The organism is Trichocoleus sp. DQ-A2, assembly GCF_039961915.1.
Classification (GTDB): Bacteria; Cyanobacteriota; Cyanobacteriia; order Cyanobacteriales; family FACHB-T130; genus FACHB-T130.
On sequence record NZ_JAMPKD010000010.1, the window covers coordinates 115,343 to 173,013 of the forward strand.

Annotated in this window: 45 protein-coding genes (2 of these 45 running past the window's edge); 23 read left to right on the plus strand and 22 right to left on the minus strand. The window is 47.1% G+C overall.

Features of this window, described 5'->3' with window-relative positions:
- From NC997_RS12035 to NC997_RS12065, 7 genes are all read left to right on the plus strand, one after another.
- On the plus strand, positions 1 to 1,670 hold the 3' portion of the coding sequence (locus NC997_RS12035) for a phosphodiester glycosidase family protein (protein WP_242031292.1). 505 nt of this gene lie to the left of the window's left edge; only the last 1,670 of its 2,175 coding nucleotides appear in the window; its start codon lies beyond the left edge, outside the window; its stop codon occupies positions 1,668 to 1,670.
- A gap of 232 nt (positions 1,671 to 1,902) precedes the next feature.
- A complete protein-coding gene (locus NC997_RS12040; protein ID WP_190415385.1) occupies positions 1,903 to 2,328 on the plus strand; it encodes a phosphomannose isomerase type II C-terminal cupin domain in 426 nt (141 codons plus the stop codon).
- 381 nt (positions 2,329 to 2,709) lie between these two features.
- Positions 2,710 to 4,779, plus strand: coding sequence for a serine/threonine-protein kinase (locus NC997_RS12045; protein WP_190525660.1), 2,070 nt, complete (start codon positions 2,710 to 2,712; stop codon positions 4,777 to 4,779).
- Positions 4,780 to 4,958: 179 nt separating this feature from the next.
- Entirely contained in the window at positions 4,959 to 7,076 is a 2,118-nt protein-coding gene (locus NC997_RS12050) for a protein kinase (protein WP_190525662.1), read from the plus strand.
- Between the two features lie 211 nt (positions 7,077 to 7,287).
- Positions 7,288 to 8,457, plus strand: a complete 1,170-nt coding sequence (locus NC997_RS12055) for an IscS subfamily cysteine desulfurase (protein ID WP_190525791.1) — start codon at positions 7,288 to 7,290, stop codon at positions 8,455 to 8,457.
- Between the two features lie 636 nt (positions 8,458 to 9,093).
- The gene (locus NC997_RS12060) at positions 9,094 to 11,325 is read left to right on the plus strand and encodes an Rne/Rng family ribonuclease (protein ID WP_190525664.1); all 2,232 of its coding nucleotides are present in this window, start codon (positions 9,094 to 9,096) and stop codon (positions 11,323 to 11,325) included.
- A gap of 185 nt (positions 11,326 to 11,510) precedes the next feature.
- Positions 11,511 to 12,140: a ribonuclease HII gene (locus NC997_RS12065; protein ID WP_347276072.1), complete on the plus strand. Its 630-nt coding sequence runs from the start codon at positions 11,511 to 11,513 to the stop codon at positions 12,138 to 12,140.
- Between the two features lie 105 nt (positions 12,141 to 12,245).
- Here the strand turns inward: NC997_RS12065 and NC997_RS12070 are convergent, their stop codons facing one another.
- Positions 12,246 to 12,827, minus strand: coding sequence for a DUF1997 domain-containing protein (locus tag NC997_RS12070; protein ID WP_190415395.1), 582 nt, complete (start codon positions 12,825 to 12,827; stop codon positions 12,246 to 12,248).
- A 319-nt stretch (positions 12,828 to 13,146) separates the two neighbouring features.
- Between NC997_RS12070 and pheA the strand changes: the two genes are divergently transcribed.
- Together pheA and NC997_RS12080 are read left to right on the plus strand one after the other, a co-directional pair.
- Entirely contained in the window at positions 13,147 to 13,992 is an 846-nt protein-coding gene (pheA, locus tag NC997_RS12075) for a prephenate dehydratase (RefSeq protein WP_190525666.1), read from the plus strand.
- A 71-nt stretch (positions 13,993 to 14,063) separates the two neighbouring features.
- The gene (locus NC997_RS12080; RefSeq protein WP_190427379.1) at positions 14,064 to 15,464 is read left to right on the plus strand and encodes a hypothetical protein; all 1,401 of its coding nucleotides are present in this window, start codon (positions 14,064 to 14,066) and stop codon (positions 15,462 to 15,464) included.
- Between the two features lie 89 nt (positions 15,465 to 15,553).
- On the opposite strand, the gene NC997_RS12085 is transcribed toward NC997_RS12080, so the two are convergent.
- From NC997_RS12085 to NC997_RS12120, 8 genes are all read right to left on the minus strand, one after another.
- Positions 15,554 to 16,195: an LON peptidase substrate-binding domain-containing protein gene (locus tag NC997_RS12085; RefSeq protein ID WP_190415401.1), complete on the minus strand. Its 642-nt coding sequence runs from the start codon at positions 16,193 to 16,195 to the stop codon at positions 15,554 to 15,556.
- A 132-nt stretch (positions 16,196 to 16,327) separates the two neighbouring features.
- Positions 16,328 to 16,645, minus strand: a complete 318-nt coding sequence (gene rpsJ / locus NC997_RS12090; protein ID WP_190415403.1) for a 30S ribosomal protein S10 — start codon at positions 16,643 to 16,645, stop codon at positions 16,328 to 16,330.
- A gap of 173 nt (positions 16,646 to 16,818) precedes the next feature.
- Positions 16,819 to 18,048 (minus strand): elongation factor Tu, encoded by a 1,230-nt coding sequence (tuf, locus tag NC997_RS12095; RefSeq protein ID WP_190415405.1) that lies wholly within the window; start codon positions 18,046 to 18,048, stop codon positions 16,819 to 16,821.
- A gap of 99 nt (positions 18,049 to 18,147) precedes the next feature.
- On the minus strand, positions 18,148 to 20,223 hold the full coding sequence (gene fusA, locus NC997_RS12100) for an elongation factor G (RefSeq protein WP_190525668.1): 2,076 nt from the start codon (positions 20,221 to 20,223) through the stop codon (positions 18,148 to 18,150).
- Between the two features lie 146 nt (positions 20,224 to 20,369).
- Positions 20,370 to 20,840 carry a 30S ribosomal protein S7 gene (gene rpsG, locus NC997_RS12105; protein WP_190415409.1) on the minus strand — a complete coding sequence of 157 codons (471 nt, stop codon included), beginning with the start codon at positions 20,838 to 20,840 and terminating at the stop codon, positions 20,370 to 20,372.
- Between the two features lie 388 nt (positions 20,841 to 21,228).
- Positions 21,229 to 21,357 (minus strand): hypothetical protein, encoded by a 129-nt coding sequence (locus NC997_RS12110; RefSeq protein WP_277878243.1) that lies wholly within the window; start codon positions 21,355 to 21,357, stop codon positions 21,229 to 21,231.
- A 36-nt stretch (positions 21,358 to 21,393) separates the two neighbouring features.
- Entirely contained in the window at positions 21,394 to 21,771 is a 378-nt protein-coding gene (gene rpsL, locus NC997_RS12115; RefSeq protein ID WP_190415413.1) for a 30S ribosomal protein S12, read from the minus strand.
- A gap of 98 nt (positions 21,772 to 21,869) precedes the next feature.
- Positions 21,870 to 22,250: an iron-sulfur cluster assembly accessory protein gene (locus NC997_RS12120; RefSeq protein WP_347275865.1), complete on the minus strand. Its 381-nt coding sequence runs from the start codon at positions 22,248 to 22,250 to the stop codon at positions 21,870 to 21,872.
- 265 nt (positions 22,251 to 22,515) lie between these two features.
- On the opposite strand from NC997_RS12120, the gene NC997_RS12125 reads away from it, so the two are divergent.
- From NC997_RS12125 to nblS, 7 genes are all read left to right on the plus strand, one after another.
- Positions 22,516 to 22,971: a CAAD domain-containing protein gene (locus tag NC997_RS12125; RefSeq protein ID WP_190525670.1), complete on the plus strand. Its 456-nt coding sequence runs from the start codon at positions 22,516 to 22,518 to the stop codon at positions 22,969 to 22,971.
- 93 nt (positions 22,972 to 23,064) lie between these two features.
- On the plus strand, positions 23,065 to 23,586 hold the full coding sequence (gene folK / locus NC997_RS12130) for a 2-amino-4-hydroxy-6-hydroxymethyldihydropteridine diphosphokinase (protein ID WP_190415417.1): 522 nt from the start codon (positions 23,065 to 23,067) through the stop codon (positions 23,584 to 23,586).
- A 6-nt stretch (positions 23,587 to 23,592) separates the two neighbouring features.
- Positions 23,593 to 24,141, plus strand: coding sequence for an NUDIX hydrolase (locus NC997_RS12135; RefSeq protein ID WP_190441028.1), 549 nt, complete (start codon positions 23,593 to 23,595; stop codon positions 24,139 to 24,141).
- A gap of 389 nt (positions 24,142 to 24,530) precedes the next feature.
- On the plus strand, positions 24,531 to 25,982 hold the full coding sequence (locus NC997_RS12140; protein ID WP_190525671.1) for a deoxyribodipyrimidine photo-lyase: 1,452 nt from the start codon (positions 24,531 to 24,533) through the stop codon (positions 25,980 to 25,982).
- A 122-nt stretch (positions 25,983 to 26,104) separates the two neighbouring features.
- Positions 26,105 to 30,058, plus strand: a complete 3,954-nt coding sequence (locus tag NC997_RS12145) for a DUF2157 domain-containing protein (RefSeq protein WP_190525673.1) — start codon at positions 26,105 to 26,107, stop codon at positions 30,056 to 30,058.
- A gap of 276 nt (positions 30,059 to 30,334) precedes the next feature.
- Complete coding sequence (gene purD / locus NC997_RS12150; RefSeq protein ID WP_190525675.1) at positions 30,335 to 31,609, plus strand: phosphoribosylamine--glycine ligase; 1,275 nt, start codon at positions 30,335 to 30,337, stop codon at positions 31,607 to 31,609.
- A 287-nt stretch (positions 31,610 to 31,896) separates the two neighbouring features.
- A complete protein-coding gene (nblS, locus tag NC997_RS12155) occupies positions 31,897 to 33,921 on the plus strand; it encodes a two-component system sensor histidine kinase NblS (RefSeq protein ID WP_190525795.1) in 2,025 nt (674 codons plus the stop codon).
- A gap of 1 nt (position 33,922) precedes the next feature.
- On the opposite strand, the gene NC997_RS12160 is transcribed toward nblS, so the two are convergent.
- A complete protein-coding gene (locus NC997_RS12160; RefSeq protein WP_190525677.1) occupies positions 33,923 to 34,291 on the minus strand; it encodes a zinc ribbon domain-containing protein in 369 nt (122 codons plus the stop codon).
- Between the two features lie 74 nt (positions 34,292 to 34,365).
- Positions 34,366 to 34,674, minus strand: a complete 309-nt coding sequence (locus tag NC997_RS12165) for a TIGR03792 family protein (RefSeq protein WP_190525679.1) — start codon at positions 34,672 to 34,674, stop codon at positions 34,366 to 34,368.
- Between the two features lie 217 nt (positions 34,675 to 34,891).
- Between NC997_RS12165 and NC997_RS12170 the strand changes: the two genes are divergently transcribed.
- The 5 genes from NC997_RS12170 to NC997_RS12190 all read left to right on the plus strand — a co-directional run bounded on the left by NC997_RS12170 (position 34,892) and on the right by NC997_RS12190 (position 40,250).
- Positions 34,892 to 35,215 (plus strand): phasin family protein, encoded by a 324-nt coding sequence (locus tag NC997_RS12170; RefSeq protein ID WP_190415431.1) that lies wholly within the window; start codon positions 34,892 to 34,894, stop codon positions 35,213 to 35,215.
- Between the two features lie 135 nt (positions 35,216 to 35,350).
- Complete coding sequence (locus NC997_RS12175; protein ID WP_190525681.1) at positions 35,351 to 35,914, plus strand: FKBP-type peptidyl-prolyl cis-trans isomerase; 564 nt, start codon at positions 35,351 to 35,353, stop codon at positions 35,912 to 35,914.
- Between the two features lie 227 nt (positions 35,915 to 36,141).
- Positions 36,142 to 37,833, plus strand: coding sequence for an iron uptake porin (locus NC997_RS12180; RefSeq protein ID WP_199306094.1), 1,692 nt, complete (start codon positions 36,142 to 36,144; stop codon positions 37,831 to 37,833).
- Positions 37,834 to 38,065: 232 nt separating this feature from the next.
- Entirely contained in the window at positions 38,066 to 39,535 is a 1,470-nt protein-coding gene (locus NC997_RS12185) for an ABC transporter substrate-binding protein/permease (RefSeq protein WP_190525684.1), read from the plus strand.
- Entirely contained in the window at positions 39,501 to 40,250 is a 750-nt protein-coding gene (locus NC997_RS12190) for an amino acid ABC transporter ATP-binding protein (protein ID WP_190525686.1), read from the plus strand. The genes NC997_RS12185 and NC997_RS12190 overlap by 35 nt, the downstream gene beginning before the upstream one ends.
- A 293-nt stretch (positions 40,251 to 40,543) precedes the next feature.
- Here the strand turns inward: NC997_RS12190 and NC997_RS12195 are convergent, their stop codons facing one another.
- The 10 genes from NC997_RS12195 to NC997_RS12240 all read right to left on the minus strand — a co-directional run bounded on the left by NC997_RS12195 (position 40,544) and on the right by NC997_RS12240 (position 56,918).
- Positions 40,544 to 42,163, minus strand: a complete 1,620-nt coding sequence (locus NC997_RS12195) for an adenylate/guanylate cyclase domain-containing protein (RefSeq protein ID WP_190525689.1) — start codon at positions 42,161 to 42,163, stop codon at positions 40,544 to 40,546.
- Positions 42,164 to 42,239: 76 nt separating this feature from the next.
- Positions 42,240 to 42,584, minus strand: a complete 345-nt coding sequence (locus NC997_RS12200; RefSeq protein ID WP_190440992.1) for a hypothetical protein — start codon at positions 42,582 to 42,584, stop codon at positions 42,240 to 42,242.
- A gap of 40 nt (positions 42,585 to 42,624) precedes the next feature.
- Complete coding sequence (locus NC997_RS12205; RefSeq protein ID WP_190525799.1) at positions 42,625 to 43,209, minus strand: DUF6272 family protein; 585 nt, start codon at positions 43,207 to 43,209, stop codon at positions 42,625 to 42,627.
- A gap of 306 nt (positions 43,210 to 43,515) precedes the next feature.
- Complete coding sequence (locus NC997_RS12210) at positions 43,516 to 45,456, minus strand: PAS domain S-box protein (RefSeq protein ID WP_190525691.1); 1,941 nt, start codon at positions 45,454 to 45,456, stop codon at positions 43,516 to 43,518.
- Positions 45,457 to 45,745: 289 nt separating this feature from the next.
- Positions 45,746 to 48,541, minus strand: a complete 2,796-nt coding sequence (locus tag NC997_RS12215; RefSeq protein ID WP_190525693.1) for a SpoIIE family protein phosphatase — start codon at positions 48,539 to 48,541, stop codon at positions 45,746 to 45,748.
- Positions 48,542 to 49,168: 627 nt separating this feature from the next.
- Complete coding sequence (locus NC997_RS12220) at positions 49,169 to 52,156, minus strand: UPF0182 family protein (RefSeq protein WP_190525695.1); 2,988 nt, start codon at positions 52,154 to 52,156, stop codon at positions 49,169 to 49,171.
- Positions 52,157 to 52,230: 74 nt separating this feature from the next.
- On the minus strand, positions 52,231 to 53,517 hold the full coding sequence (locus NC997_RS12225) for a glutamyl-tRNA reductase (RefSeq protein ID WP_190525697.1): 1,287 nt from the start codon (positions 53,515 to 53,517) through the stop codon (positions 52,231 to 52,233).
- A 155-nt stretch (positions 53,518 to 53,672) separates the two neighbouring features.
- Entirely contained in the window at positions 53,673 to 54,710 is a 1,038-nt protein-coding gene (glpX, locus tag NC997_RS12230; protein ID WP_190415450.1) for a class II fructose-bisphosphatase, read from the minus strand.
- Between the two features lie 193 nt (positions 54,711 to 54,903).
- On the minus strand, positions 54,904 to 55,821 hold the full coding sequence (locus tag NC997_RS12235) for an NAD(+) kinase (RefSeq protein ID WP_190415730.1): 918 nt from the start codon (positions 55,819 to 55,821) through the stop codon (positions 54,904 to 54,906).
- Positions 55,822 to 55,940: 119 nt separating this feature from the next.
- Positions 55,941 to 56,918 (minus strand): SDR family oxidoreductase, encoded by a 978-nt coding sequence (locus tag NC997_RS12240; RefSeq protein ID WP_190415452.1) that lies wholly within the window; start codon positions 56,916 to 56,918, stop codon positions 55,941 to 55,943.
- A gap of 159 nt (positions 56,919 to 57,077) precedes the next feature.
- On the opposite strand from NC997_RS12240, the gene NC997_RS12245 reads away from it, so the two are divergent.
- Complete coding sequence (locus NC997_RS12245) at positions 57,078 to 57,236, plus strand: hypothetical protein (protein ID WP_190525805.1); 159 nt, start codon at positions 57,078 to 57,080, stop codon at positions 57,234 to 57,236.
- Here the strand turns inward: NC997_RS12245 and NC997_RS12250 are convergent.
- A complete protein-coding gene (locus tag NC997_RS12250; protein ID WP_190415454.1) occupies positions 57,198 to 57,311 on the minus strand; it encodes a PetM family cytochrome b6-f complex subunit 7 in 114 nt (37 codons plus the stop codon). The two genes, NC997_RS12245 and NC997_RS12250, sit on opposite strands and share 39 nt — an antisense overlap.
- A gap of 58 nt (positions 57,312 to 57,369) precedes the next feature.
- Here NC997_RS12250 and pdxA point away from each other — a divergent pair, with 58 nt between their 5' ends.
- A protein-coding gene (pdxA, locus tag NC997_RS12255) for a 4-hydroxythreonine-4-phosphate dehydrogenase PdxA (RefSeq protein ID WP_190525699.1) crosses the window boundary here: on the plus strand, positions 57,370 to 57,671 show its 5' portion. The gene runs 886 nt beyond the window's last position; the window shows 302 of its 1,188 coding nt (coding positions 1-302); its start codon is at positions 57,370 to 57,372; its stop codon lies off the right edge, out of view.

Below are 57,671 nucleotides of genomic sequence, written 5' to 3' on the forward strand. Positions count from 1 at the left end.
TGAGTCAAACATTGGGGGTAGAGCTTTTAAATACTGGAGATGTCACCAGACAGCCGGTACAGTGGTTTTCCCGACCGGCAACGGAGCCGCTAATGTTGGCGACGCAGGCAGTGGGGTCGTATCGCTATCTAGATATTACTGATTTCGCCCAGAGAGCCGGTTGGCAGATGGAGGTAAAGGGCACCAAGCTCTTGATTTCCTCTAAGCCAGCGCAAGTGGCAGATATTCAACCAGCACTGCAACCGAGGGGTTCGCGCATGACGATCGAGATCGATCGTCCGACGCCGTGGCAAGTGAGAAAAGAGGGTGAAGAATTAGTCGTTACAATGGATGCAGTGGCTACTCCCGCTCTCCTCCAGCGTTTTTCTTCCGCTCCAGTACCGCTGCTACAGGCTCCGAAGCAAGGGAAGGTCGCAGAGAAGGACAGGGAAACAGAAGGAGAGATTCCCTCGATAGTTCCACTTCCCCATCGCTCGAAATTACCGACTCCAGTGGTGGAATCAATTCAGAACCAAACTCAAATCCGTATCAACATTCCAGCCGGTCTGTCTCCTCGCTTTTCCTCCCTACCCAACCCGAATCGATTGGTTATCGATTTTCTACCAGAGGCGATGGTAGAGCGAGATATTCTTTGGGCGAAAGGAATCCGCTGGAAACAGCAGTATGTGAGTTTGGGTTCTTCCCGATTTCCGGTGGTCGGACTGATATTGAATCCCCGTCTTCAGGGGGATGTCAACTTGCCCTTTTTTAAAATGAAACCGATCTGGAGCCATCCTTCCAAGATGGTGGGAGTCGCTCCCCTGAGCGAGACAGCCCAGATGTGGCACGCCTCGGCGGCAGTCAACGGGGGCTTTTTTAATCGCAAGAACCAGCTACCTTTAGGCGCAATTCGGCGGGATGGGCGCTGGTTATCCGGGCCGATTCTGAATCGAGGCGCGATTGCCTGGAATGATACGGGAGCAGTAAAAATTGGGCGTCTGGCACTCCAAGAAACTTTAATGACCGCAACGGGTGCGCGGTTGCCAATTCTTTTCCTCAACAGTGGCTACGTCAAGGCAGGCATTTCCCGCTATACCCCGGAGTGGGGAGCAACCTACACGCCTCTCATTGATGATGAAATCATTGTCGTTGTTCAGAACAACCAAGTCACGAGCCTTCTACCCGGAGGGATTGCAGGGAAAACTGCATTTCCCATTCCCCGCAATGGTTTCTTACTCACCCTACGCGCCAACCGAGGACCAGCCAGTTCTCTCCCGCTTGGTACGAAAGTATGGGTAGAGGGAGCTACTGTCCCTGCTGACTTTAACCGTTACCCGCACATTGTTGGTGCTGGTCCCCTTTTGTTGCAAAATCGGCAAATTGTGCTGAATGCCAAAGGCGAGCAATTTAGCGACGCTTTCGATAAGCAAGCCGCAATTCGCAGTGCAATTGGAACGACCGCAGACGGCAACCTAATGATTGTTGCCGTTCACAATCGCGTTGGTGGAACTGGGCCTACCTTGAGAGAAATGGCTGCCCTGATGCAAAAAATGGGTATCATTGACGCCCTCAACCTCGACGGTGGCAGCTCTACCAGCCTCTACTTAGGGGGGCAGCTCCTAGATCGCCCTCCCTCCAGTGCCGCCCGCGTTCACAACGGTCTTGGTATCTTCTTCCAGCCCACCCGGTAGTCGCTGATTTAGGATTTTTTTACGATTTAGCCAATTTGTCAACCGTTAAAACTTCTATGAAGACTTGATGTAGATTGCGAGGATTCAGTAGTTTACGGTTACAACAGCCTGGTTTGATTTGCTATGTTTGGCAAAGATTCCCTCAATGTGTCAGCGATCGCTCACTACAATTGTCCATTCTCAAAATGTATTCACCATGCTGACAAAGCAACGGTTTTAAGGAGAAACATCAATGGCTCAGGCGCAAGAAATTTCTCAAACTTCTGCCTTCCCTTTACCCAGTTCGATAGCCACCAACGGAATTGCTGCAACGGAATTGCGCCCTTGGGGTTCTTTCACGATTCTGGAAGAAGGGCGAGGCTACAAAATCAAGCGCATTGAAGTAAAGCCTGGTCACCGGCTCAGCCTGCAAATGCACTACCACCGTAGCGAACACTGGATCGTGGTTTCAGGCACAGCGAAGGTTGTTTGTGGCGAGCAAGAACTGACCCTTAGCAGCAATCAATCGACCTATGTTCCTCAATGCCATACTCATCGCCTAGAGAATCCTGGTGTCATTCCTTTGGTATTAATCGAGGTTCAGAATGGGGAATATTTAGGAGAAGATGACATTGTTCGTTTTCAAGATGACTACTCCCGCAGTCAGCAAAAAAAGTAGGCTAGGGTTCAAAGTTGGGTAGCTCGACGAGCGACTACCCGATTTCAGTATTTTTTTGAAATCAAATTTTCTAGGGCGTTCTTCCATAATCAGGTGGGAGTCGCCCTAAATTGTTTCCAAAGGGTATGCGATCGCGCCGCAGTCCAATTCTATCTTTCATTCATCTATTGCATTCCCACGGCTCTTGTCATTCCCGGACGAGCCAGGAGTCATCTAAAGCGAGACGAGTGTTTCTACTCAGTGAGACCTGTGAAACTGGACAAGTTTTCTGATTTCTCTTGCAGGGGTAGCGGTTGGGCGTTAAAACATCTAAGGCTGGCAAGCAAAACCAGAGCCTTGGGGACTAATCTAGAATAACTGCCAGAACACTGCATCTACCTCATGCTGGGAAAAACGCTCAGTGGTCGCTACCAAATCATCAAACACTTGGGAGGCGGGGGGTTTGGTCAAACTTACCTTGCCGAAGATCAGCAGCTACCGGGCAATCCACAATGTGTCGTTAAGCAACTCAAACCCAAGGCTAACGATTCATTAACGTTGGAGGTAGCTAGACGTTTATTCGATCGGGAAGTTCAAGTCCTCTATCGCTTAGGTAATCACAATCAAATTCCTCAACTTTTAGCTCATTTTGAGGAGGAGCAAGAGTTTTATTTAGTACAAGAATTCATCGAAGGGCACGAACTCAAGCAAGAATTACCTGTTGGGAAGCAACTGAGAGAGGACTTCGTCATTGTTCTTTTACAAGACCTCTTAGAAGTCTTAGCGTTTGTCCATCAGCAAGATGTCATCCACCGGGATATTAAACCGTCAAACTTAATTAGGCGCAAGCAGGATGGCAAATTAGTCTTGATTGATTTTGGAGCCGTTAAAGAAGTTGGCACTGAGACAGTCAGTTCTTCAGGAGAGACAACTTTAACAGTGGTAATTGGTTCCCCCGGTTATATGGCAAACGAACAACTCAGCGGTAAACCCCGATTCAGTAGCGATATTTATGCTGTAGGTATGCTGGGAATTCAAGCCCTTACCGGATTACCGCCATCTCAACTGCCAGAAGACTCCAGAAACAGTGAAATTTTATGGCGCGATCGCCTGCCGGTCGGGACGCGGTATACCGTGCCCCTACTAGACGTTTTAGACAAGATGGTGCGCTATGACTACCGCCAACGCTACCAAACAGCAATAGAAGCTTTGCAGGCGCTCCAGCAGCTCAATACTGACTTAGTAACGCAGCCGATGACACCCCCTCCTTATAACATCAGGTCATCACCTACTGCTTCTTTGCTACCCGTCACGCAGACTCTGTCGATTCAAATCTCATCAGCAAGGCAACCGACAAACCAGAATTCTTCTGTGGCGATATCGGTCATTCAGAAAGCACCACCAAAGTCTGATGAAGAAGGGATTTCTACTATCCAAAACAAGGCTCCTGTACTAATAAGAATTGGCGCGGGTATTGCTACAGCTCTAGTTCTGACAGTCGGAATTTTCTATTTTCAAAGACCTCATACCATTGGAGAAAAACCACAAGAAATTGCTTTAGTCAACACCCTCCCCGGTCATGCAGGCGGCGTTACATCGATTGCAATTAGCCCGGATGGTCAGTTCCTTGTCAGTAGCAGTCTCGACCAGACGATTAAGATTAGAAACGTCCGCAGCAAAGAAATCATTCACACGCTGACCGGGCATTCAGGATATGTTTATTCTGTTGCCATCAGTTCGGATGGTCAGACCCTCGTGAGCGGGAGTGCCGATAAAACAATTAAGGTGTGGAACCTGCAAACAGGGGAACTGCTTCGCACCCTGAGGGGGCATTTAGGGGATGTGTATTCCGTTGCGATTAGCCGAGATGGGCGAACCCTTGTTAGCGGTAGTCAGGACAAAACCATCAAGGTGTGGAACCTGCAAACAGGTGAATTGGTGCGATCTCTGATCGGGGTAAAAGAAGGGCTAGATGAGGGTGTTCGGAATGTTGCCATTAGTCCAGATGGACAAACACTGGTCAGCAGTAACGTTTATGACATCAATGTGTGGAATTTGGAAACAGGCGGACTGCGCCGCACCTTTGGGGGACATATCGAGGCAGTGAGAGCGATCGCGATTAGCTCGAATGGTGAAACCCTAGCCAGTGGCAGTCCAGATGGAACTACAAAATTATGGAATTTACAAACAGGCAAACTGCTGAATACGTTTCCTCATGGATCTCGATTGCCAAATGGCTCTTTTTCTGGAGGAGTGTATGCGGTTGCCCTCAGTCCAGATGGTCAGATGCTCTTTAGTGGCAGTGGTACTAAGGAAAACAGCCTAAAATTGTGGAATCGGCGGACTGGAGAATTGATTCGCACCCTGGCGGGACATTCCAACACGATTTTCGCAATTGCGATTAGTCCGGATGGGCAGACGATTTACAGTAGTAGCCTGGATGGAACCATTAAGGTTTGGAGCGTGCCTTAAAGCTAGAAGCTTGGGAAAATAAGGGTAGAGAATCAAGGCTGAGGAAACAAGAGGGCGAAAAGCGATCGCGCTCATGCGAAGCGAGGGGTTAGCCTAGCGCTGACTTGTCAGTTCGCGTACTCTGTGGATTTCCCGATTCCCAAGGCTAAACTATCAGACAACTACACTGTACAAATGTCATGCTGGGAAAAACGCTCAGTGGTCGCTATTACATCGTCAAACACTTGGGAGGCGGGGGTTTTGGTCAAACTTACCTGGCTGAAGATCGGCAGCTACCCGGAAATCCACTGTGTGTTGTTAAGCAACTTAAACCCCAAGCTACCGACCCCTTAACTTTACAAGTATCACAGCGTTTATTCGATCGAGAAGCCCAAGTCCTCTACAAGCTGGGAAAACACGATCAAATTCCCCAACTTTTGGCTCATTTTGAACAAGAGCAAGAGTTCTATTTAGTACAAGAATTTATCGAAGGGCATGAACTCAAGCAAGATTTACCTGTTGGTAAGCATCTGAGTGAAAATCAGGTAATGACTCTCTGTGGAGACATTTTAAAAATATTAGAATTTGTTCATCAGCAAGAGGTCATTCATCGCGATATCAAACCTTCAAATTTAATTAGGCGCAGACAAGATGGAAAGATCGTTTTAATTGACTTTGGGGCAGTTAAACAAGTTAGCGCTCAAAAAACTAACTTTGAAGGGAACACTACTTTAACGATTGCGATTGGTTCGCCCGGTTACATGGCGAACGAACAACTCGGTGGCAAACCGCGATTTTGCAGCGATATCTATGCAGTGGGAATGATTGGTATTCAAGCAATTACAGGAATACCACCCAGCCAGTTACCAGAAGATCCGACAACCAGCGAGATGATTTGGCGGGATAAGGTACAAGCCAGCCAGCCGTTCGCAGATGTTTTAGACAAAATGGTGCGCTATGACCACCGTCAACGCTACCAAACAGCAACAGAAGCTTTGCAAGCACTTCAATGGGTTAATTCCCAAATGTCAACGGGGGCTTATCATGTGCCACCCACACAAACCCTAACGCCTCCAGCAGCCACGAATCAACCAATTGTCACTTCTACACTATTACCTCAAACCGACCCATCTCAGCCACAAACAATCCAGGATGCTGTTGCTGAGTTATCAACATCCTCGGTCGATACACCCATTAGCAATGCTGGTTTTGCGACTCCTCGAAATAAACCTCATTGGCTGATCGGAATTGGAGTCGGTCTTGCCACTGCTTTCGCTCTAACAGCGGGGATTTACTACTTTCCGAAACAAAATAATTCATCACCCTTATTACAAATTGCAAATAGTCCATCACCGTCGTTGCAAAAACTTAATAATTCTTGGGATCGGGTAGAAAATATTGCTTTAGCCAATACTTTTATTGGAAATTCAAAAAATGTTTATTCGGTTGCGATTAGCCCGGATGGTCAAACCCTCGCAAGCGGTGGTGATGACAATACTATCAAGCTGTGGAATTTAGAGACGAGACAACAACTGCAAACCCTCAAAGGTCATTCAGACTGGGTTTATTCTATCGCCTTCAGCCCTGATGGGCAGAAGATAGCAAGTAGTAGTGGTGACGGAACTATTAAAGTGTGGAATTTGCACTCTGGGCAACTACTGCAAACCCTCAAATCAGGGCCTGAAGACCGGGTTTTTTCGATTGCGATTAGCCCAGATGGACAAACTCTCGCCAGTGGGAGTAAGGACAAGACAATCAAGCTGTGGAATTTGGGCACGGGGCAACTGAAAACTACTCTCAAGGGTCATTCAGGCTTTATTTTATCGGTTGCGATCGCTCAAAATGGACAAACCCTTGTCAGTGGCAGCGATGACAAAACAATCAAAGTGTGGAATCTGTCCACAGGTACCCTGATTAGCACCGTCTCTGAGCCTTCAAACAATGGTGTTCCTGCTGTCGCTATTAGCCCAGATGGTCGGATTCTCGCCACTAGCAACATTTACGACAAAATTTATCTATGGGATCTGCAAGAACTTTTGAAGGGTTGTAAAAGCGCACAGCCATGTAGCCCTACACGGACTATCTTTGCCCATAAAGACTATGTTAATTCGGTTGCTTTCAGTCCCGATGGGCAGACTCTCGCGAGTGGAAGTCGGGACAAGACAATCAAGCTGTGGAATCCACAAACAGGAGAGCTAAAAAGCCCGATTTCTAACCATTCAGGCGCTGTTAATTCTGTTACTTTTAGTCCTGATGGGAAAACCCTGGTCAGCAATGGTGAGGAGGGGAAAATCGAGGTTTGGCAATCGTCGCCCTAAAAGATTGAGGATCTTGAGATAACTTTTCTAGAAAGCCTAGAAAGCGATCGCCCTAAAACATTCACTATTTTTCTTGCAGCTTTTCTAAATCCTGGATAGTCAGACTCATGGGAACCTCCTTCTGCACCGAGCTGAGGCTATAGCTATCGTATCCTCAATTGCTAAACCTACAATTTGCCAAAATGGGATTGTGAACCATTCAACGAAACAATTGACTCAGCGCCCTATTTATCTCGATTGCCATGCAACGACACCTCTTGATGAGCGGGTGTTAGCGGCAATGCTGCCTTACTTTACCGAGCATTTTGGCAACCCTGCCAGTATTACCCATGTCTATGGCTGGGAAGCGGAAGCTGCTGTCAAACAAGCGAGAGCAATTTTGGCAGACGCGATTAACGCCACACCGGAAGAAATTGTCTTTACCAGCGGTGCGACGGAGGCAAATAATTTAGCAATTAAGGGCGTCGCGGAAGCTTATTTTCAAAAAGGACGCCACATTATTACTGTAGAGACGGAACATAATGCGGTTCTCGATCCTTGTGATTATTTGCGATCGCTTGGTTTTGAGGTGACTTTCCTCCCCGTCCAAAGCGATGGACTTATTGATTTAACCCAGTTAGAGAAAGCGATTCGTCCGGACACGATTTTAGTTTCGGTGATGGCGGCGAATAACGAAATTGGAGTTATACAGCCGTTAGCAGAGATTGGGGCAATTTGTCGCCAGCATCAGGTACTTTTCCATACTGATGCAGCCCAAGCAATTGCCAAAATTCCCCTAAATGTAGCGGCGATGAACATCGATCTGATGTCAATGACTGCCCATAAAGTCTATGGTCCTAAAGGAATTGGCGCTCTTTACGTCCGACGCCGCAACCCCAGAGTCCAAATGGCACCCCAAATGCATGGAGGCGGACATGAGCGGGGGATGCGCTCTGGTACTCTTTATACACCACAAATTGTTGGGTTTGCCAAGGCCGTAGAACTCGGACTCACGGAAATGGAATCGCACACGCAACGCCTCGTCCAGCTACGGGAACGCCTATGGCAGCAACTGAGCGGTTTGACAGGGATTCATTTAAATGGACATCCTACCCAGCGACTACCAGGAAACCTTAATATCAGTGTCGAGGGTGTAGATGGAGCGGCGCTAGTGCTGGGATTGCAACCAGTGGTGGCAGTATCTTCTGGATCGGCTTGTACCTCTGTCAAAGTGTCTCCCTCTCACGTTCTGACAGCGCTGGGACGCTCGGAGCTGCTGGCTTATGCGTCGGTGCGGTTTGGGATTGGAAGGCAGAATACAGCGGAGGAGATCGATCGAGTCGCACAGCACGCGATCGCGACGATTTCCAGTCTGCGTAAGCAAGCTTCGATTGTCGGTTAAGCGACCCAATCTGCAAACTTAGGCAGAGAAAGTTCTGGCTAACGCTACTGCCAATCTAAGTTACGTCCGATCGGCGTAACAGCGCGATATAATACATCACAATAGAAGCAATTGCGGATCGAGGCTCCATCGGGTTGCCCCTCGTGTGAACCTGTCATGGTGGCGCTCGCGCAGCTAGCTTTTCTTTGAGACTTTCTGTTCATTCTTGGCAAAGTCCAGCGTTCAGCCTTTTTGAAAAAGGATGGCACTGGCAACTTAAATTCATCGGGGAAGAGTTGACCCAGCTTGTCGGTTACTGATTCCAGTGACTATGGGCGATCGCACCTTTATTCTCTCTAGGTAGGGGCGGGTTTAGAATCTATCCCTGCTGTCATTGAACCAGAAGGTAAAACAAAACCGGCCCGTACAGAGTTGTTTCTGGCTGACACTGTTATTTTTTTTGAGCAAAAGTGAGAGTCACCTCGAAAGGATGAAGGATGTAGGGCGTAGACCGAAGGTCTTCTCGAAGAGCAGCCCTTCGTTGTACCCCGAAGGGTACGGAAGGATAAATGTATACATTCCATTCCGCCTTCTGCCAGTGAGCAACTTCCGCCTGTCTGTTGTGCCTAAGCTTGCTGCAAATTTTGAGGAAATTGAATGCCAAAGCAAATTATCATCGCAGAGCAGCATCGAATTGCTGCCGTATTTTGGGAAGATCAAATTCAAGAACTCGTCGTTGCGACTGGCAACCATCAAGTTGGAGACATTTATCTTGGCGTTGTTGAAAATGTCTTACCTGGGATAGATGCCGCCTTTGTGAACATCGGAGATACAGAGCGCAATGGCTTTATTCATGTTACTGACTTGGGGCCGTTGCGGCTAAAACGCTCTGCCGGTGCGATTACAGAACTGCTGACACCCCAGCAGAAAGTCTTGGTACAAGTGATGAAAGAGCCGACGGGCAACAAAGGCCCTCGGCTGACCGGAAACGTCAGCTTACCCGGACGCTATGTCGTGTTGATGCCCTTCGGACGGGGTGTAAGTCTCTCGCGGCAAATCAAGAGTGAAAGCGAACGCAACCGCCTGAGAGCCTTAGCGGTTCTGATTAAACCCGCAGGCATGGGGCTGATCGTGCGGACAGAAGCGGAAGGACGGTCCGAAGAAGCCATCATTGAAGATTTGGAGTCTTTGCAAAAACAGTGGGAGGCAATTCAGCAAGAGGTAAACTCCACTAGGGCACCAGCACTATTGAATCGGGACGATGATTTTATTCAGCGCGTCCTGCGAGATATGTACAGTGCGGAAGTCAATCGCATCGTGGTTGATTCCCATACGGGAGTCAAACGAGTCAAGCAATACTTACTGAGCTGGAGCGGAGGGCGATCGCCTGAAGGGGTTTTGATTGACCATCACCGCGAGCGTCTGCCGATTTTAGAATACTTCCGCGTCAATGCCGCGATTCGAGAGGCCCTCAAGCCCAGAGTCGATCTTCCTTCCGGTGGCTACATTATCATTCAACCGACGGAAGCATTGACGGTCATCGATGTTAACTCCGGTTCCTTTACTCGCTCCGCAACAGCCCGCGAAACGGTTCTGTGGACAAACAGCGAGGCAGCAACGGAAATTGCTCGCCAACTAAGGCTTCGGAATATCGCCGGTGTCATTATTGTTGACTTTATTGACATGGATCAGCGGCGAGACCAGCTGCAAGTGCTGGAACACTTTAACAAGGCACTGAAAGTAGATAAAGCAAGACCGCAGATTGCTCAACTCTCAGAACTCGGCTTAGTAGAACTGACCCGCAAGCGTCAAGGTCAAAATATTTACGAATTGTTTAGTCAGGCGTGTCCGACTTGCGGCGGCTTGGGGCATCAAGTTCGCCTTCCCGGTGAGCCTGCCCGAAATGGCGGGGAAATTGCCGAGCATTCTGTGCCAGTGCCTGTAAGGGAAGTCCGGACGGCACCTTATCGAAACGAACGAAACGAACGAAACGAACTTGGCGTCCGGGAAATGCCCCTCCCAGACATCCGTGAAAGTCGCAGCGAAGCCTTAGATTTAGCTGTTGATGATGATGATGATGATGACGCAATGGATTTGATGCATCATCCCAGTTATCAGGAACGGGGAGGAGTCAATAACAATAATCGCCGTCGTCGTCGCCGCCGTATTGGCGAACCTCCTGCAAGAGAGGAAATCACTAAAAATCCCGTTCGAGTCTCGACTTCTCCGCCACTGGTGAATCATTTCAGACAGAGTCCGGTGGCAGAACCAGAAGTATCCAGAGATACCGAGGTATTTACAGCAGCGCCATTGCCCGTTTTACCCGCTGTGGAAGAAGGTCGTCGGGCGTCAAGACCGGAGCGTCCTAAGCCTTCCAGGCAGGAAGTTGAACCGCCGGAGATTGTTTCGATTGAAATGACCCCAGAGCAACAAGATATCTATGCTTTAATGGGAATTTCTCCGTTGGTACTCCTGAATCGGCAGGTCAAAAATCCTAAATCAGCGATTGTTTCTGTCACCTTACCCGGAGAGTCTGCCCAAACTGCACCTGCACCGTCTGTAGAACCAAACAGGGAAGCTGTCAGCGTCATAGATAACATCATAGATAGGGATATTCCTGGCGTTGAGTCCGCGCTTGACGAGAAATTCTCTTATATATCCTCCGCCTACGAGGAAGATGAGATGAGAGATGGGGGAGATGAGACAACGGACGAGGAACCACCAACTCAGTTGGTGATGCCTGTGGTAATGCCCGAACCCGAAGTTCCTAGCGAAGAAGACACTGTGGAGAGTGCTTCTTCTGCATCCTCTAATGAAGCCGAAAGTAGCCCCGTGATAAACCGGCGGCGTCGTCGTCGGTCTTCTGCAACGGAGGCTTCTGAAGGCTGAAGGATGTTAGCGAAGCGGCGCTAACGCGCCGGATGAAGGATGAAACGAGAAAGACTGTAGGTATTTACCTAAAAATTCAGTTCCATACTGTTATGATTCATCCTTCATTCGTCAGAAGCTAAATTCTCAAGGAGTCAACGATCGTGTCGCCGCAAGTGCAAAATGCCCCCGCCGTCGTAAAGCGAATCCGCAAACCAAATTTCAACCCAGCCGATCTGCCAGAGTTAGCTGGCGATTGGGAACTGGTTGCCGGAGTGGATGAAGTGGGGCGCGGGGCTTTATTTGGGCCAGTGGTGGCAGCGGCTGTAATTTTACCAAAGTCTGCTTTTGAGGAACTTGCAGCCGCTGGGGTTAGAGACAGCAAACAGCTGTCTAGCTATCGGCGCAGCAAACTGGCAGAACACATTCAAGCGATCGCGCTTGACTGGAAAATCGGCTATGCCAACAATCAGGAAATTGACCAGATCAACATCTTGCAGGCGTCGTTATTGGCAATGAAGCGGGCTGTCACTAAGCTAAAGGTACAGCCGCAGATGTGTCTGGTTGATGGGAAGTGGTCGCTGCCAGACTTGGCGGTACCGCAACAGAATCTTGTGAAGGGTGATGAGCGATCGCTGGTCATTGCTGCGGCCAGCATTGTTGCCAAAGTGTGGCGCGACGACTTAATCATGCGTTTCGCCACCCAGTATCCTGCCTATCATTTAGCAGCTAATAAAGGTTACGGTACTGCTCCGCATCTCTTAGCTCTGCAACAATACGGTCCTTCGCGCTTGCATCGAATGTCTTTTAGTCCCTGTCGGGTGGGTAATCAATAAAAACAATTTACTGATGCCCTACTCCTGAGCAATTGAGTACAAGCGGGTTTATCCAAACATATTGCTGAGACAACAGATAAAACGAGCAAAACCGCTCTAATAATTTCAAAACTCAAAACTTTCGGAAGGCTGATTGCTAATTGCAGAGGACTGAGAATTAGTAGCGTTTGCCCAACGACGATAGTCTAAAAGTAACTGATGCATCAATCGTTGTTTGATAGTTAACAGTACACTTTTGAGTAGAGCATTTCCAGTCGCTTCTAAAAACGGCTTAGGGGTAAACAAAAAAGGCGGCGGCAGCTCTACTTTGACCTCTAAATCTGCTTTTCCTTTGAGATGAGTTGTTCCATTCAATTCGCACGGAGAAAGCTTACCAATTAAATTGAGAGCAAAGCGTTGGTTGATATATTCAACACCACGCAGTTCGCAATTTGTAGATGTTAAATGAACTGTTCCATCCGACTCTGCCCATACTCTTAAATCCACAATTGGTTGAATGCTCAGGGTCATAAAGCTTAAGGGACGCATTTTCAAACGAAAAAGCTCGTCACTGAGTTGTTCAATTCGAGTCGGATCGACTAGAGCCTGCACAAGACGTTGGGGCTGGCGCAAATAATGCTGAATGGGAACAGGTTGTTCCGGAACAGCAATTTGAACAGATTGGGAGGCAACAAATTGAGTTTGCATGAGAGGATGGTAACAGAATGTAATTCTGTACGCTAAATTAAATTAATTTTACTTTACAGTTCTTAAAAAAGCGGACAGAATTTTTTCTGGAGCTAAAATCCGTCCTAGTAAAGAAGGCATCAACTAAAGCATTTTGTAATTATAAAAATTTATGAAGCAGATCTCCTCTTTCGGAGGCATAAGAAATAGACACTGGGATAGGGCATAAAGTAGCTCCACTCTATCCCTTGCGAGGGACAGCCTCGTTAGCACCGACTTTCTGAGAAAGGTAAAAAAGGTGTCAGAATGACTATCACGGAAAAATAAAGGGCTAGCTTTAATGGTCGTATCCGTTGCACACTTAGGACCTCCTGGCACTTACGCAGAAGCCGCTGCTTTGGCTTATGTTAGCTGGCTAACCCAGATGGGAAAGGAAGCGTTGTTATGTCCCTATCCCAGCATTGCTCAGACACTCCGAGCCGCAGCACAGGGACAAGTGGATCTAGCTGTGGTGCCGGTAGAAAATTCGGTTGAGGGCAGTGTTACGACAACGTTGGATACCCTGTGGCAGTTAGATACGCTGCAAATTCAACAAGCTTTGGTACTGCCAATTTCTCATGCTCTGATGTCACGAGCGCCGAATTTAGAGGCAATTCAGACCGTTTATTCTCACCCACAGGCTTTGGCTCAGTGCCAGGGGTGGCTGGAGCGGTTTCTGCCGCAGGTGCAGCTGGTGCCGACAAATGCGACGACGGAAGCTCTCAAGTATCTGGATGAGGACAAAACAGCGGGGGCGATCGCTTCCTCTAGAGCTGCTCAACTCTACAATCTACCGATTCTGGTTTGCCCGATTAATGATTATGTTGACAACTACACGCGGTTCTGGGTGCTGAGTTTACAACCCGCTACCGGAGGCAGTTGTACTTCTTTGGCGTTCAGCGTTCCTGCCAATGTACCTGGGGCACTCGCCAAACTGCTTCAAGTGTTTGCCAGTCGTGACATTAACTTGAGTCGAATTGAATCTCGCCCGACGAAGCGGAGTCTTGGCGACTATCTGTTCTTTATTGACTTGGAAGCGAACACTACAGAGGCATCGGTTCAATCCGCGTTAGAAGAATTATCCACTTATACCGAAACGCTCAAAATCTTTGGTAGCTATTCAATTCTGCCGGTAGGGAAACTCTAGTCTTGGGACTGTAGTCTTTAAAACTCAAACCAGACGCTATATCGAGCGTCTCTACAAAATCCCAAACTTTTATGTTTCAATCTGCTCAAGGCATTCCCGGATTGCCCGATTTAACGCATCCGGCTGAGCTAATGAAATTTGGGGGGCAGGTACTGAGTACCTTCCTCATCATTGTGTTTCTAGTTGGTGCGTTGGGAATTGCGATCGCGCTGCTAAATTTCTCTCTCCGTCGAGATCAACCAGAACAAGCGCTTTTCATGGGTGAATGGGTGGTTCGCTACTCTCGATTGTTGCGAAGTTTACCCCACGCTGCCTTGGTTTTAATTCTAATGGTGGGAGGATTTTTTCTTAGCTCAACTTTAGGCAATCGGTACCACCACTGGGAACAAGCACGGGTCGCTCAGGTAGCTGCCAGTGTTGCCGGTGACAGGCTAGAGCAACCTGCACCCCAAGTGCGCTATGTCCTCAAAGAGCCTTACACTTATACCACTCAAGTTGAGGGTAAAATCGTCAAAGTCAACGATACGCGAGAAGTTAGCCGTTTGCTAACTCTGAGCGAATCGCAAGTTCAGGTAAAAATTGACCAAAGCACAGATGCCCAAGATCGTCGCGCAATTTATCGCGTTGACTACAGTGCCGATTATAAAGTTACCAACCCGCTGACCGATGTTAGCAATTTTTTCTTTGAAGTCCCGCCGCCTGCCGGTTACTCACTGCTGCAAAGCTATAAGGTAGAGCGGGACGGGACTCGCCTCCAGCAAGCAAATCCCGGTGACTATGGTTTTCCATTCCGTCTCGAACCTGGACAAGTAGCTAGTTTTAAAGTCAGCTATAAAGCTCAAGGCGGGCCGCGCTGGGTTTATAGTGCCACCGGGCAATTACTCTCCAATTTCCGCCTCACCGCGCTGGCGAACTTCCCTGGAGCGGATTTTGCTAGTGGGATTATCCCCACAGAAAGTAAGGTTGAGGGACAAGGCACTCGATTCACCTGGGTATTTGACGACAACGTTTCAGTCCAAAATCCATTTGGTGTCTTTACTTCGACTGGCCCAATTCGCAACACAGGTATCCTTCCCCGGTTGCTGTTACTCGCACCAGCCGTATTCTTGTGGTGGATATTATTGCTTTATATGTCGCTACCCATGAGCCTCAGAAATGTAGCGATCGCTGGCGGTATTTTCTTCGCTTGTCTGCTAACTTTGACTTATCTTAGCCGCCTGATTGATGTCAAGCTGGCTTGGACTCTCATCTCTATCGTCTTGCTAGCCTTAGCGTGGGGATTGGGGTCAAACCGCCGTGCGTCTCTTGCCGCCGTCATTTGCACGATTGCTGGTGCGGTTGTGCCAGTCTTAGGACTCGTCGTTCCTTACACGGGACTCACTCTCAGCGTAGCCGCTCTCTTGGGCGCTGTATGGCTTGCAGTTCGTCACTGGTATGGCTGGTATGACTTGCGAGCAGATGCTCGTGTTTAGTCCTTAGTCATTAGTTCTGAATCAGTGATTAGTTAAGGTTTTTGCACTGAACTAATCCTTGAAGACTAATGACTAACAACTAATGAAACTTACTGGAGCGCATCTTTGAGGACGGTACGAGCCGCGAGATGATTGCGAGTAGAAGTGAGAATTTCGGCTTCTCGCTCTAGGCGGGTTGTCGTATCTTGCATTTCCAGAAGGGCTTGCTGTTCAGATGCCACCCCGTAAAGATTGCTGGCAACCCAGTAGGATAATTCTCTGGGGAGGGTGGGCAAGTCTTCTGGTAGCTCCATGTCTTGGTCGGTCAACTTGGATGAGAGCCGTACCACATCTCTGAGCAGTTGTTCAACCTCAGAGGCTAAGGTTCTGAGGTCTTTTTCTGGTGGATGGTCTTCAATCCATTCCACCAAACCGACGCGATAAGGCTTTTCGCGGACGTACTCTAAGACCCTAAACCGCTGCTGTCCCAAGGTCAAGATTTTCATTCGGTCATCGGGAAGACGCTGGAAGTGGATAATTTCAGCGCAGCATCCCACGGCAGCTGGTTTACTTTGAACTGGGTCCCACATCAAAACCCCAAAACGGCGATCGCTTTCCAGAATCGTGTTCATCATGATTCGGTAGCGAAATTCAAAAATATGTAGCGGTAAAGGTCTCCCTGGAAATAGCACCACTTCGGGCAGTGGAAACAGGGGGAGTTCTCGAACTGCGATTGAGGAAGAGGATGCCATTGTCCCTATACTTGCTGTACGTGCGATTCTTTACTTACTTTAACCGATCTCTTTCCTAGAATCCCAACGACGAAGCCCTTTAGAGGTATCTCTAAAGGGCTTCGTCGAATGCAGACTCACAAGAGCGTGTATTTAAAGTTTGACTTCAATATCAACGCCTGCTGGCAAATCCAGTTTCATCAAAGCGTCAATTGTCTTGGAGGTGGGCTGATAAATGTCAATGATGCGGCGGTGAGTCCGAGTTTCAAAGTGTTCCCGCGAATCCTTATCAACGTGAGGAGAGCGCAAAAGACAGTAAATTTTCTTCCGGGTTGGTAAGGGAATGGGGCCAATAGCTGTTGCCTGTGTCCGGTTTGCCGTATCGACAATCTTTTCGCAAGAGGTGTCAAGCAAACGCCGGTCAAAAGCCTTCAAGCGAATGCGAATTTTTTGCTGCTGGATAGTTGCCATTTTCAGTTGTCCAGGTTCTAATTAGTGGTTATTTGTTAGGTTTTAGTTGCTACTAGAACGGCGGTTTTTTGCCGTACACGTACAGCTCTTGGAGTTTAGCATCTGATTTCAAGGACATAGATAAGGAGCAGAAAAGCATATGCTTTTCTGCTCCTTATTTGTTGGTCAAAATCCTACTTTAGGATCTTGGAGACGACGCCAGCACCAATGGTGCGACCGCCTTCACGAATCGCGAAGCGCATCCCTTGCTCAATTGCGATCGCGTTGATCAACTCAACGGTCATTTTGATCCGGTCTCCTGGCATCACCATCTCGGCGTTAGAGCCATCATCCGAGGTGAAAGCTTTGATGGTTCCAGTTACGTCGGTTGTCCGCACGTAGAACTGAGGACGATAGCCAGCAAAAAACGGTGTTTTCCGACCGCCTTCTTTTTCCTGAAGGATGTACACTTCAGACTCAAACTGAGTGTGAGGAGTAATTGTACCAGGCTTGGCTAGCACCATACCTCGCTCAATATCTTCCTTCTTCAAACCCCGAAGTAGAACGCCGACGTTATCGCCAGCCATCCCTTCATCCAAGGTCTTCTGGAACATTTCCACGCCAGTTACTGTTGTGCTGCGAGTGTCTCGAATTCCCACCAGCTCAACAGTTTCCCCAACTTTGACTTTGCCCCGCTCAATCCGACCAGTCGCAACGGTACCGCGCCCTGAGATGGAGAATACGTCTTCCACAGCCATCAGGAAGGGCTTATCAATATCCCGCTCTGGAGTAGGAATGTAAGCATCGACCTCATCCATCAACTTGTAGATTTTATCTACCCACTCATTCTCACCCCGTGGGGTCTTGGGATTGGCAGCCATCGCTTCCAACGCTTGTAGCGCCGAGCCGGCGACGATGGGAATATTGTCACCGTCGAATTCATAAGAACTTAGCAGTTCCCGGACTTCCAGTTCTACCAGTTCCAACAATTCTTCATCGTCCACCATGTCTTGCTTGTTCAAGAAGACAACTAGCCGGGGAACGCCAACTTGCTTAGCCAGGAGGATGTGTTCCCGCGTCTGAGGCATGGGGCCATCTGCCGCCGACACCACCAGAATGGCACCATCCATTTGAGCTGCACCCGTGATCATGTTCTTCACATAGTCCGCGTGACCTGGGCAGTCCACGTGGGCATAGTGGCGAGATTCGGTTTCATACTCAACGTGGGCGGTATTGATGGTAATACCGCGAGCCTTTTCCTCCGGCGCTGCATCAATGTCGGCATAACCCTTTGCTTTCGCCCGACCCATTGCTGCCAGAGTCATCGTAATGGCAGCGGTTAAGGTCGTTTTACCGTGGTCAACGTGACCAATCGTGCCGATATTGACGTGGGGTTTAGTGCGTTCAAACTTTGCGCGTGCCATGTATTACCTGTTCCTTTTTCCTTTTTCCTTTGCCAGTTGTCAGTTGTCAGTTGTCAGTTGGCTTTTCTACTGACAACTGACCAAAGACTACAGACCGATTTATGTGTTCCCTTTGCTCTTGGCGATGATGGTTTCAGCCACGTTGCGAGGAACTTCTTCGTAATGGCTAAACTCCATTGAGAAGATACCCCGCCCTTGAGTCATCGACCGGATATCCGTCGCATAGCCAAACATCTCTGCAAGCGGAACTTTGGCTGTTACTCTTGTAATGCCTTGTTCCGAGTTCATGCCTTCAATTTGACCGCGACGGGAGTTGAGGTTTCCCATCACATCCCCAAGGAAGTTTTCTGGAGCTTCCACCTCAACTTTCATCATAGGCTCCAATAGCACTGGTGAAGCCTTCATTACAGCTTCTTTAATCGCCATTGAGCCTGCGATTTTGAAAGCCATTTCTGAGGAATCCACCTCGTGGTAAGAGCCATCCACCATCGTTGCCTTGAGGTCAATCACCGGATATCCAGCTACAATACCCGATTCGCAGGCTTCTTTCATCCCTTGCTCTGCTGGGTTGATGTACTCTTTAGGTACTATACCCCCAACAATTTTGGAGACAAACTCGAAACCAGTCCCCGGCTCTCCAGGCTCGACTTGAATCACAACGTGACCGTACTGACCTTTACCACCACTCTGACGGATAAATTTCCCTTCAGCTTTGACAGCTTTGCGAATGGTTTCGCGGTAAGCAACTTGCGGCGCACCAACGTTGGCTTCTACTTTGAATTCTCGCATCATCCGATCTACGAGAATCTCTAAGTGCAGTTCGCCCATCCCCGCAATTACTGTCTGGTTAGTTTCTGGGTCAATGTGAACTCGGAACGTTGGGTCTTCTTCTGAGAGCGATTGCAGAGCCTTGGAGAGCTTCTCCATATCCTGCTTAGTTTTAGGTTCCACTGCTACGGAGATCACAGGTTCTGGTATAAACAGAGACTCCAGAATCACTGGTGAGTTTTCGTCACAGATGGTATCGCCCGTATAGGTTTCTTTCAGACCTAAAGCTGCACCTAAGTCACCAGCTCGCATTTCATCTACTTCGATTCGTTCGTCAGCTTTGAGAACGATCAAGCGGGAGATACGTTCCTTTTTATCTTTGGTTGAGTTGAGGATGTAACTGCCCTTTTTGATTACGCCAGAATATACCCGAATGAATGTCAAGCGTCCATAGGGGTCTGCCATAATCTTGAAAGCTAAAGCAGCCGCTGGTTCGTCATCGCTAGCGTGCCTTACTACCTCAGTGCCATCTGGCAATAGTCCTTGAATTGGAGGAACGTCAATAGGAGCGGGTAGATAATCTACCACGGCATCCAACAGCAGCTGGACACCCTTATTTTTAAAGGCAGAACCACACAACAGCGGGACAATTGTGCCAGCAATTGTGCCTTTACGCAACGCCTTTTGAATCTCTGGTTCGGTTAGTTCTTCGCCTTCCAAATATTTTTCCGTCAGGGCATCATCGGTTTCTGCTACAGATTCGATGAGCTTAGTGCGGTACTCTTGGGCTACCTCCTGAAGGTTTGCAGGAATATCTGTTTCCTCAATTTCTTTGCCCTGATCGTCTTTGTAGAGGTAGGCTCGCATCCGAACTAGGTCTACAATTCCCTCAAAGTTGCTTTCAGCACCAATAGGAATCTGAATGGGGACAGCGTTTGCCCGCATGCGATCGCGTATCTGGTTATAAACTTTGTAAAAGTTCGCTCCAGTCCGATCCATTTTGTTGATAAAAGCGATCCGAGGCACCTTATACCGATCTGCCTGTCGCCATACAGTCTCAGATTGAGGCTGCACGCCTCCCACCGAGCAGAACACAGCAATCACGCCATCCAACACCCGCATTGAACGTTCTACTTCAATCGTGAAGTCTACGTGACCAGGGGTATCAATGATGTTGATTTGGTGATTCCGCCAGCTCGTGCTAATCGCAGCGGCGGTAATGGTAATACCTCTTTCCCGCTCTTGCTCCATCCAGTCAGTCGTTGCTGTGCCTTCGTGGACTTCGCCAATTTTATGAACGATACCGGAATAGAACAGAATCCTTTCTGTTGTTGTTGTCTTGCCCGCATCAATATGGGCAGCAATTCCGATGTTGCGTGTTCTCTCTAGCGGGACGGTACGTGCCACAGCTACCTCCTTCCTCTGTGCCGCATAGCTAGTAATGTGCTATGCGTTCTATCTCGTTTAAAATTGTATACTTTATTTAAGATTTTCAGCTCGTACAGACGCGAGCAAAACAGTCGCAATAACCGAGCTCGCGTCTGTAGTAGTGCTTAGTATCGATAGTGGGCAAACGCCTTATTCGCTTCAGCCATTCGGTGAGTTTCTTCGCGTTTGCGAATCGCATTCCCTGTCTCATTAGCGGCATCAAGCAGCTCATTTGCGAGCTTCCCAGCCATTGTGCGGCCTGGGCGAGAACGAGCAAACTGAATTAGCCAACGCAGCGCTAGCGCAGTTCCACGGTCAGGGCGGACTTCCATTGGCACCTGGTAGGTGGCACCACCCACTCGACGAGCCTTGACTTCCACCAAAGGGGTCGCATTCCGAACTGCTTTCTCAAAAGTCTCTAGGGGATCTGCTCCAATCCGTTCTTCGATGGTTTTTAGCGCATCATAGATAATCCCAGTCGCAATAGATTTCTTGCCACTATGCATAATCCGCCGCACCATCATACTGACAAGACGGCTGTTATACATCGAATCAGGGGGAACAGGACGCTTTTTAACAACGGTACGACGAGACATACTAAGCCTTCAATGAATAAAATACAGAATTTTTACGATCCCTCCCAATGTTCGTGCCTGAGATGGGATTTTTTTCAACAAGTCTTTGCGGGTTCTAGAGAGCCGCCTTCTACTAAGGTAGAGATTTCGCCCGACTGTGAAACTCTTCCCTACCTACATTGAGGACATTGAGGTTTTCCCTAAATGCCAGCAACGGTTGTCTCCCTGGCGCATTAATTTCCCAATTTTTTGGTTTGAGGAACTGAAGCAACCTTCTACGGATTTAGATACATCCTACTGGATTCGCATACACTCGCTTTAACGGGTGCTTATCTACGTGTTTACAACATCTCTGATGCGTCTTCCCGCACGGAATCCAGTAAAAACATCCTCAATCCAACTCTACCACCTATACCGGGGGTTCATCGGCATCCGCTCGTAAGCGGATATCTTCACACATTTCCTGTGCAATTGGCACGAGATTCGGGAGCTTTCGAGCCGTATGAGCGTTTTGTCTTTTCTGCAAAACGGAAGCCATCAATTGTGACTGTACCAATGCAGATAGGCACTCCGCTTACTTTGCCTTGGGACGTTTTGTACCGTACTTAGAACGACCCTGACGGCGATCCTTAACCCCGGCGGTATCTAAGGTTCCGCGAATAATATGGTAACGGACTCCGGGCAAGTCCTTAACCCGTCCCCCCCGAATCATCACAACCGAGTGTTCTTGCAAATTGTGACCGATGCCAGGAATATATGCCGTTACTTCAAAACCTGAAGTCAAACGGACTCTTGCCACTTTCCGCAGGGCTGAGTTTGGCTTTTTAGGCGTCGTTGTATATACTCTGGTGCAGACACCACGACGTTGCGGGCAGCTTTTTAGGGCTGGTGACTTAGTTTTCTTCTGTGTACTTAGGCGCTCGTTACGAATGAGCTGCTGGATTGTGGGCATGAGTTACTGGGGTTACTGAATCCTTGCTAGTTCCAAATGCAGACAAATTCTGAGTGTATCATCTGTCAGGGGTTCTGTCAATTTAAAGGAGCTGGAGATTAAGCTTCTGGGGTGGCAGAGTCGGCAAGCGGCTCATTAATAGAGAAAGAATTACCGCAACCACAACTTTCTTTAGCGTTTGGGTTGTGGAAGCGAAACCCGCCACCCATGAGATCCTCTGAGTAATCTAAGGTGAGACCATTGAGGTAGGCTAGGCTTTGAGCATCAACCAATACTCTAATGCCATTGCATTCATACAGTCTATCGTCCGGCTTCACAGCTTCATCAAAGCTGAAAGTATAGGAAATGCCAGAACAACCACCTGATTGAACTGCTAGACGAAATAATAGAGCGTTGGCGTTTTGACGCTTGGATTGCAAACGCTTTATTTCACTAGCTGCTGCTTGAGTGAGATCGATAGTGGACTGAGTGAGTTTCACAGAGCTTTCTATAGAGTGCTGAACCAATGCTACAGCCGGTTGCGGGAAAGCTTGTCAATTTTTAAAGGAGAAAATCGAGCGTTCGGTGTTCCAGCTTGGTAGTTTTGCTACTTGTACCTCAGGATGCTTGATTTTTATCACCCCAATAGATAATAACTTGGTAGCAGAGTCTGTTCTTCACTTTTTGATTAGAAAAAGCAGAACTAGAAGAAACACTCCCATAACCAACCAAGACATCAAGTTGTTGTCATTCCCAAAAATTGATATGAATCCTGAAACTCCCTCTTCTGAAAGTAGGCTTGAATCTGAAAATCCTTCAGTAGAAGTCAATGTACAAAACGTAGAAGCAACACCTTCGGAGTTACAAGTGTCGTCTACTCAAGCCTATACTGGGCAAGTACAGCAGGTGTGGGCACAAATCGCTAGGTTTTTAGAAAAGATGCCAAGTTATGCGGGCAACTTTTTTTCCTCCTACCAGCGATCGCTCATTACCCTTGGACTACTCTTAGCAGTGTTAGTCACATTAAGGATAACAGTGGCTTTGCTAACGGCGATTCATAGCTTGCCGTTGATAGCGCCAACCCTACAGCTGATTGGCATCGGATATACGGCTTGGTTCGTTTATCGTTACTTACTTACTGCTGAAAGCCGCAAAGAACTATCTCAAGACTTCCAGACCTTAAAACAGCAAGTTTTGGGCAGAGGAGCTTCAAACACCTAAGCGTCCTAATCTTCGATTCGACTGAATTTGTTTAGCCTGTGTAGGCAGGCTAAGTTTCTTTATAGCCGCACCTGAAGGGGTCAGGCTGGAATCATGACATACGCAAAAACTGCGTTAGCAAAGGGTGGGCGAAGCGCAGTTGCTCTTGGTAGCAACCTCGGCGACTCCCGCGCCACTCTAGAGGCTGCTCTAGAAACGCTGAACCGAACTCCTGGAATTACTCTGCAAGCCCAGTCTAGTTGGTATCAAACGAAGGCTGTAGGGCCACCTCAACCAGATTATTTGAATGGTTGTGCCCTGCTGCACGTTCAGATGAAGCCTCAGCAATTGTTAGAGACGCTGTTGGCAATTGAAGATCGCTTTGGTCGCGTCCGTCAAGGGCGCTGGGGGGCGAGAACACTTGACCTTGATTTATTGCTCTTTGATGATGTGATTTTGGACACTCAGGGTGGGGAGATTCCGCCTCTCCAGTTGCCTCACCCTCGGATGAGAGAAAGAGCGTTTGTGCTGGTGCCTTTAGCGGAAATTGCACCAGATTGGCTCGATCCAGTTTCTGGATGTGCGATCGCGCAACTCGTTCAGGCTGTAGACTGTTCAGAAGTCCGTCGTTTGTAGTTTCCTATGGCACTGGGTCAAGAACCCCCTGAAGTCCTCAAACAACGCTTGTTCTACCAGGGGCGTAAATTTAATTTTGAAGTCAGCCGTCTGCGCCTCCCGAACCAAGTAGAGGGAGACTGGGAATGCATTCGGCATCCTGGTGGTGCGCTGGCTGTTCCTGTAACCTCAGAAGGGAAGTTGATCCTATTGAGGCAGTATCGTTTTGCTGTACAGGGGCGTCTTTTGGAGTTCCCGGCTGGAACGATAGAACCAAATGAAGCTCCAGAGGAGACTATTAAGCGCGAAATTGAAGAAGAAACCGGATATCGCGCTCACAAATGGCAAAATTTAGGTAAGTTTTCCCTTGCTCCCGGTTATTCAGATGAATTTATTTACGCTTTTTTAGCGCAAGATTTAGAACGTTTGGAGATACCTCCCAGTCAAGATGTTGACGAAGATATTGAAACGATTTTGATGACTCCCCAGGAATTAGAGCAAGCAATTCTGGCGGGTGAACCAGTAGATGCTAAATCGATTTCTAGTTTTTTCTTAGCTCGTCCTTTTTTACAATAGTTCGTTAGGTTAAAGTCTGCGACTACACAAAATTAGCCAGCTTAAACTGGCTAATTTTTTATATTTTAATAGCCAGATATAAGATTATTTCAATTCTCAATTAGGTGCGATACATCAGTAGGGACATGGCATTGCTATGTCTCTATTGAGCATTAGAACTGCAATATATTCCACCCACCTGAGAAACGCTATATAGGAATCTTGTTTGATTTGTAAGATACCAGCGGTTCAGATCCGCGACTTTAAAGAAGTCGCGGATCTCGCCTTCACGAATCATTGAGGATTGCTATAGCCGTTTAGTTTGCAGTCACTCGCAGGAGTGATACACACGGTGTTGTCACCTTTTAAACTGTCAAACATAAGCGAGTTATTTGAAAAGCAAGGATTGAATGTCTGACCTGATTTTGTTTTGGCACCGCCGCGATTTACGCATTTCCGACAATCTAGGATTGGCTGCTGCACGGCAGCAAAGCCAAAAGGTGGTAGGGGTTTTCTGCCTAGATCCGAATATTTTGAAAAGGGATGATGTGGCACCGGCAAGAGTGACTTATATGATTGGTAGTTTGCAGCCACTGCAAGAACGCTACGCAAAGGCTGGTAGTCAATTGTTGATCCTTCATGACAATCCGACTCAAGCAATCCCAGCTTTGGCGGCGGCGCTAAATGCGAAGGCTGTATTCTGGAATTGGGATGTCGAGCCTTATTCAAAAGAACGAGATCGCACTATTAGCGAAGTCCTGAAAGAAAAGGGTATTTTTGTCCAAAATCACTGGGATCAGCTATTACACGCACCAGAGGAGATTCGCTCAGGTTCTAATCAGCCGTACACGGTTTATACTCCGTTCTGGAGAAATTGGAGTAGTAAACCTAAGGCTAAACCCGCAGCAGAACTCCAAAATGCCGAAGGACTTACCCAAGAAGAACAGCAGAAAGCACAACAAGCGGGTGCGGGTGAACTGCCTACAGCTCAGGATTTAGGATTTATTTGGGAAAATGAACTGGTGAGTGCCCCAGGGGAGAAGGCGGCGCAAGAAAAGCTGGCAGCATTTTGCGATCAAGCGATCGCAGAATATAAAGAACAGCGCAATTTTCCAGCGGTTAACGGCACCTCTCAACTCAGCGCCGCTTTGAAATTTGGTGTAATCGGCATTCGCACCGTTTGGGATGCCACGCTGAAGGTATTAGAAGACAGCCGCAGCGAGGAAAAAGATACCCATATCCGCACATGGCAACAGGAACTGGCATGGCGAGAGTTCTACCAACACGCGATGTATTGGTTCCCAGAATTAGCCGAGGGTGCCTTCCGCGAAACGCTCAAAAATTTCCCTTACGACAACAATCCAGAACATTTCCAAGCTTGGTGCGAGGGGAGAACCGGCTACCCAATCGTCGATGCAGCAATGCGCCAGATGAATGAAACAGCCTGGATGCACAATCGCTGTCGGATGATTGTTGCCAGTTTTCTTACCAAAGACTTGCTAATCGATCCGCGCTTGGGGGAAAAATACTTCATGCAAAAGCTATATGACTGGGATCTTTCTGCGAACAATGGTGGCTGGCAGTGGAGTGCTTCTAGCGGGATGGACCCCAAGCCAGTCCGAATTTTTAACCCAGCTTCTCAATCGCAGAAATTCGATCCAGACGGGGAATATATCCGGAAATGGGTGCCAGAACTCAGGTCTGTAAATACAGAATATCTCGTCAGTGGGAAGATACCGGCGAATGAACGCGATCGCTGTAATTATCCCGCCCCGATTGTGGAACACCAGCTACAGCAGCGTCTGTTTAAACAGCGCTATCAGCAGCAAAAAGAAGCACTAGGGGATAAAGATAAAGAGTAAGCGTCTGGTGGACAGTGCCCGCCGGACAAGCGTGCTTTCAATACCCTAAAGTGTCACAATAACCACAGCTAATCCTTCAATCAAGAAGATGATTTGAGTATTCATCTTTAGGGTGGCTGCTGATGTCATCTTCACATGACCGCTCCATCAACATTAAAGTAACGATTAGCAATTCGCAGCCTCAGTTATTGGAAGGACTAGATGTTTGGCTGCGCTTGGGTTTGATTTCTGAGGCTCAGGTTAGCGATTTAAGTCAAAAATACTTAGTCTGTGCGTTGCCACCAGTTGCAGTAACGCCCAAACCAACGCCTCAAGTAACGCCTCAAATTACGATATCTTCTGATTCGCAGTTACTACCAGCAGCAACTGGTAAGAATGCTTCTCGTCAACATCCCAAAGCGATCCCAGGGATATGGCAGTCGCTGATGGCAGAACTCAGCGTCCGGTGGCTGCTGTTTTTGGGAGTGTTCATGGTGGTGGTGTCCTCCGGGGTGCTAGCCGCCACTCAATGGGAAAGATTTCCTGCTGCTGGGCAGTATGGGGTTTTATTAGCGTATACCTTGATTTTTTGGCGGGTAAGCGCTTGGGCGAATCGCCAACCCAGTTTGCAATTGACGGCGCAGACGTTGCAAATTGTCACCCTACTGTTAATGCCCGTGAATTTTTGGGCAATGGATAGCTTTGGGTTGTGGCAGAATCCCGTCAATCTGATAGTAGTTGCGATCGCATCCGTTCTTCTGACAGCGATCTCTTTCCAAGTATTGAAAAATTGGCGATTGGCGGCTTCTGGACGGCTGGGGCTACTGGAAGCGTTGCCAGCATTAAATATTTTGGGACTCAGTTACCTGCATTGGGGCTGGAATTTGTCAGGCTTTCCCGTCATCGCCATTTATCTGGGAATGGTGGGAACGTCCCTACTCACGTTCTATCAAGTTCGTCACCGACAGCCTGCGGGGACTATCGAAAAAAAGGGAATCGGGATCGAGTTGCCAGCCGGGGTGGTGATTTATGCCTTGGTGGTGCTGCTGGTACGAACAATTTTTATTGTCCAAGTACCTGTAACGCAGTTGGGGTTAGCCCTTGGTATCTGCGGCTGGCTGGTGGCGTGGTTATCGCAACAGCAACCCGAAACATCCACCGAATCACTCCCATTGCCGTGGGAGAAAGTTGGCGGTAGTTTGTTGTGCCTCGGTTGGCTGGTTTCGGTAGGAACAACGGTTCCCTGGCAAGCAACAGCGGTTAGCGGATTGGGTTTGTGGTTTTTCTTCAGCCGATTGCAGCGTTTTTGGCTACAGGTTGATCTGGCAGCATTTTTAGGGATTGGCTTACAGACGATTTGGCTGGTTTGGCGGTTAGTTCCTGCTTCCGTGCAAGAATGGGCGATCGCAACTGGCACACAACTGACGGGTTCGGAAACGGTTCCTTGGGCTTTGCTGAGCCTGGTTTTATTTCCCTACGTTGTTTTTATCGTCGGGGTCAGCGATTGGCTGCATCGAGCGGATAAGACTGATTTAGCCACTTTTGGCGAACAACTGGCTCTCACTTGTGGGGCGGTGCTGAGTCTAATTAGTTTACTAAATCCCACATTGCGATCGCTCAATCTGTTGTTTTCGACTGTGACACTGGCAATTGTGACACAGCGCCGACTTCCGACCAGGGTCAGTCTGGTGTATTCCACTCACTTGGTGGGGTTGCTGACGCTATTTTCTACAATTGACCGCTTTTTTCCCAATCTGCACCAAGAAGTTTGGGCAAGCATTTTGTTGGCGGTGATGGTTGCTGAATGGACGCTTCACGTCCTACTACGCTCCTCAGCACTTCTGTGGAAGCAAAGTGCTTGGCACATCGGGTTAGGACTGGCGGGACTCAGTTATCAATTATTGTTAGCAAATGTTTCCTTATTCGGGAACGATGCCTTTAGCCGTCAGCAGTGGGGCATTTTCTGGCTAATTACACCTTTGGCTTTAACGGGAGTTGCCAGCCAAACAGCTGGAAAGCAACGCACATTGGCGAGTTGGTTGAGTGTCGCCAGTTTGGGAATGGCACAACTTCTCACATTCGCGCTACCTGGAGGCAGATTAATTGGCTTAGGAATGGCAACTGGGCTGATGTTGGTGAATACGCGCTATTTACGGCATCTGGCAGCAGCCGTCATTACCGTTGGGTTTAGCTTGAGTTTTTTCAGCGTGCTGCTGGGGGATGGCGTACCTGGAGTGCCGCCCCTTTCGGTACCGGATTGGTTTTTAGCCGGAGCGATCGCGCTGGTGGGTTTATGGCTTGCCAGAACCTGGCTGATGCGTCGTCATGGGACGTTAGCGGCACTTTATGCACAAGCGGTTGAGGGTTGGGCGATCGCGTTATGTAGTTTTGAGCTGTTGATGCTAACGGTGCATTCGCTTTTTGTCTACCAAGGGGTTGCTTCTCCCGATGGGGAATATTTACTTGCGGTTACGTTGACAATTGGGGCGATCGCTTATCGCAGTTGGCAACAGCCGAATCATTGGGCATTTTATGGACTGGGTTGGGGTTTAGAACTGTTAACAGCCGAGACGTTGGGCTTCTTTGAACACTCGGTGATGAATTTAGCGATCGCAAATATCGTCTTAGGTTTAAGCACGCAGCTTTTGGGAGAAGCATGGCGGCGGCGATCGCAAATCGAAAGTGTTCCGAACAGGTGGCATATCCTGCCGCTACTATACGGCGTGTTGGGGGCACTTCTGCGGTGGGATACTTTTACCAGTTGGACGGGATTGTGTACGCTTGCGATCGCGTTCATTGCCATTGGAGTTGGCAGACGACGGCAGGAACTTAAACCCATCCTCTATTTGGGACTTCTGGGAGTATCCATTTCTGCCTACGAACTTTTGTTCTATCAACTTTTACAAGCATCAGGTGGAGCTTTGGGCGATGGATTCATTGTTATGTCCGCCCTTGGCACCAGCATCATGTATGCCTATCGCCTGCTATTCCCCTGGCTTCTAAATTACTTACGCCTTACTGCTGAAGAACTGAAAGTAATTGCCCATCTTCATTGGGCTTGGAGCAGTTGTTTACTCATCGCGGCGATTGGTAATCCCATCGAAGCTAGCCGACTCCTTGGATTAGGAACCGGGTTGTTTTTAATCCAATACGCGATTTTTCAAGGGCGCAGATTTCCCCTTTCTTCTCCCTCAAAAAACAGGGGAGATTCACAAACCCTCTCAAAAACAGAGGAAAATGCAGCACATTCCTTCTTCCGTGAAGAAAGGGGAATTAGCATTGCAGAAGTCTGGGTTTACCTAGGTTTATTAGAAGTAGGTATCATCAGAATATTTTGGCTTTATACAGCCATTGGGCAGTTCTGGACTGGGCCATTAGTTCCTTGGAAAGCCCCGATTTCTTGTGTTTGGGCTTATTTTCTCTATATTTTGCCTTGGGAGAAGTGGGGATGGCCTAGAAGACCTTGGCAGCACGCGGCATATATTCTGCCACTGGTGATGATTTGGGAAACCCGAGTAGAAATTCACCCGATTAGCTTGCTGATAACAGGGGCATTTTATGTCTTTATTGCCAAATTATCCAATCAAACTCGATTTACTTATATCAGCTTAGTACTGATTAATTGGGCACTTTTTCGGTGGTTTTTGGAATTACAACTTTACGATTACTTGTGGTACATCATACCGCTTGGCTTATCTTGGCTGTACGTTGCCCAAGTCGATTCTGGGTTGAGGCTACCAAGCCGCAAACAGACTCGCCACCTATTTCGTTGCCTAGGCGCTGGGGTAATTTGTGGAGCGGCATTTTTGCTACACCAAGACACTGGATTGATACCGGGAATTTTGAGTATTTTATTCATTTTTTCTGGATTGGCTTTCCGAGTCCGGGCATTTCTCTACGTCGGTACCGCCACCTTTTTACTGACTGCTTTTTACCAGTTAGTAATTTTTGTTTTCCGTTACTCCTTTTTTAAGTGGGTAATCGGGTTGATAGTCGGTATCAGTTTTATCTCGATTGCCGCTAATTTTGAAACTCGGCGCGATCGCTTTATTGCTTTGGTTCGGCACTGGCTGTCGGAATTGGAACAATGGCAATAATTCCCACTGGTTCAATCCCAAAATGATTAAATTTAGCCCTGCTTTGCTTCCATCCATCAGGTATCTCTTGGCTAACTGAGACATTTGGTAATTGCGTGGCATAATGAAGTATTTGCTTGCCTTATACGATTTGCCCTGTAAATTTACTTGGTTTCAGATGTGAAATCGTCCCTGAGGATAAGCCGCTGGATTGAGGCGCTGTCCCTAGTCTGGGCGGGCGTACAGCCTGCAATTTAGCAAAATTCAAGAAAACAAAAACAGGAGCGCGAGGCGAACGTGAAGGTTTTGGTTGTTGGCAATGGGGCACGCGAACACGCCCTGGTATGGAAACTGCTGCAATCTCAACGCATTCGGCAGATAGTCTGTGTTCCTGGAAACGGCGGCACAGCTTCTCTAGAGCGTTGTCAGAATCTCCCCTTAAGTGTTGATGATTTTGAGGGAATAGCACGATTTGCCCAAGTGAATAACATCTCGCTGGTGGTCGTCGGGCCTGAAGCCCCCCTGGCTTTGGGGATCGCAGATTACTTGCAACGCCAAAATCTCAAGGTGTTTGGTCCCACCAAAGCGGGAGCGCAAATTGAGGCGAGTAAGTCTTGGGCAAAGGATTTGATGCGGGAAGCGGGTATCCCAACCGCCAACTCAGAGGTGTTTACAGAGCCAGAAGCTGCAAAAGCTTATGTAGCAGCGCAAGGGGCACCGATTGTTGTTAAAGCTGATGGGTTGGCAGCTGGTAAGGGTGTCACGGTAGCGGCAACGGTGGAAGAGGCATACTCTGCGATCGCAGATTTATTCTCCAGTCGAGTCAAGACTGTAGTGATTGAAGAATATTTAGCGGGTCAGGAAGTCTCGGTTTTGGCGCTGTCGGATGGCTTGACAGTTCGCCAGTTGTTACCGGCTCAAGATCACAAACGCATCGGTGAGGGCGATACCGGGGCAAATACAGGCGGGATGGGAGCCTATTGCCCTGCACCCATCCTGACACCTGCCCTGAGTGCGCGGGTTCAGAAAGAAATTCTGGAGCCGACTGTTGCCGCTTTAAAGGCGAGAGGCATCGACTACCGGGGTCTTCTTTACGCTGGGTTAATGATTACCCCCCAAGGCGATCCGAAAGTTTTGGAATTTAACTGCCGCTTTGGCGATCCGGAAACGCAGGCGATCTTGCCATTACTTGAAACCCCTCTAGAAGACTTACTGGTTGCCTGCGTTGGACAGAAACTCGCCCAACAGCCTCCGATTGCCTGGAAATCAGGCGCTTCTGCCTGTGTCGTAGTAGCGGCGGGGGGTTATCCCGAAAGCTATAAAAAAGGTCACGTCATTACCGGCATTGAGCAAGCCGAGGCAGCAGGAGCGAATGTGTTCCATGCAGGCACTCAGAAGAAGCAGCAACAAGTGGTGACAGAAGGCGGTCGGGTGTTGGGAGTCACCGCCATTGGAGAGGATTTTGATGCAGCGATCGCTCAAGCATACGCGGCGATTAATTGCATTGAGTTTGAGGGGATGTACTACCGACGGGATATTGGTTATCGCGTCCGCACGGCAGGGAAACTTTAGCGTTTAACGTCATGTGCAACTGCAATCCAATCGCTCCTCGTTTCCAAAGCTCTGTAGCCTAAGCTAGAGAGTTTTGGAAAGTTGCACATCACGTAAATCTTTAAATTTCTTCAAAATCTTAGTCAAGCTGCATCTAAAGATACATGAGAGTTCCAGGAGGAACTTGAGAAAATAGAAGTGGATAAATATAATTGAGAAACGTTCAAAAATCCACCTATCCCTGGGAAGAATCCTCTACAATTTTTGATAAATCTCTAATTTTTACCATTTTTAGTGGCAAATTTACCTTGCTGGCTCTATTAAAAACCCTTCGAGAAGTTATTGCCCATTGGTGGTCTGAGTTTACTCTCCAGACGCGCCTGATGGCGGCTGCTACCTTAGTCGTCTCCTTGGTGATGAGCGGTCTGACCTTCTGGGCAGTGAATACAATTCAGCAGGATGCTCGGCTGAATGATACTCGCTTCGGGCGCGACCTGGGTTTGTTGTTGGCGGCGAATGTCGCGCCTCAGATTGCTGAAAAGAATCTGACGGAGGTGGCACGTTTTTCTCACCGCTTCTACAGCAGCACCTCCAGCGTGCGCTATATGCTCTACGCCGACGAAACTGGCAAAATCTATTTTGGAATTCCTTTCTCTGAGTCCGAGGTACAAAACTCGCTGACAATTCAGCGTCGGATTCAATTGCCAGAGGATTACGCTGATAATTCCGACTTACCAATGGTGCGTCAGCACCTAAGTCCGGATGGGGAAGTTACGGATGTCTTTGTTCCCCTGTCGCACGATGGCAAAAATTTAGGGGTTTTGGCAATTGGGATTAACGCCAATCCAACCGTGGTGGCGTCGTCCCATCTGACACGAGATGTCACGATTGCGGTATTTATTTCCATTTGGGTGATGGTGATTTTGGGCGCTGTTTTTAATGCCTTAACTATTACTCAGCCAATTAAAGAACTTCTCGTTGGGGTTAAAAATATTGCCGCTGGCAACTTCAAGCAACGAGTTGACCTGCCACTCGGAGGAGAACTGGGCGAACTGATTTCCAGTTTCAACGAGATGGCAGAACGGCTGGAGAGTTATGAAGAGCAAAATATCGAGGAACTAACAGCAGAGAAAGCCAAGCTAGAGACGTTGGTTTCTACGATTGCTGATGGAGCGGTGCTGATCGACACCAACTTTCAGGTGATCTTAGTCAACCCGACAGCGCGACGAATTTTCGGGTGGGATGGCGTTGATGTGGTGGGATCTAACGCTCTGCATTGCTTGCCTTCTCCAGTAAATTTGGAGCTAGCGCGACCCCTGCATCAAATTGTTGCTGGCGAATGCGAAGGGGCAGAGTTTCGGGTGACGCTATTCCAACCGGCGAACCGCACCGTCCGCATTCTCCTAACGACCGTCCTCGACCAGTACCGGGAAACCATCAAGGGAATTGCGATGACGGTACAGGATATTACTCGTGAGGTAGAGCTGAACGAGGCGAAAAGCCACTTTATTAGCAATGTTTCCCACGAATTGAGAACGCCGCTGTTCAACATCAAGTCGTTTATTGAAACGCTCCACGAATACGGCGAAGATTTGACAGAAGAGGAACGTCGGGAATTTTTAGACACTGCGAATCGAGAAACAGACCGCCTGACTCGCCTAGTAAATGACGTTTTGGATTTATCTAGGCTTGAGTCGCATAAGCGCTATCACTTTGAGCCTGTAGATATTGCCCAACCTGTGGAGCAAACGCTGCGGACTTACCAGCTAAACGCCCGCGATAAAGGAATTGAACTCATCCAGGAGATTGAACCGAATTTGCCAGCAGTCTGGGGCAACTATGATTTGTTGCTCCAGGTGTTTGCTAACCTGGTCGGTAACGGCCTGAAGTTTACTGAGACGGGTGGACGGGTGGCAATTCGCGCCTATTTGCTGGAGTCGAGGGATGAGCGGAGTCAAGGCGGAGTCTTCCCTTCCGGCGCAGAGGAACGCGGGAAAATTCCTGCAACGAACAATCCCAAATTAGTGCGGATTGAAATTTCTGATACGGGAATCGGCATCGATACAGAAGACCAAGAGGCAATCTTCGATCGTTTTTTCCGAGTAGAAAACCGAGTTCACACCCTTGAAGGAACAGGTTTGGGTTTGTCAATTGTTAGAAATATCATTGAGAAGCATCACACCAGGGTTCACTTGGTTAGCGAGGTCGGCGTCGGTACAACTTTCTGGTTTGACTTGACGGTTTTTCAAGAAGCAGCACCCGTTGAGGAGTTGCCTCTAAAAGAAGCAAAAGAAGCTTCAGGAACCAGTTCGGTTAGGGCGAAGGTTGTCTAGATTATTTGCTTGCATAGAAAGCGATCGCTAAACTTACGACGATGAGACCGAATAGCAGCAGCAAAGGCTGGTTTCGCTGACACCAAAGTTGAAGCGAGTGACGCCAGCCGAGACTGTAGTGAGTGGCAGTCATCGGGTGAGATTCTTGAGAGCGATCGCTATACATCGTACATTCTTGGGCGTAAGGACGCTTGGAAAACGTACAGGTATCATCTTCGTGGTAAGTGCAGGTGTCGCACAGAAATTTCTCCCCCGTTGCTCGATGCAGGGGAATGCCAGGATGACCGTAGGCTTTTAGCTCAATTCGGCAATAAGGACAGGTCGTTACCTGGGCATTGACGGGTTGATGGCATTTAGGACAGTTCGGCATGGATAACAGCACGGTAATTCTGGGTCTGTATCCGGTCTAGCAAGTCGCAATCTAAAAAGACCTCTAGATCCAGTTTAAGCTTGGGGAAACTTTCGGATTTGATATTCTGCTAACTGAACGATGGGAAAAGCCTCTCCCATCGCTTGGACAAACTGCCGCTCGATTTCTTCCAGGCGTTCTGACGCAACAGACTTCCACTGTTCCCGCGTCGCCCAGCGAATGACTAAAATGACCTCTGTTGGCTCGTTCGGGTTGAGCCAGACTTCTTTACCCAAAAAACCCGGACATCCGGCGAGGAAAGCCGTCCAGATTTCGCCATCCTTCTGAATGTATTTTTCCCGCAGTTCGGGGGGGACTCTTACCTGAAGCCACTCAATTACCATGAGCTGGAGTATAAGCTGCTTTGAAGCTGTAAATAGACTCTTCAATCATCCATCAGAGCGATTGATTTTGCCACGAGCAAAGTCTGGAAGATGGGCGGCAGTTGTTGAGAGAATGTCACAAAATAGAACTGTAGGCGAAAAATCGGTAAGATTTTAGCACCGCTTTATGATACGTGTTTAGCCGCTCAAAGTCGCGGCGGAGTGACAGGAAGGGAAAATGGATAATAACAACTGGCTTAAGCAGCTACTAATGATGGGTGTGGGGACTACGTCTTTGGTAGCCGACAAAATCCGCGAAGTGAGCGATGAATGGGTCAAGGAAGGCAAAATCAACCCCGAGCAAGCTAAGGGGATGGTAGATGATTTGATGCAGCAGCTCAAGTCAGATCAGGGGAACTTGGAGATCCAGATGCAACGGCAAATGCGGAATATGTTGCAGGATCTGGGGGTTCCTCGCCAGTCGGAAATGGATGAATTGCGGGGACGCATTGACCGGCTCGAACGTCAGGTGCGTGATATGGAAAATAAGCTCTGGCGGTAAGTAAAGCTGATAGGATTGAAAATCTAGTGGGACAATCAATTTTGGATTTTGGATGGGGAATTTTGGATTAAATCGAAAATTCTCTCAATCTAAAATCTAAAGTTTTGAGGTCTTAGAGGTACGGAGAACGGATGAATGAGAGAAATTCTAATCAGCGTTGGGGTAATGTTTACCTGTGTAGTACTCTTGATTTTTGCTCAAGTTACGAGCAGCAATCAAGGAGATGCAAAAGCAGCTGAACTAACCAAAACTGAAACCGCAGTTGTTGCAAAAACTCCCAGTAACGATCCTACTGCTGATATTACAAGGCTTATAACGATGAATACCAACCCAGGAAGTGATGAAACTGCCAGTGGCGAAGTGAAGACAACGCCTTCTGGTCTTAAGTACACTGAGTTAAAGGAAGGCGAGGGGGCAACTCCTAAAACAGGTCAAAGGGTGGTAGTGCATTACACCGGCACTCTAAAGGATGGCACGAAGTTTGATAGTTCGCGCGATCGCAATTCTCCCTTCGAGTTCAAACTCGGCGTTGGACAAGTCATCAAAGGCTGGGACGAAGGACTCAGCACCATGAAAGTCGGCGGACGCCGCCAGTTAATTATCCCTCCTGAATTGGGATATGGCTCTCGTGGTGCGGGTGGAGTCATTCCTCCTAACGCCACTCTAATTTTCGACGTAGAATTGTTGGACATTAGATAACTAAATCCTCAGTTTTTAGAACCCCGATTTCTCCAAGAAATTGGGGTTGTTTTTCGCATAATCAACAAGAGTATATGTTGAACTTCTTCTTGGTAGGAGAATATACAATTACTTGCTAGGCAAAAATGTAGTATTTAAACAACATCCAGCGTAAATTCAGCGAGCACGATCGGCATTTACGTGACAAAATTCATTAGGAATGCCAAAAAGTGTGAGGAGAGACCGTCTTGAAACTGTTTCGTGCCCCTCTAAAATTTTGCCTCGCGGTGCTAGTTAACGCTTTAGCGAGCGCTAGCATTGCCCAAGCAGCAGAATTTCCAACTGTGTCAGAGGAAACCCATCCCTTTGCCCAGGATACTGACGCTCTAGTTGGGGCAGATACCGTTTCTCAGGGAACTGAAGAGACTGATGCGATGGATCGAGTCAGCAACGTGTCGCAGTTGCGAGATGTAGAACCGACGGATTGGGCGTATGAAGCCCTGCGATCGCTTGTTGAACGTTACGGTTGTATTTCAGGATATCCGGATGGCACCTTTCGTGGCAATCGGGCGCTGAGTCGTTATGAATTTGCGGCTGGGTTAAATACCTGCTTGCAGCAAATTGAGAAATTGATTGCTGCTAGTTCAGCAGATTTTGTCACCAAAGACGATTTAGGAACCTTACAACGGCTGATTGATGAATTTGGAACAGAACTGACGGCGCTGCGGGGTCGAGTGGATACTTTGGAAGCTCGAACAACCCAACTGGAAGCTCACCAATTTTCTACGACCACTAAATTAGGCGGTGAGGTTATCACCTATGCAGGTGATGCTTTTGGTGAGAATGCTAGCGATGTAAATAACGCTACTCTCGGTCATCGGACTCGCATTGATTTTAATACTAGCTTCACTGGAAAAGACCGTTTAAGAACTCGATTTCAAATCACTAACTTAAGACAGTTTGACACTGGGGCAACATTTGGTGGAGGGCCAGATCCAGGCTTAACAGGTGAAACTCGGTTTACTCCCAGTAGCGTATCTCAAAATAATGAAGCCAGAATTAGCCAATTAGAGTATCGCTTTCCAGTTGGAGACAAACTCAGAATTTATATTGAAGCGGGTTCAATCGATCCGTCGTATGTAACAGATACAATTGCTCCTTTTATCGACACTTCTACGGGTGCTATTTCTAATTTTGGTCAAGTCAATCCTGTGTATTTTCCCTTGGGAAATCGAGCTGGGATTGCAGCAAATTATGCCCTTAGCGAAGCCCTCAGTTTAGATGTTGGTTACTTTGGTGAAGACGCCCCTAACGGTCCTAGTAACCCAGGCAGAGATTCAGGTATATTTAATGGTGGTTACAGTGCTTTTGCCCAGTTGGTTTATAGTGGCGATCGCTTGAAACTTGGCTTGCTTTACCTGAACTCTTTTTCTCAAGCTTTTGGTGTCGATACTCTCGCAGGTAGCAATGCCGCCAAAGTCATCGATCTCACCGATCCTGATGGAAATCCTGTGGTCGGTAATGGTTATGGCGCACAAGTTAATTACCGATTTAGTCCCCGCTTTGAACTCGGTGGCTGGGTGGGTTACACAGCCGCCCGCGCTCTTGGTAATATCAAGGGGGATGCAGATGTCTGGAATTATGCGGTAACGCTGGCTTTCCCTGATTTGGGCAAAAAGGGAAATTTAGGTGGCATTGTGTTAGGGATGCAACCAAAGTTAACAGGGACTAGCAATCGTGCTTTAGCAGAGGCGATTGGTTTACCTCCCGGACAAAGAAGCGATCGCGATACCGGATATCACATCGAAGCTTTCTACAAATATCAATTAACCGAAAATATTTCGATTACTCCTGGTTTCTTTTGGCTAACAGCACCTAACCATGATGAGCGAAATCCCGATGCTGTGATTGGTGTGGTGAGAACGAGTTTCGTCTTTTAGAATCAAACAAACCTAACCTGCTGACTTTCTCCTCTTAGGAGAGGGTTAGAGGGAGGTGAAGAGGGTTTGGAGTAAGGTTAACAAACCTATGTTTTTTTATGAGCTTATTTATCATAAAAATTTTGAAAATGTAACTTTATGTAAGCAAAATATCATCCTTAAGATAGTAGAAATGGTCTTGTGGTTTGAGTGTTAAATATTTATACATTAAGACATTAAGGATTTACTAGCCATGCCAAAAAGGAAATGGCTTTTTGCCATCCTATTTTCTATTACATTATCGATAAGTTTACTTTGTGGGGGTTGGAGAAGCGATCGCGTCTTTGCACAATCGCCACAATATCAAGGTAAAAAATTTGTGATGGTCACGTCAGCGGACTATCCACCTTATGAATTTCGAGATACGGCTAGCGGTAGCGCTGATATTGTAGGTTTCGACGTAGACATTGCCAACTATATTGCTAAAGAGCTAGGGTTTCAACTTGAGATTAAAGATACAGATTTTAGCGGCATAATTCCGGCTGTGCAATCCGGTCGGGCTGACTTTGCGATGGCTGGGATGACACCAACAGCAGAACGGAGAAAAAATGTTGATTTTTCCGATATTTACTATGAAGCTAAAAATACAATTGTTGCTAGAAAAGGTAGTAACCTAACGACACCTGAAAGTTTAGCTGGAAAAAAAGTCGGCGTTCAATTGGGTTCTACTCAAGAAAAAGCTGCTAAAGAAATAAAGGGCGCGAATCTGGTAGCCCTTAATAAGACTGGTGAAATTATCCAAGAAGTTAAATCAAATCGTATCGACGCTGCAATTATCGAAGATACCATCGCTAAAGGTTTTATTGCCAATAACCCAGATTTAGAATTTAATACGGTTCCGAATACTGGGGAAGCAGGGAGTGCGATCGCTTTCGCCAAAGGTTCGCCTCTAGTCAATGACTTCAACCGCGTTCTGGCAGAAATGAAACAGAACGGTGAAATAGAAAGGTTGGTGACAAAGTGGTTTGAAAATAATGGAAAAACTGAAATTCCCGCCAGCAGTTCCAGCTTGGCTTTTGCTAAGATAACGCCTCGGATTCCTTTTATTCTAAAAGGAATATTAGTAACTCTCCAATTCACTGCTATCTCAGCAATTTTGGGCTTTATTTGGGGGACAATCCTCTCTTTATTTAAGATTTCTACCTTTAAACCACTGGTTTGGTTTGCAACAGCCTACACCTCTATCTTTCGAGGAACGCCGCTACTATTGCAAATCGCTTTAGTTTATTACGCAACGCCTCAGTTGATTGGCTACAATATTCCGGCATTATTAGCCGGTGTCATTACCTTTACTCTCAACTCAGGCGCTTACATTTCTGAAACAATTCGCGGCGGTATTCTTGCCGTTGATAAAGGTCAACAGGAAGCTGCTTTGTCTTTAGGAGTTCCCTATAGACCGATGATGCTGGATATTATCTTGCCACAGGCGATAAAAAATATTTTGCCAGCATTAGTAAATGAGAGTATTGCACTACTCAAAGACTCAGCATTAGTCTCTACAATTGGGGTAACTGACTTGTTACGCCGTGCCCAAATTGTGGGTGCAGAACAATATATTTACTTTGAACCTTTGCTATTTGCAGGTGCAATTTACTATTTAATGGTCATGAGTTTAACATGGGGGGGTTATGTACTCGAACGAAGATTACAACGCAGCAGTTAAGGTTGAAGATTTGCATAAATCTTTTGGAAATCTGAAGGTTTTGCAAGGAATTTCGACTGAGATTAGACACGGGGAAGTTGTGGCAGTGATTGGCCCTTCGGGTTCTGGTAAGTCCACTTTCTTGAGGTGCATGAATTTACTGGAAGTGCCAACTTCGGGTAAGATTTATATACAAGGAGCAGACATCACCTCACGAAAAACCGACATTATGAAGGTTCGGCAAAATGTCGGGATGGTGTTTCAACATTTCCATTTATTTCCTCACAAAACCGTCCTTTCTAATGTGACGTATGCGCCTAAAAAGGTAAAGGGCATTTCTTCGGAAGAGGCGCGGCGAGAAGGAATGGAACTGCTGAATAAAGTAGGTTTATCAGAAAAGGCTGATGTTTATCCTTCTAAGCTGTCAGGGGGGCAGAAACAGCGGGTCGCGATCGCGCGTTCCTTGGCAATGAAGCCAGATATCATGTTGTTTGACGAACCGACCTCGGCACTCGACCCGGAAATGGTGAAAGAGGTGCTAGAGGTGATGAAAGACCTCACCAAAACTGGTATCACAATGGCAATTGTCACCCATGAAATGGGGTTCGCGCGAGAAGTTGCCGACCGCATTTTGTTTCTTGATGGTGGAAAACTGGCTGAAGATTCACCACCTAGTAAGTTCTTTACAAATCCAGACTGCGATCGCGCTAAGCAATTCTTGGATAAAATCTTGTAAAAGATAATCGTTAGAGGCTGCATTCTTTCTGTATACACTTGGGCTAATCTACCACGCTCCTCAGCAATTTAGGCAGCCTCGTTCGCTCATTTGAGTAATAAACCAGTTAGTTTTTAAGCAATTGTTGTAGTTTCTGCCGTAGTTTTGCTGTTGTTTCTACTGTCTCTTCGTCTATTACCCCCTTATTTACCCAAAGTTGATTGAAAAACTTCTGTATTTTTATATAGATAAGTAACTTAAATTACAAATACTAGTCTTGAAAATATATTTCTAACTAAATACTTCTGCTTCGATTACTCTTCATTTATCCTGAAATTAGTAGATACAAATTGACAGCGCTCTAAATATATCTTAGCAACTTTATCCATCGGGTTATACCATAAACAATCTTGAAAGAGTTGTGCAGCTTCATGAAACTTTTGATTTTTGTAAAATAACAAAGCTTTTTCAAATATTGTTTTTGCGCTTAATTTACCATCTTTTAATTCCGCTAAATCCCCATCGAATACTTCATAAACTGTTACTTCTTCGGATTTACCTTTTATTTTCACCCGATCGATAATGCGGATGAAATAATCAGATGAATTTTGTAACTGTAAGAAAGTCTGATGACTGATTAATAATGACACTCCATACTCTTTCGTCAATCCTTCAATACGGGAGGCTAAGTTGACAGCATCGCTAACGACAGTGCCCTGCATCCGGTTATTTCCTCCCACCGTACCCAGCATCAAAGAACCCGTATTGATGCCAATTCCGATTTGAATTGGATGATAACCAGCTTGGGCGCGATGCTGATTATACTCGGCAAGATTATGTAGCATGGTAATGGCTGCTTTAATCGCATCATCTGCACTGCCGCTAAACAGCGCCATAATCCCATCACCGATATATTTATCAATGAAGCCATTATTCTCGGTAATAGCAGGCTCCATGCGGCTTAAAAAGGCATTAATAAATTGAAAATTGTCTGACGGCGTCATTTTTTCTGATAGTGCAGTAAAGTCTCGAATGTCGGCAAATAATACCGACATTTCCTGCTGCACTTGGTCGCCTAATGTGACATCAATAATGCTTTTTTTCTTCAAAAACTGAAGAAATTCACGGGGTACAAACCGCTCGTAAGCAGTGTTAAGTTGATAAAGTTGATCGATTAACTGAATTCGCTCTGCTTCTGCCTTCTTGCGTCGCGTGATATCTTGAAAGGCAGCGATCGCGTAGACAATTTCGCCCTTCTCATCAAAAATTGGCGTTGCCCACACCTCTATCGGGATAATCTTGTCTGCTTGGCGAACCTCCATATCATCAACAGTCGAGCAGGAGCCACTCAACGCCAGCGCTAGGGGCTGTTGGGCATTCGGGTACAACCGATCTGTCCCTGCCACATAAGCTTGATAAAGTTCTGGCAGTTGAGCGGTGGTGTCTTCCGGGACGATGCCCTTGCCGAGAAGCCGCTGTGCCGTATGATTGGCGTAGTAGGGTTTGCCCCTCGCATCAATCACGAAAACACCTACCGGCACGGCTTCTAGAAATTGAGCCAACCTTCTCTCGCTGGCACGTACTGCCTCCTCTGCTTTGTGATGCAACTCAGCTTCCACCCTATCGGAATGTTCCGTAGTCGTCTCCAGCAAAATTTCCAAATCGATCTTATCTCTAGTAACGATTGTCAAAAGAGACTGGAGCGCGGCTTGACTCGCTTGTAGTGCTTCTTCGGTACGCTGGCGTTCGGCAATTTCGGCTTGTAGCTGTTGATTGGACTGATGCAGCTGAGCTTCAACTATATCGGAGTGTTCTGTTGTCGTCTCCAGCAAGATTTCTAAGTCAGCTTTTTTGTTTTTTAAGTCTTCCAATTCCCGTCGCAGATTTGCGATTTCTAAAAACAGCTGTTCCCTTGAGGGTTGTTCTTCTTGCATCGCCTTACGATTTGCACTTCGACGAAAATGAACTTATCTAGTTTTCAGTGCCAGTATCTTAGCCTTGTAGGAGTTTTTATGCCAATTCCAGCTGTAAAGAAGGCATTAGCCGCTGCAAATTTTTCAACGACTTACTTTGCCAGGGGATATTCTTAGAGCCTTGTACAATCATCTGCATACTTTCTTTTTGACGCACATTGATGACAAATTTCGACAGAACATTGATTCCCGAACTATTCAAAAATTCTAGTTCCCGCAAATTCAAGGTAATTTTTGGTGGCTCTGAATCTACTAGCTCGTTAAGTAACTTTACGATTGGTGCATATTCTTCCATTCCGCTAAGTCGAAGCGAACCCTGAAAGATCGCTGTTTCAGTAACCGAGTCGTACCAAATGCTGTAATCTTCGGTCTTAATTTCCATTACGCATCAACTCCTTGCATATTCTGAACAACTCGGTAAGCTATACTGCCAACTGCACCATTGTGGTCACGGCGATCGCTTCCGGCTCCGACTCTTTTTGGATAGTCTCAAACTTCCAACCTAGCTTAGCCTGATAATCGTTCATCATTGTCAAAAAGCCTAGCCCAGATTCGCTCTCGCTCTCGTCTTCTGCATTTTTTTCTAGCTGGCGAAGATAGAACTCGCTCGGATCGCAGGTGGTTAACTCTGTGATAAATGCCTGAAACTTAGCGATCGCGCTTGGATTGATATTGTTCGTACCAAGGAATACCAGGCGATCGTTATGCATTTGCAGCCGAATACTGATAGGTTGCACTGATATGTCATCGTTAAATTTCATCGCATTCTCTAGCAACTCATTAGCGATAAAACTAACAGCACTTTTTATCTCTGCTTTTGGGTCGGTTTCGGTCGTATTTTTATTACCAGGAAAGAAAGTTGCAAAATAGTCAGCCATAAAATCAGCCGATAAACCATTATTGCGCCAGCGTTGCTTTAGGGGGATGGAGGTAGGCGAAAATACAATTGTTAAGCCTTCCTGACTGCTTGGAAGCTCGTCCCTGAAGTCTCCGAATATTTGAATCATATCAATTTGGTAATTGGTAATTGGTAATTGGTAGTTGGTCATATTTTGAGTTCTAAGTCTTGAAATATAGTGGTTACTCCTCTCGCTTACAATACATTCTGCTACTTGCTTCTTAACCGCCTCTTTGAAAAGCAAAGAAGGGGAATATGGAACTGCTCCCTGGTTTTCGGGCAGCGGCAGAGGTGGGATTAAACTGTACTGCATCCAAACGAGAATTACTATAAATAATTCCTTTTAACTCAACATTCATTACCAATTACGCATTTTTGCTTGAACATCGCGAAGATGATTTGCTTGTACATTGGCTCATTGATTTGCCTCTGTACAGCTAATCGGAATCTCAATGTGGAATTCTGTTCCTTGCCCTAGTTCAGAGATACATCCAAGCTGTCCCCCATGTTTTTCTACTACAATTTGATGACTGATTGAGAGACCCAATCCAGTGCCTTTGCCGACTTGCTTGGTTGTAAACAAAGGTTTAAACAACTGTTGCTTTGCCTCTTCTGAAATACCAACTCCATTATCTGCAATCCGAATCAAAATATGAGAGAAATTAAGCCCAAAGAATGAAGAATCAACTAATTTATTTTCAGTTTTTACCCTTAGATTATTCTGCTTTATTTCCGTGCTAATCCGAATAGTAGGCACAAGTTTTTGATTTTTCCTGAAAATTCCAGAAGCTATTGCTTCTTCTAGCGCATCAATGGCATTGGCAATGAGATTCATGAACACTTGATTAAGTTGTCCGGCATAACACTCAACAAGCGGGATATTTTCATATTCTTTAATTAATGTAATTTCTGGACGATTTCCGTTTGAATTTAAGCGATGCTTCAAAATTAGTAGAGTGCTATCAATGCCATCATGAATATTAAAAAGTGTCTTTCTGGATGTATCTGCACGAGAGAAGGTTCGCAGAGACACGCTAATTTGATGGATACGATCTATTCCTATTTTCAGAGAAGAAAGTATTTTAGGCAGGTCTTCTGCTAGGAAATCAACATCCATAGCTTGTGCCTCTGATTGGATTTCTGGTACTGGATTTGAATAATGCTGTTGGTAAAGTTTTAACAACCTAAGCAAATCGCAGGTGTAGTCGTAGACATAAGTGAGATTGCCAGATAAAAAATTAACTGGATTATTGATTTCGTGGGCAATTCCTGCGACTAATTGACCAAGAGAAGACATTTTTTCACTTTGTATTAATTGAACTTGAGCTTGCTGCAAATCGCGCAGCGATCGCGCTAACTGTTGAGCTTTTTCTCGTTCTCGCGCTTCGCTTGCCCTTAGAGATTGCTCAATCTGCTTGCGCTCAGTGATATCAATAATGGTTCCCTCGTAGTAGAGTAAGGTGCCGTTGGCATCACAAATCCCGCGAGTATTCTCGGAAACCCAGATGATGCTGCCATCTTGGCGATAAATTTGATACTCGAATCCTTTAACTTCACCCTGTTTGGTTAATAAAGCTAAGAGGTTCTTGCGGCATTTCGGGTCAACATAAACTTGATCTTTGATTTCTGGAATGCTACTCATCATCTCCTCAGGAGACTCATAGCCGTAAATTTTTGCCAGTGCCGGATTGACACAAATGTAGTGCCCGTCTAATGTAATCTGGAAAATCCCCTCAATGGCATTTTCAAAGATACTGCGATACCTCGTTTCCGCTTGTTGCAGCGCTTCCGCGGATCGCTTGCGCTCGGTGGTGTCTTGAAAGGCAGCAATCGCATAAGCAATATCGCCCCGGTCATCAAAAATGGGGGACGCCCACACCTCTATGGGAATTATTTTGTCTGTTTGATAAATCTCCGTATCGTCAACGGTTACTTTTTCGCCTCTCAACGCTCGTATAATTGGCAGGCGATCGCTGGGGTACAATTGCTCTGTGCCTGCGAGATAAAGTTGATAAGTCTCTGGCAATTCCTCGACAGTGGCTTCTGACATAATGCCTTTGCCTAGGATTTGCTGTGCCGTCTGATTGGCGTAGTAAGATTTACCGCTAGCATCAACCACGAAGACGCCCACTGGCAGGGCTTCCAGAAATTGCGCCAGCCTGCGATCGCTTTGTTTTCCCGCCTCCACTGCCTTGTCATACAACTGCGCTGCAACCGTATCCGAGTGTTCGGTAGTATTCTCCAGCAAGATTTCCAAGTCAACTTTTTCTCTTTTCAAGTCTTCCAATTCTTGGGACAAGCTTTCTATCTTCAAAAAGAGCTGTTCTGTTAATGATTTTTCTTCCTCAATTGCCATAAATTTTTATCTTTGCCAAAAAATGAATTACCCTAGCAAGGGATATTTTTAGAGTTTTGTATCACTATTTAAATATTCCCTTTCTTAGGGGCTTTTGTAACAAACTTTACAGAACATTTACTTACAAACTGGTTAAAAGTTCTAGCTCCAGCAATTTGAGTTTGAGAGCGGCAGCAAACTCACGAAAGATAAAGTGCAAGTTCTATACAAACAGCGCAGACTACAGCCTTTGGTGTGAAGGCAATGCAAGCTGTTTTGCATCTACAACAGATAAGAAGTCAAACTCGGCTTATTTCTGTTTAAGAATCAGCAAAGTGATGTCATCGTAAATTTTTTGCTCACCGATATGCCGTCGCAGATCCTCAATCACAGCTTGTTTAATTTCCTCAACGGTCTGTTGGCAGCTGCGGCTGACTATGTCGCACAGCCGATCTAACCCGTATTGCACCTTGAATCTATTTTCGGCTTCAGTAATGCCATCGGTGTACAGCACCACGACGTCCCCTGAGTGCAATTGCAACTGAATCTGGGCAACGAAATTGGTAATGTCTGCTTCTAGCCCAATCGGGAAGCCTAAATCAACCGTGTCTATCCGTTCCACCTGACCGCCGGAACGCACAACAATCATTTCTTCGTGTTGCCCCGTCAGGCGTAGCGTTCCCCCTTGGTAGTCCAATAAGGAAAGGCTAAGATTTTTATCGGAACTCATCCGCTGCACATTGTGATAAATAGTGCGGTTGAGTACGTCCAAAAATTTTTTGGGGTCGGTTTCGTTGTTTTCCAGTAGCGTCCGGACTGCTGTCTGCACCATGATCGTTAAGACGCCGCTTTCGAGTCCGTGTCCAGTGACATCGCCGATCCCGATTTTGACTTTATCCTCATAATTGAGTACATCGTAGTAGTCGCCGCCTACCTCTTCGGCAGGTTCCATAAAGCTGGCAATCTCCAGTCCAGGAAGCGATTCAAGTTCTTGCTGTTTAGGCAATAGCATCTGTTGCAGTCGGCGCGTTACGGCTAACTCAGCGCTCATGCGGATATTGTCGGCTTGAAGACGTTCGTTGAGGGCAAGAATCTCGGCGTTGGCGTGAGCGAGTTCGCTGGTGCGTTCGTCAACTTTTTGTTCCAAAGTGTGGCTGTAATTCCGCACCGCCTCCTCAGCTTGCTGGCGTTCGGTAATATCGCGCACCAGTACTACATACTCTTGAAAGTCCTGATTGAAACGGTTAGAGACGGCTGCCTCAACGATGGTGGGATGTTCGGGCGTTTTTAGGGTATGTTCGCTCCGACTCGACCAATTATCTGGTTGACCTGCCAAGGCGGGAAATATCTGGTTGAGACGACATCCTAGGAGATTGGGAGCGATCGCTTTTAATAGTTGCTCGGCGGCTGGGTTGGCTTGCCGAATAACGCCCTTTTCATCGACGACGAGAATCCCGTCAATGGCAATATTAAACAAATGCTCAGACTGTTCTCTGGCTTCGACAATTGCCATGACTTGGGGCAAACTTGTCCAGCAAGCGATCGCTACCCCAACAAAGGCAGCGATCAGCAGCATCACCACATAGAGATTGTTGCCATTCTGACCTAGGTCTACCGCCCCAATTCTGGCTCTAAACATCCAGCTAATCGTGGCAGCGCTACAGATCAGTAAGATCAGGATGACTACCTGAAACCCTACAAAATCGGATATTTTAGTTTGCGATCGCCCTCGGTAATGTTGAATCCACCAAGCAGCATGAAAGGGTGCCCACCGGATGCGGCGTATCACCCGATCTGCTGCCAAAATCCCTAGGGGAAATAGCAACCCAATCAAGAAGTCTTTCCAACCCCAAGCCAAACCCCCAACCACTAAGACAACGACTTCCAGCAAAAAGAAGACCCCCGACCACCAAGGCAGAAATACCTCCGGTCTCTTTCGGCGCAGCCACAGTGCTAAATGTACCGACATGATAGACACAAACCAGCCGGTGTTACTCACCACCGCAATCCGGGCGACATCCCCCCAAGCTAGACAAATGAAAGTGAACAACAACGTCAGCACCAAAGCGGGACCGAATACACCCCGTCGGGACACCACAGCGAACACGGGAGATAAATGTCCGTCTGTAGCAAGTTGGTACAGCATTCGGGGACAGTTGGAAAGCACCGTCGCGCAACTCAGAAGCGACCCAGCAGCGAGAAAAAAGGTAACGATGATCGCTGCCGACTGCCCCCAGAACGGCGTAGAAACTGCTAACAAATTTAAGAAAGTGTCACTACCCAAACCTGGGTCGGTTGCTAAGCGCATCAGTACCCAGGAACCCCCCAGAAAGATGGGCGGCATGATCCAACAGGAGATACTTAGAAACCGCAACGTTTCATCAGGGCGTCGGCTATCAGCAACAAATGCAGACGCAGATTCACAAGCGTAGGTCGTGTAGGTGACGAAGAATAACCACTTCGCCCAATCCACAAAAGAGGGAGGCGACCAACTGGATGGGAAAAACCCAGGACTTGCTGGGGAAATGGCTAACCAGCCGATGCCAAATAGACAAAAAGCGAGTAAAAGTCCAATTGCCGGGATAACAAAAAATAAGTGCAGGATACTTAAAGCGCGGGTGCCGCTAAACGCCAAAATAAACGCGATCAGCGTCAAGCCAACTTTCACAAGAGTATCGGGACAAGCAATTCCTAAAGGCTCCAGGTTTACCTTAATGAGTTCTGTAAGGACAACCACGTTAATCGCCAGCGTCGAAACCCAGCTGAAGAAGTAACCAACTGCCGCGTAACGGGCTAACCCCGGATAGTGCTTTAGCAATCGGGTGGTATAGTTGGGCGTTCCTCCGGCTACGTCAGGAAAATGCCTGCCTAAGCGTTTTACTTGCAGGTTTAGCAAGATGCCAAGGATCGTTCCTGGCAACCAGACAAAAATAGCCCCCGTACCGAGAGCAATGTGCAGTACGGGGGCTATGGCAGGCCAAGAGATATGAGCTGTTACACCAAAGCCCCACGTTTCCAGAGAGCTAAGACTGCGGGGTAAGCGCGGGGCTGAGTACCGATTCGGAGGCGCAGAGTCTATGATTGTCGGCAATGGTGTTGAGGTCATCAGGTTTATTCGTATTTTTATGTCAATTTATTTTTAACGCTTGACAATGAGAGCGATCGCGCTATTGAAATTTTGAGGAATTAATCGTAATCGGCTACTTTTTTAAATTTATATATCGAATCATTTCTGTTTAAGAACTTGCAAAGCGTTGCAGATTTTCAACACAACGCTGTCCTAGTCAGTATTGCATCCCAGCCCTGTTTTCGGCTTCGGTAATTTCATCGGTTCTACCGATTTATTTTCTCTAGATACACTTATCCATCTATAGCAATCCTATTTGAGTTGTGAGCCAGCGGTTTAGATCTCCGACTTCTCGAATAAGTCGGAGATTTTGCCTTCACGAATCATTTATAACTGCTAGATTCATGGTTAGTTGTTCTTGGGGTTGCGATCAATCCTGAATTAGGAACTATAAAATAAAAATTAAATATTTAAAAGCAATACTAATATCAAATTACATTCATAAGCGACTTAAACCGTTTTACTTTATGTCTGTAACAGAAGCGTGTTACCCCTAATTGGAGGTTTCTGTTGTTTTGTTGAGTGCGCTGTATTTCAGAATTTACGCCTGTGGAAACATTTTCATTTCGCACTCTCCAAACTGCTAAATTTCCTGTATTAAGCGATTCAAGGAACGCCCGACGGTTCCACAGGACGAATAATTGCTGGGGTAGTTGGTTGTGCTGGTTGGAAGATTGCTTTAAGTGCTTCTTCTAGAGTTTCTGCCATAACAATACGGTTTTCGTAGGCAACAATCACTCTCACTAAAGTCGGCAGACTATTTTGTTCGGCTTCCAAATAAAGAGGTTCGACGTAGAGAAGCGATCGCTCAATCGGAATTACTAACAAATTACCTTGTATTGCCCTTGCTCCCTGCCGATTCCAGAGAGAAATTTGCTGAGAAATAACCGGATCTTGGTTGATTAAAGCTTCGATTTGCTCGGTTCCGTAAACCAGTTGTTGCTTGGGAAACTCGTAAAGTAACAACTTGCCGTATTCATTTCCATCGGAACGTGCCGCCAACCAGGCGATTAAGTTAGTGCGTTGCCTAGGTGTGAAAGGCAGGAGAAGAATAAATTCTTCTTCCTGGGCCGTCGGCAGTTTCATAATCAGGTAGTAAGGTTCCACGGGTCGCGGTTCGCTGCCATAAATCTCAGTCGGAACCTGCCACTGGTCTTCCCGGTTGTAGAACACCTGGGGGTCGGTCATGTGATAAGTCCGCAACCGTTCCGACTGAATGCTAAAAAAGTCCACTGGATAGCGGAGATGACTCCGCAGGGAAGCGGGCATCACATTTAATGGTTTTACCAGATCGGGAAAGATAGCAGTCCAGGAGTTAATAATCGGGTCTTGGGGGTCGGCAACGTAAAAATTAACCGAACCGTTATAGGCATCGATGACGACTTTGACAGAGTTGCGGATGTAATTAAATTGGTTTTCGCCAGGATCGGAGTAAGGATAGCGATCGCTTGTTGTATAAGCGTCAATAATCCAGTAAATGTAATTTTGCTCCTTCGATGCATCGGTCTTGGCAACCACTAAGTAGGGGTCGCTGTCAAACCGCAAGAAAGGCGCGATCTTCTGAACTCGCTGTGCAATATTGCGGCGAAACAACAGCTTGGTTTGCGGTGTGAAATTCCGCGTAAACATCATCTGCCAGTCTTTCAAATACTCGGCAAATAAAAGACGCCGCCACCACGAACCGATGGAGACGCCGCCAGTACCATCGTAAGTGTTATAAACATTCTCGTTGCCACTGGGATAATCTAACTCTTCGACTGTCGTTGGCGTCATCACATAAGTATTCGTGAGTTCGCCGTAGTAAATCCGAGGTATCCCAATCGGAATGCTGGCTCGAATCCGTTCGCTAGATACATTTAAGGCGCTGTTGTCGGCAGCATCCGGATTGGTGGCTATGTCTTTAACAAAATAATCTGGTAGTCCACCAGGGCCAACTCTATTGACCGGACTGAGGGTAAATCCATAACCGTGAGTGTAAATTAAATGTTTGTTTACCCAAGTCTTTGCTTCTGGGGGAACGGCACTGTAATCTAACTCTCTAGCAGCAATAATTGCTTGTTGCCTTTCGGTCTGCTCGGTTTCCTCTGAGGCTACTATCTTCAAAGTATATCGGTCAATGTCAGCGTCAGGAAACTTGTAATAGAGACGGATTTGTTGTAATTGGCGATTTGTTTCTAGAAGTGGGCGCTTATCCCAAAGGCGAATATTGCGAATCGTCAGTTCATTTTGCTGGAGGTCTGCGGTAGTAAGATTTCCTTGAGGGTCGAAAGTTTGAACTTCAATATTCTCTAAATTAAATGCTGCCCTCGTAAAGGCAATACTGTGTTTAATATAGATTCGTTCCCGTGCCAGTTCATTAGGTTGAACGATGAGGCGTTGCACCACTGTGGGTAATCCAATTAGAAATGAAAAATTAAAAATTAAAAATGCCAAGAAAATAATTTTTAATTTAAGAACTTTTATTTTTAATTGAAGTGTTTGCCACAACAGGAGAAGTGCGAACGCTAGTGAAAATAAACTTAACCCTGTATATAGTGGCAATCGCACGGTGACATCGGTGTAACTGGCACCATAGGTAACGCCGGTGGTGGAATACAGCAATTGATAGCGCAATAACCAATAGCCGAGAGCGAGAGCAGTACATAGGCAACCGCCGAGTCCGCACAAATGACGCATCTGGGATTTGGAAAACCCTAGAAATCTTCCCTCACTAAAACTACCTCCAGATAGCAAATAAATTAGAGTGACTGCTGCAAAACAATACAAAAATAGTCCGAAAAACCAAAATTCTAGTAATTCCCAAACAGGTAACTGAAATGCATAAAAGCTGATATCTCTTCCAAATAAGGGGTCAACGCTGTTAAAACTGGTGGGATGAAAATACTGTAAAATTCTCGCCCAGTGGCTTGACAGCACCAGCCCAAAGAATAAACTGAGGACAAGCGCGATCGCAGTTAACAAAAACTGTGAATAAATCAACACCAGCGCCGCCGATACCAACACCACGACAACCTGCCAGATGCTAAAGTGCGTCTTTCTACCTATCTGCCATATCAACTCAGGTTGAAACCAAACTGGCAAAAGGGGAGATATGGTCGGCAAGCTGGCATTAGAATGCCAATAACTCGCGGCTATTTGACCATAGTGCAGCAACATCAACCCAATTGCTAAACTAAGTACCGCTAGCAAAGACAAAAGCGATCGCAATTTCAGGGCTGAGGACTGAGGACTGATTGAAGAAAAGGATTCTCTCTGATACTCTTCGGTTAAGACTCGATCCTCTCCAACCCCCGCGCTAACGCGCTGCTTCCCCCTTAAAAAAGGGGAATCAAAGCCCCTTTTTTTAAACCCTGTTGGGGGAATCTCTTCAGAATACTTAAGATGATGGGCGAGATATAGATTACCCAGTAAAAAGCCAGCGGTAACGATTAACGCGATCGCCCACAACCCTGCTTGAGTGCTTACCCTGAGAAGAAACGCCGGTAGATATCCGACTTCCTGAAACCAAAAAACATCTGCTACTAGGTAAGCGACTAGATCGAAGGCTAGCCACAGTCCTAGTAGCAGTAAAAGTCCTGGAAAAATTCGATTCATTATTCATTGTTCGTTGTTCTTTGTTCGTTGTTCATAGAAGTTGCCATGAACCGTGAACGATGAACCCCGAACGATTAGCTAAATTGTTCGCCTATATCCAGGTTAAACAGAGTTTGGAGTGCCTGCATCGCTTTGCGTCTAGCTTCGATATCCTGTTGCGATCGCAGTTGTACCATCGGATCGTGCAGAATTTTATTGACAATTCCGCGCGTTAGTGCTTCGATGACTTCTTGATGTCTTTCGGCAAATTCCGTACCCAAGCGAGACAAAGCTTTTTCTAACTCTTGAGTGCGAATCGTTTCCATTTTATCGCGCAGGCAGCTGATGGTAGGAACGGTTTCAAGCGATCGCCACCAAAGATCGAAGGCTTCCACCTCTTCTTCTAGCAATTCCTGGGCTTCCATTGCCATCTTGCGGCGGCTTTCGTGATTCTGAGCCACCACTGCCTTTAAGTCATCGACATTAAACGCCTGCACGTTGTCCAGCTCGTTAACATCCCCATCCACATTACGCGGCACGGAAATATCAAAGATCATCAAACCTCGGTGCGCTTCCAGGTGAATTTCCAGTTTCGATCGATTCAACAGGGGTTCTGTGGAAGAGGTACTGGTAAACACTAAATCCGAGGAAGCGATCGCTGACATCATTTCTGACAGTGGATACAGTTGCAACTGTGCCTCTGGGAACTGATTCGCCAATTCCTGTGCCCGTTGCATAGAACGGTTCAACACCGAGATGTGAACCGCTCCTTTTGCCAGTAAATGTTGCACTAACAGCCGGGACATTTTCCCCGCACCTAGAATCATCACTCGGCAAGCTGCCAAGTTCTGGGCTTTGATCTGGGCTAACTCTACCGCTGCTGAACTGATGGAGACAGCACCCGTACCGATACTGGTTTCCGTCCGAACTCGCTTCCCAGCAGTCAGTGCTTGCTTGAACAACCGATTCAGGATGCTACCAATGCCCTTGTATTGCTGTCCCAGTTTGTGAGTATGTTTCACTTGCGCCAGGATTTGCCCTTCCCCCAGCACCAAACTATCTAAACCTGCTGACACTCGCATCAAGTGCATGACTGCATCTTCATGCAACAAAACAAACAAGTGTTGCCGCAGTTGATGGAGGGGAAATTTGCTGTGTTCGGAAAGAAATTGGGTGACTTCCCGAACGCCCTGTTCGGTTTCATGAGCAACGATGTAAATTTCCAGGCGGTTGCAGGTGCTAAGAATCGCGACTTCTGCAATGTGGGGGTAGCTCATGAGGGCAAGAGTTGCACCTTCACACGCTGGCTCTGGAATACTTAATTTTTCCCGAATCTCAACCGGCGCTGTTTTATGGCTAAGACCTACGACTGCAATATTCATTTGCTAATTGCTAATTACTAATTGCTTATTGGGTTGATGGTTAAAAGATTAGAAGATTGAAGATTGAAGGGTGAAGATTGAAGGTTGAAAGTTAACCTGCACGACCTTCAACCTGCAACCTACAACCTGCAACCCGATTTCCGATTATCCGCAGACTACCTCAATTGCAGTTGCTTCGGCTCTTCAAACATGTGGATCGTATCAACAAAGCGGGCGGTCTGCGACTGGCTGGAAATGACCAAGCTTTGAGTCCGTGCCCCACCCTTGAAGAACCGGACGCCTTCCATGAGCGTACCAGGAGTGATACCACAAGCTGCAAACAGAACTGTCTTGCCAGAGGCGAGTTCCTCAGCACTGTAAACTTTGTCTGGGTCTGTGATGCCCATGCTATTAAGCCGTGCGATATTGCTCTCTCTGCTCTCTCCGATCAATCCAGTTTTCACCACATCTGGATCGTAGATCAGCTGACCTTGGAAGTGTCCACCCAGACAGCGCAAAGCGGCTGCTGAGATGACGCCTTCGGGTGCAGCACCAATTCCCATCAAAGCGTGAATATTGGTACCGGCAAAGGCGCAGGAGATGGCAGCAGAAACGTCACCATCGCTGATCAGTCGCACTCTGGCTCCCGCTTGCCGGATTTCTTGAATCAGTTCTTTGTGACGAGGGCGATCCATCACTACGACCACCAGTTCCTCAATCGAGCGACCCAGGCACTCTGCGAGAATCTTCAGGTTTTGGGTGGCGGACTTGTTAATATCAACATGACCGCGTGCCACTGGGGGCGCTGCCAGCTTTTTCATGTAAAAGTCAGGAGCGGCAAACAAACCGCCTTTTTCAGCAATTGCCAGAACTGCCATTGAACCATTTTGACCGTAGGCAACGAGGTTGGTGCCTTCGCAGGGGTCAACGGCAATGTCAATCTCAATTAATTCATCTGGGTTGCAATAAGTTTTGGCATCTTCGCGGGTACAGATACCAACTTCTTCTCCGATATACAACATGGGGGCATCATCCCGTTCGCCTTCACCGATGACGATCCGACCCCGCATATAAATTTTGTTCATCCGCTCCCGCATGGCTTCCACCGCGACTTGGTCAGCGATGTTTTTTTCGCCTTTTCCCATCCACCGGGAGGATGCGATCGCAGCTTGCTCAACTACCTCTATAATTTCTAATCCCAGCGTGTTTTCCACAAAAATTATCCTCTCAACTGCTTGATTTAGCGTCGTTTCATCTGGCGATTCCAGTTAGAAGTCTATCAGAGGGGGGATACCCAAAGCTGGAGATTAACGGCTTGGTTTATGTTAACTTTTGTAATTCGTCCGGCTGATGGGTCATGGGTCATTCGTTGGGAAATCACGAATAACTCATGACTCCTGGCTTTTTTTAGGGCAATTCAACCGATGTCGGTTTAGCAATGTGAGGCAGACCCCAACCGAGTTTTTCTCGTAAAATTCGGAAAAACTCAGGGGATTGCAAGCGGATGAATCGAGCTGAAAAAGGCGATCGCTCCAGATACACCCGATCTTCTGGCAATACATAGCACCCAGCATTGCCATCTACCACCATCACCAGTCGGTTAGGATTTGCGGGGAAAATTGTCACAGGTTCGCTATCTGCAAACACCAATGCCCTAGACGCCAGTGAATGAGGACAAATCGGTACTAACTGTAATGTCGGCACCCCAGGCGTCACCACCGGCCCCCCAGCACTCAACGAGTAAGCCGTCGAGCCAGTCGGGGTCGAGATAATCACCCCGTCTGCGGCAATATCCATCAGCGCGTGACGCCCAATCAGCACCTCAAAATGGCACATACTGGTGAGCGGTTCCCGATGAATCACCATTTCATTCAGGCACAGCGCTTCCCACAGCCGGACATTATCGCGAAATAGTTGCACCGCGAGCATCGCCCGCTCTTCGACTTCATACTCCCCAGCCATGAGCATTTCCAGCGCTTGCGGGATCTGGTTCACATAAGCTTCAGTGAGAAAACCCATGTGCCCAGTATTCACCGCCAGCAAGGGAATCCCGCAAGGTGCCACTTGGCGAAATGCCGCCAGAACCGTGCCATCTCCCCCTAACACCACGGCAAATTTCATCTCTTCATCAAAGCCGGGGGGAGCCAGGGAATCGATTGGGGTATGACATACCGGACGATCGGGGCGAGAATATCCCAAAATCCCACCGGAACCTGTTGTCATGCAAACTTCCCAACCAGCGGCTGTCAGCTTGTCTTTTAACTCTGTTGCAGCGCGACAAGCTACAGGTTTGGTGTCATTGTATATAATCCCTGCTTTGGGCACGCTTCGAGTCCGGTAGTAGTTCATTCTTAATTGTTAGCGATCGAGGATTGGTTTTTAGGTATGTAACCTATTAAAAACCAACAACTAACAACTCACTTTGTTTTGAGGCTGTAATCAGTTCAAGAGGTATAGGGCATCTTCTTTTTATTCTGCTTTTTATTTTTTGATTTTTCGTAATCAATTTCCTTGAGTTTTTTCAAGATGCGACTGAAGTAGTCTTGCAGGTATGCCTCCAAAGTCGTGATTTGGGCTGAGTCTATCCCGAAGACTTGATAAACCTCATCCATCGACGCATTCAGGGGTTTGCCGGTCGCTACCACTTCGGCAAAAGCCAACCGATCTGCTAGGTTCCAGCCCCATTCAAAAAAGCGAGCGATCCGTCGCACTGTCCGCAGTAAGCCCAAAGGCATCCGCGTCACCTTGGATTCTCGCCCAGAAAGACGTTCGCACAGGCGGATGATTTCATAAGCACCCCAAGCGCGAGAACCGACAATCGGGAAGGTTTTCTTTTCAGTTTCCGGAACCTTCAGGGCTTTGATTGCAAACTTAGCAATATCCTGAGTGTCCATGTAAGCCACCGGAGAGGTGTCCCCTGTCACCCATACAGCTTGTCCATCTAAGATCGGCACTGCATACTGACCAATCAGCCCTTGCATAAAGCCGCAAGGTCGCAAAATGGTGTAATTCAACCCGGATTCTGCTAAGAAAAGCTCCGTACACCGCTTGATTTCCATCAACGGGACATTGGGATACTTTTCAGCATCCAAGATGGAAAAGAAGATAAAACGATCAACTTTGGCAGCGCTGGCGGCTTGAATCAGCGCTACTTTGCCATCCCAGTCTACCTGTTTGATACTAGTGGCGTCTGTCGGTCGTGAAGTTGCCGCATCAATCACGGCTGTGACACCTTCAAAGGCTGCTTTCAGGCTTTCAGGATTGGTGAGATCGCCGCCGACTAACTCAGCGCCCCATTCTTTTAAAAATGCCGCCTTCTTCGCACTTCGTACCAGACAGCGAACTTGATAGCCCTCTTCTATTGCCCGACGAGCCACCTGTCTGCCCAGGGTGCCGGTGGCACCGACAATTAATAAAGTCATCTAGTAATTAGTAAGGAATCTTAAACTTTCTATAAGATATTATCAGAAATCTCAGAATTAACGCAAAGAAAGTTCACAAAAATAGTAATAAGAGCGATCGCGCACTTCAATTGCTAGTTGCTAATCCGATGAAAATGCCCAATAGTAAACTCTCGCCAGATGACAAAGCAACGGGCGAGGAACAAATCAACGATTCATTTTTATGGCAACGGACAAGCTACTAGGCGCGTTGATAGAACACGCACCGGCGTCGCTTGCCCTTGCTTTCAGGGGTTGCCCTTAGAGGGACTCGTTTTCGCCGCCTTGGATTTTGAGTAACAAAAAGCCTAGACCCAGACCCACTAAAATCAGGGTAGAGGACAATATAGCTGCATTAAAAATCTCACCGCTCATCGGTTGTAGGCTCCTTGGGAATCAATTAAAAAGTTTAGAGTATTTTAAACTGAAAGCTGTGAAAACTTTCTTTACACAAACACCTACCAATCTCACACAACGGCAAGAACGTCCTCGGTTAGCGGTAACACTGGGAGATCCGGCGGGGATTGGGCCAGAGGTGGTGCTGAAGGCGTTGGCAGATCCGATTACCGAAAATTGCGAGATTACTGTCGTTGGCAGTCGGGGACTGTTGCAAGAAACTTATCATCGATTGACCCGACAATGTAAGGGCAGGGTGCCGCGTCCCTCCCAGCTACAGGAGCAAAGCCTGTCTACACAGACTTTAGAAGCGGGTAAGGAGGCATCTGAGTTGGAGGC

Coding starts and splice junctions, on each gene's coding strand:
- rpsG (WP_190415409.1), bottom strand. CDS start 20,840: ATGTCTCGTCGTACCGTTGTTAAAAAGCGTCCTGTTCCCCCTGATTCG.
- NC997_RS12160 (WP_190525677.1), bottom strand. CDS start 34,291: ATGCCGAACTGTCCTAAATGCCATCAACCCGTCAATGCCCAGGTAACG.
- NC997_RS12110 (WP_277878243.1), bottom strand. CDS start 21,357: ATGGCTTCCGTTTTGCAGAAAAGACAAAACGCTCATACGGCTCGAAAG.
- NC997_RS12190 (WP_190525686.1), top strand. CDS start 39,501: ATGTACTCGAACGAAGATTACAACGCAGCAGTTAAGGTTGAAGATTTG.
- NC997_RS12085 (WP_190415401.1), bottom strand. CDS start 16,195: ATGGCATCCTCTTCCTCAATCGCAGTTCGAGAACTCCCCCTGTTTCCA.
- NC997_RS12060 (WP_190525664.1), top strand. CDS start 9,094: ATGCCAAAGCAAATTATCATCGCAGAGCAGCATCGAATTGCTGCCGTA.
- NC997_RS12045 (WP_190525660.1), top strand. CDS start 2,710: ATGCTGGGAAAAACGCTCAGTGGTCGCTACCAAATCATCAAACACTTG.
- NC997_RS12185 (WP_190525684.1), top strand. CDS start 38,066: ATGCCAAAAAGGAAATGGCTTTTTGCCATCCTATTTTCTATTACATTA.
- NC997_RS12165 (WP_190525679.1), bottom strand. CDS start 34,674: ATGGTAATTGAGTGGCTTCAGGTAAGAGTCCCCCCCGAACTGCGGGAA.
- NC997_RS12195 (WP_190525689.1), bottom strand. CDS start 42,163: ATGCAAGAAGAACAACCCTCAAGGGAACAGCTGTTTTTAGAAATCGCA.
- NC997_RS12215 (WP_190525693.1), bottom strand. CDS start 48,541: ATGACCTCAACACCATTGCCGACAATCATAGACTCTGCGCCTCCGAAT.
- NC997_RS12135 (WP_190441028.1), top strand. CDS start 23,593: ATGGCACTGGGTCAAGAACCCCCTGAAGTCCTCAAACAACGCTTGTTC.
- NC997_RS12080 (WP_190427379.1), top strand. CDS start 14,064: ATGTTTCAATCTGCTCAAGGCATTCCCGGATTGCCCGATTTAACGCAT.
- NC997_RS12205 (WP_190525799.1), bottom strand. CDS start 43,209: ATGATTCAAATATTCGGAGACTTCAGGGACGAGCTTCCAAGCAGTCAG.
- NC997_RS12125 (WP_190525670.1), top strand. CDS start 22,516: ATGAATCCTGAAACTCCCTCTTCTGAAAGTAGGCTTGAATCTGAAAAT.
- NC997_RS12050 (WP_190525662.1), top strand. CDS start 4,959: ATGCTGGGAAAAACGCTCAGTGGTCGCTATTACATCGTCAAACACTTG.
- rpsL (WP_190415413.1), bottom strand. CDS start 21,771: ATGCCCACAATCCAGCAGCTCATTCGTAACGAGCGCCTAAGTACACAG.
- folK (WP_190415417.1), top strand. CDS start 23,065: ATGACATACGCAAAAACTGCGTTAGCAAAGGGTGGGCGAAGCGCAGTT.
- NC997_RS12220 (WP_190525695.1), bottom strand. CDS start 52,156: ATGAATCGAATTTTTCCAGGACTTTTACTGCTACTAGGACTGTGGCTA.
- NC997_RS12040 (WP_190415385.1), top strand. CDS start 1,903: ATGGCTCAGGCGCAAGAAATTTCTCAAACTTCTGCCTTCCCTTTACCC.
- pheA (WP_190525666.1), top strand. CDS start 13,147: ATGGTCGTATCCGTTGCACACTTAGGACCTCCTGGCACTTACGCAGAA.
- NC997_RS12070 (WP_190415395.1), bottom strand. CDS start 12,827: ATGCAAACTCAATTTGTTGCCTCCCAATCTGTTCAAATTGCTGTTCCG.
- NC997_RS12145 (WP_190525673.1), top strand. CDS start 26,105: ATGTCATCTTCACATGACCGCTCCATCAACATTAAAGTAACGATTAGC.
- NC997_RS12225 (WP_190525697.1), bottom strand. CDS start 53,517: ATGAATATTGCAGTCGTAGGTCTTAGCCATAAAACAGCGCCGGTTGAG.
- NC997_RS12170 (WP_190415431.1), top strand. CDS start 34,892: ATGGATAATAACAACTGGCTTAAGCAGCTACTAATGATGGGTGTGGGG.
- NC997_RS12245 (WP_190525805.1), top strand. CDS start 57,078: ATGACAAAGCAACGGGCGAGGAACAAATCAACGATTCATTTTTATGGC.
- NC997_RS12250 (WP_190415454.1), bottom strand. CDS start 57,311: ATGAGCGGTGAGATTTTTAATGCAGCTATATTGTCCTCTACCCTGATT.
- NC997_RS12140 (WP_190525671.1), top strand. CDS start 24,531: ATGTCTGACCTGATTTTGTTTTGGCACCGCCGCGATTTACGCATTTCC.
- NC997_RS12200 (WP_190440992.1), bottom strand. CDS start 42,584: ATGGAAATTAAGACCGAAGATTACAGCATTTGGTACGACTCGGTTACT.
- NC997_RS12240 (WP_190415452.1), bottom strand. CDS start 56,918: ATGACTTTATTAATTGTCGGTGCCACCGGCACCCTGGGCAGACAGGTG.
- NC997_RS12175 (WP_190525681.1), top strand. CDS start 35,351: ATGAGAGAAATTCTAATCAGCGTTGGGGTAATGTTTACCTGTGTAGTA.
- tuf (WP_190415405.1), bottom strand. CDS start 18,048: ATGGCACGCGCAAAGTTTGAACGCACTAAACCCCACGTCAATATCGGC.
- rpsJ (WP_190415403.1), bottom strand. CDS start 16,645: ATGGCAACTATCCAGCAGCAAAAAATTCGCATTCGCTTGAAGGCTTTT.
- NC997_RS12210 (WP_190525691.1), bottom strand. CDS start 45,456: ATGGCAATTGAGGAAGAAAAATCATTAACAGAACAGCTCTTTTTGAAG.